This window comes from Sphingobium sp. CFD-1, from assembly GCF_024611115.1.
Taxonomy (GTDB): domain Bacteria; phylum Pseudomonadota; class Alphaproteobacteria; order Sphingomonadales; family Sphingomonadaceae; genus Sphingobium; species Sphingobium baderi_A.
The window spans coordinates 2,854,056-2,909,257 of record NZ_CP084398.1 but is presented as its reverse complement, the minus strand read 5'-3'; the positions used below and the strand labels follow the sequence as shown (position 1 = coordinate 2,909,257).

At 62.4% G+C, this 55,202-nt stretch carries 59 protein-coding genes, 1 tRNA gene and 3 pseudogenes (1 of these 63 only partly in view); 42 read left to right on the top strand and 21 right to left on the bottom strand.

Annotation, left to right across the window (positions count from 1 at the left end; genetic code table 11):
* Positions 1-13 precede the first annotated feature (13 nt).
* Both LDB26_RS14685 and LDB26_RS14680 read left to right on the top strand, forming a co-directional pair.
* Positions 14-1,063 carry a hypothetical protein gene (locus LDB26_RS14685; RefSeq protein WP_257538993.1) on the top strand — a complete coding sequence of 350 codons (1,050 nt, stop codon included), beginning with the start codon at positions 14-16 and terminating at the stop codon, positions 1,061-1,063.
* Positions 1,064-1,197: 134 nt separating this feature from the next.
* Positions 1,198-2,097 carry a UTP--glucose-1-phosphate uridylyltransferase gene (locus LDB26_RS14680; protein ID WP_257538992.1) on the top strand — a complete coding sequence of 300 codons (900 nt, stop codon included), beginning with the start codon at positions 1,198-1,200 and terminating at the stop codon, positions 2,095-2,097.
* Between the two features lie 27 nt (positions 2,098-2,124).
* On the opposite strand, the gene LDB26_RS14675 is transcribed toward LDB26_RS14680, so the two are convergent.
* Positions 2,125-3,162, bottom strand: coding sequence for a site-specific integrase (locus LDB26_RS14675; RefSeq protein WP_257538991.1), 1,038 nt, complete (start codon positions 3,160-3,162; stop codon positions 2,125-2,127).
* A gap of 851 nt (positions 3,163-4,013) precedes the next feature.
* Between LDB26_RS14675 and LDB26_RS14670 the strand changes: the two genes are divergently transcribed.
* From LDB26_RS14670 to LDB26_RS14655, 4 genes are all read left to right on the top strand, one after another.
* Positions 4,014-4,592, top strand: coding sequence for an RNA polymerase sigma factor (locus LDB26_RS14670; protein WP_257542131.1), 579 nt, complete (start codon positions 4,014-4,016; stop codon positions 4,590-4,592).
* Positions 4,585-5,577 carry a FecR domain-containing protein gene (locus LDB26_RS14665; protein WP_257538990.1) on the top strand — a complete coding sequence of 331 codons (993 nt, stop codon included), beginning with the start codon at positions 4,585-4,587 and terminating at the stop codon, positions 5,575-5,577. Before LDB26_RS14670 ends, LDB26_RS14665 begins: the two co-directional genes overlap by 8 nt.
* Positions 5,578-5,674: 97 nt before the next feature.
* A complete protein-coding gene (locus tag LDB26_RS14660) occupies positions 5,675-8,239 on the top strand; it encodes a TonB-dependent receptor (RefSeq protein ID WP_257538989.1) in 2,565 nt (854 codons plus the stop codon).
* A gap of 5 nt (positions 8,240-8,244) precedes the next feature.
* On the top strand, positions 8,245-10,356 hold the full coding sequence (locus LDB26_RS14655; protein WP_257538988.1) for an Atxe2 family lasso peptide isopeptidase: 2,112 nt from the start codon (positions 8,245-8,247) through the stop codon (positions 10,354-10,356).
* Here the strand turns inward: LDB26_RS14655 and LDB26_RS14650 are convergent.
* The 7 genes from LDB26_RS14650 to LDB26_RS14620 form a co-directional block, all read right to left on the bottom strand.
* Positions 10,353-12,101, bottom strand: a complete 1,749-nt coding sequence (locus LDB26_RS14650; RefSeq protein ID WP_257538987.1) for an asparagine synthetase B family protein — start codon at positions 12,099-12,101, stop codon at positions 10,353-10,355. The genes LDB26_RS14655 and LDB26_RS14650 overlap by 4 nt on opposite strands.
* Positions 12,101-12,757: a lasso peptide biosynthesis B2 protein gene (locus LDB26_RS14645; RefSeq protein WP_257538986.1), complete on the bottom strand. Its 657-nt coding sequence runs from the start codon at positions 12,755-12,757 to the stop codon at positions 12,101-12,103. The genes LDB26_RS14650 and LDB26_RS14645 overlap by 1 nt, the downstream gene beginning before the upstream one ends.
* A gap of 54 nt (positions 12,758-12,811) precedes the next feature.
* Complete coding sequence (locus LDB26_RS14640; RefSeq protein WP_257538985.1) at positions 12,812-12,931, bottom strand: benenodin family lasso peptide; 120 nt, start codon at positions 12,929-12,931, stop codon at positions 12,812-12,814.
* Between the two features lie 165 nt (positions 12,932-13,096).
* Positions 13,097-13,702: a GntR family transcriptional regulator gene (locus tag LDB26_RS14635; RefSeq protein WP_257538984.1), complete on the bottom strand. Its 606-nt coding sequence runs from the start codon at positions 13,700-13,702 to the stop codon at positions 13,097-13,099.
* 6 nt (positions 13,703-13,708) lie between these two features.
* Positions 13,709-14,575 (bottom strand): phytanoyl-CoA dioxygenase family protein, encoded by an 867-nt coding sequence (locus tag LDB26_RS14630; protein ID WP_257538983.1) that lies wholly within the window; start codon positions 14,573-14,575, stop codon positions 13,709-13,711.
* Between the two features lie 16 nt (positions 14,576-14,591).
* Positions 14,592-15,191, bottom strand: a complete 600-nt coding sequence (locus LDB26_RS14625) for an acyl-homoserine-lactone synthase (RefSeq protein WP_257538982.1) — start codon at positions 15,189-15,191, stop codon at positions 14,592-14,594.
* 58 nt (positions 15,192-15,249) lie between these two features.
* Positions 15,250-16,017 carry a LuxR family transcriptional regulator gene (locus LDB26_RS14620; protein WP_257538981.1) on the bottom strand — a complete coding sequence of 256 codons (768 nt, stop codon included), beginning with the start codon at positions 16,015-16,017 and terminating at the stop codon, positions 15,250-15,252.
* A 238-nt stretch (positions 16,018-16,255) separates the two neighbouring features.
* Here LDB26_RS14620 and LDB26_RS21675 point away from each other — a divergent pair, with 238 nt between their 5' ends.
* From LDB26_RS21675 to LDB26_RS14595, 6 genes are all read left to right on the top strand, one after another.
* Positions 16,256-16,456 carry a transcriptional regulator domain-containing protein gene (locus LDB26_RS21675; RefSeq protein ID WP_373886117.1) on the top strand — a complete coding sequence of 67 codons (201 nt, stop codon included), beginning with the start codon at positions 16,256-16,258 and terminating at the stop codon, positions 16,454-16,456.
* Between the two features lie 172 nt (positions 16,457-16,628).
* A complete protein-coding gene (locus LDB26_RS14615) occupies positions 16,629-17,042 on the top strand; it encodes a DUF2285 domain-containing protein (protein ID WP_257538980.1) in 414 nt (137 codons plus the stop codon).
* Between the two features lie 723 nt (positions 17,043-17,765).
* On the top strand, positions 17,766-18,839 hold the full coding sequence (locus tag LDB26_RS14610; RefSeq protein ID WP_257538979.1) for an ArdC family protein: 1,074 nt from the start codon (positions 17,766-17,768) through the stop codon (positions 18,837-18,839).
* Positions 18,820-19,221, top strand: coding sequence for a DUF2958 domain-containing protein (locus tag LDB26_RS14605; protein WP_257538977.1), 402 nt, complete (start codon positions 18,820-18,822; stop codon positions 19,219-19,221). Before LDB26_RS14610 ends, LDB26_RS14605 begins: the two co-directional genes overlap by 20 nt.
* A 118-nt stretch (positions 19,222-19,339) precedes the next feature.
* The gene (locus LDB26_RS14600; RefSeq protein ID WP_257538975.1) at positions 19,340-21,214 is read left to right on the top strand and encodes a ParB/RepB/Spo0J family partition protein; all 1,875 of its coding nucleotides are present in this window, start codon (positions 19,340-19,342) and stop codon (positions 21,212-21,214) included.
* A 170-nt stretch (positions 21,215-21,384) separates the two neighbouring features.
* Entirely contained in the window at positions 21,385-21,594 is a 210-nt protein-coding gene (locus LDB26_RS14595) for a hypothetical protein (RefSeq protein WP_257538974.1), read from the top strand.
* Positions 21,595-21,715: 121 nt separating this feature from the next.
* Here LDB26_RS14595 and LDB26_RS14590 read toward each other — a convergent pair whose 3' ends face one another.
* The gene (locus tag LDB26_RS14590) at positions 21,716-21,922 is read right to left on the bottom strand and encodes a YqaE/Pmp3 family membrane protein (protein WP_257538973.1); all 207 of its coding nucleotides are present in this window, start codon (positions 21,920-21,922) and stop codon (positions 21,716-21,718) included.
* Positions 21,923-22,754: 832 nt separating this feature from the next.
* Between LDB26_RS14590 and LDB26_RS14585 the strand changes: the two genes are divergently transcribed.
* The 6 genes from LDB26_RS14585 (at position 22,755) to LDB26_RS14560 (ending at position 26,112) form a co-directional block, all read left to right on the top strand.
* Complete coding sequence (locus tag LDB26_RS14585) at positions 22,755-23,075, top strand: DUF736 domain-containing protein (RefSeq protein WP_257538972.1); 321 nt, start codon at positions 22,755-22,757, stop codon at positions 23,073-23,075.
* 177 nt (positions 23,076-23,252) lie between these two features.
* Positions 23,253-23,510: a helix-turn-helix domain-containing protein gene (locus tag LDB26_RS14580; protein ID WP_257538971.1), complete on the top strand. Its 258-nt coding sequence runs from the start codon at positions 23,253-23,255 to the stop codon at positions 23,508-23,510.
* Positions 23,507-24,079, top strand: coding sequence for a signal peptidase I (gene lepB / locus LDB26_RS14575; RefSeq protein ID WP_257538970.1), 573 nt, complete (start codon positions 23,507-23,509; stop codon positions 24,077-24,079). Before LDB26_RS14580 ends, lepB begins: the two co-directional genes overlap by 4 nt.
* The gene (locus LDB26_RS14570; RefSeq protein ID WP_257538969.1) at positions 24,067-24,702 is read left to right on the top strand and encodes a lytic transglycosylase domain-containing protein; all 636 of its coding nucleotides are present in this window, start codon (positions 24,067-24,069) and stop codon (positions 24,700-24,702) included. Before lepB ends, LDB26_RS14570 begins: the two co-directional genes overlap by 13 nt.
* Before the next feature lie 106 nt (positions 24,703-24,808).
* Positions 24,809-25,498 carry a pentapeptide repeat-containing protein gene (locus LDB26_RS14565; protein ID WP_257538968.1) on the top strand — a complete coding sequence of 230 codons (690 nt, stop codon included), beginning with the start codon at positions 24,809-24,811 and terminating at the stop codon, positions 25,496-25,498.
* Between the two features lie 314 nt (positions 25,499-25,812).
* Positions 25,813-26,112: a hypothetical protein gene (locus tag LDB26_RS14560; protein ID WP_257538967.1), complete on the top strand. Its 300-nt coding sequence runs from the start codon at positions 25,813-25,815 to the stop codon at positions 26,110-26,112.
* Between the two features lie 50 nt (positions 26,113-26,162).
* Here the strand turns inward: LDB26_RS14560 and LDB26_RS14555 are convergent, their stop codons facing one another.
* Positions 26,163-26,369, bottom strand: coding sequence for a hypothetical protein (locus LDB26_RS14555; RefSeq protein WP_257538966.1), 207 nt, complete (start codon positions 26,367-26,369; stop codon positions 26,163-26,165).
* 293 nt (positions 26,370-26,662) lie between these two features.
* Between LDB26_RS14555 and rlxS the strand changes: the two genes are divergently transcribed.
* Entirely contained in the window at positions 26,663-28,675 is a 2,013-nt protein-coding gene (gene rlxS, locus LDB26_RS14550; protein WP_257538965.1) for a relaxase/mobilization nuclease RlxS, read from the top strand.
* Positions 28,676-28,770: 95 nt separating this feature from the next.
* Here rlxS and LDB26_RS14545 read toward each other — a convergent pair whose 3' ends face one another.
* The gene (locus LDB26_RS14545) at positions 28,771-29,064 is read right to left on the bottom strand and encodes a type II toxin-antitoxin system RelE/ParE family toxin (protein WP_257538963.1); all 294 of its coding nucleotides are present in this window, start codon (positions 29,062-29,064) and stop codon (positions 28,771-28,773) included.
* Entirely contained in the window at positions 29,061-29,330 is a 270-nt protein-coding gene (locus LDB26_RS14540; protein ID WP_257538961.1) for a CopG family ribbon-helix-helix protein, read from the bottom strand. Before LDB26_RS14540 ends, LDB26_RS14545 begins: the two co-directional genes overlap by 4 nt.
* A 149-nt stretch (positions 29,331-29,479) precedes the next feature.
* Between LDB26_RS14540 and LDB26_RS14535 the strand changes: the two genes are divergently transcribed.
* From LDB26_RS14535 to LDB26_RS14475, 13 genes are all read left to right on the top strand, one after another.
* Entirely contained in the window at positions 29,480-30,400 is a 921-nt protein-coding gene (locus LDB26_RS14535) for a HEPN domain-containing protein (protein ID WP_257538960.1), read from the top strand.
* Positions 30,401-30,545: 145 nt separating this feature from the next.
* Positions 30,546-32,567: a conjugal transfer protein TraG gene (locus LDB26_RS14530; protein WP_257538959.1), complete on the top strand. Its 2,022-nt coding sequence runs from the start codon at positions 30,546-30,548 to the stop codon at positions 32,565-32,567.
* On the top strand, positions 32,564-32,980 hold the full coding sequence (locus LDB26_RS14525) for a CopG family transcriptional regulator (protein WP_257538945.1): 417 nt from the start codon (positions 32,564-32,566) through the stop codon (positions 32,978-32,980). Before LDB26_RS14530 ends, LDB26_RS14525 begins: the two co-directional genes overlap by 4 nt.
* On the top strand, positions 32,977-33,999 hold the full coding sequence (gene trbB / locus LDB26_RS14520; protein WP_257538943.1) for a P-type conjugative transfer ATPase TrbB: 1,023 nt from the start codon (positions 32,977-32,979) through the stop codon (positions 33,997-33,999). The genes LDB26_RS14525 and trbB overlap by 4 nt, the downstream gene beginning before the upstream one ends.
* A gap of 56 nt (positions 34,000-34,055) precedes the next feature.
* A complete protein-coding gene (locus LDB26_RS14515; RefSeq protein ID WP_013041095.1) occupies positions 34,056-34,343 on the top strand; it encodes a TrbC/VirB2 family protein in 288 nt (95 codons plus the stop codon).
* Positions 34,340-34,600 (top strand): VirB3 family type IV secretion system protein, encoded by a 261-nt coding sequence (locus LDB26_RS14510; RefSeq protein WP_257538941.1) that lies wholly within the window; start codon positions 34,340-34,342, stop codon positions 34,598-34,600. The genes LDB26_RS14515 and LDB26_RS14510 overlap by 4 nt, the downstream gene beginning before the upstream one ends.
* Positions 34,594-37,050: a conjugal transfer protein TrbE gene (gene trbE / locus LDB26_RS14505; protein WP_257538939.1), complete on the top strand. Its 2,457-nt coding sequence runs from the start codon at positions 34,594-34,596 to the stop codon at positions 37,048-37,050. The genes LDB26_RS14510 and trbE overlap by 7 nt, the downstream gene beginning before the upstream one ends.
* Entirely contained in the window at positions 37,047-37,796 is a 750-nt protein-coding gene (gene trbJ, locus LDB26_RS14500) for a P-type conjugative transfer protein TrbJ (protein WP_257538937.1), read from the top strand. Before trbE ends, trbJ begins: the two co-directional genes overlap by 4 nt.
* Before the next feature lie 126 nt (positions 37,797-37,922).
* On the top strand, positions 37,923-39,218 hold the full coding sequence (gene trbL, locus LDB26_RS14495) for a P-type conjugative transfer protein TrbL (RefSeq protein WP_257538935.1): 1,296 nt from the start codon (positions 37,923-37,925) through the stop codon (positions 39,216-39,218).
* 1 nt (position 39,219) lies between these two features.
* The gene (gene trbF / locus LDB26_RS14490; protein ID WP_257538933.1) at positions 39,220-39,999 is read left to right on the top strand and encodes a conjugal transfer protein TrbF; all 780 of its coding nucleotides are present in this window, start codon (positions 39,220-39,222) and stop codon (positions 39,997-39,999) included.
* Complete coding sequence (trbG, locus tag LDB26_RS14485) at positions 39,996-40,853, top strand: P-type conjugative transfer protein TrbG (protein WP_257538932.1); 858 nt, start codon at positions 39,996-39,998, stop codon at positions 40,851-40,853. Before trbF ends, trbG begins: the two co-directional genes overlap by 4 nt.
* Positions 40,850-42,112 (top strand): TrbI/VirB10 family protein, encoded by a 1,263-nt coding sequence (locus tag LDB26_RS14480; RefSeq protein WP_257538931.1) that lies wholly within the window; start codon positions 40,850-40,852, stop codon positions 42,110-42,112. The genes trbG and LDB26_RS14480 overlap by 4 nt, the downstream gene beginning before the upstream one ends.
* Before the next feature lie 9 nt (positions 42,113-42,121).
* Positions 42,122-42,349, top strand: coding sequence for a DUF2274 domain-containing protein (locus LDB26_RS14475; RefSeq protein WP_257538930.1), 228 nt, complete (start codon positions 42,122-42,124; stop codon positions 42,347-42,349).
* A gap of 50 nt (positions 42,350-42,399) precedes the next feature.
* On the opposite strand, the pseudogene LDB26_RS21670 reads toward LDB26_RS14475, so the two are convergent.
* The 3 genes and pseudogenes from LDB26_RS21670 to LDB26_RS14465 all read right to left on the bottom strand — a co-directional run.
* Positions 42,400-42,506: pseudogene (locus LDB26_RS21670) on the bottom strand (integrase); the annotation flags it as partial.
* Between the two features lie 25 nt (positions 42,507-42,531).
* Positions 42,532-42,777 (bottom strand): hypothetical protein, encoded by a 246-nt coding sequence (locus tag LDB26_RS14470; RefSeq protein ID WP_257538929.1) that lies wholly within the window; start codon positions 42,775-42,777, stop codon positions 42,532-42,534.
* On the bottom strand, positions 42,770-42,901 hold the full coding sequence (locus tag LDB26_RS14465; protein WP_257538928.1) for a hypothetical protein: 132 nt from the start codon (positions 42,899-42,901) through the stop codon (positions 42,770-42,772). The genes LDB26_RS14470 and LDB26_RS14465 overlap by 8 nt, the downstream gene beginning before the upstream one ends.
* A 305-nt stretch (positions 42,902-43,206) precedes the next feature.
* Here LDB26_RS14465 and LDB26_RS14460 point away from each other — a divergent pair, with 305 nt between their 5' ends.
* The 6 genes and pseudogenes from LDB26_RS14460 (at position 43,207) to LDB26_RS21660 (ending at position 48,745) form a co-directional block, all read left to right on the top strand.
* Positions 43,207-43,452: a type II toxin-antitoxin system Phd/YefM family antitoxin gene (locus LDB26_RS14460; RefSeq protein WP_257538927.1), complete on the top strand. Its 246-nt coding sequence runs from the start codon at positions 43,207-43,209 to the stop codon at positions 43,450-43,452.
* The gene (locus LDB26_RS14455) at positions 43,449-43,835 is read left to right on the top strand and encodes a type II toxin-antitoxin system VapC family toxin (protein ID WP_257538926.1); all 387 of its coding nucleotides are present in this window, start codon (positions 43,449-43,451) and stop codon (positions 43,833-43,835) included. The genes LDB26_RS14460 and LDB26_RS14455 overlap by 4 nt, the downstream gene beginning before the upstream one ends.
* Before the next feature lie 424 nt (positions 43,836-44,259).
* Positions 44,260-45,415: pseudogene (locus LDB26_RS14450) on the top strand (IS3 family transposase); the annotation flags it as partial.
* A 189-nt stretch (positions 45,416-45,604) separates the two neighbouring features.
* Positions 45,605-47,458 (top strand): HipA domain-containing protein, encoded by a 1,854-nt coding sequence (locus LDB26_RS14445; RefSeq protein ID WP_257538925.1) that lies wholly within the window; start codon positions 45,605-45,607, stop codon positions 47,456-47,458.
* Positions 47,459-47,975: 517 nt separating this feature from the next.
* Positions 47,976-48,182: pseudogene (locus LDB26_RS21665) on the top strand (transposase); the annotation flags it as partial.
* Complete coding sequence (locus LDB26_RS21660; RefSeq protein ID WP_373886116.1) at positions 48,146-48,745, top strand: IS5 family transposase; 600 nt, start codon at positions 48,146-48,148, stop codon at positions 48,743-48,745. The pseudogene LDB26_RS21665 and the gene LDB26_RS21660, both read left to right, overlap by 37 nt.
* On the opposite strand, the gene LDB26_RS14435 is transcribed toward LDB26_RS21660, so the two are convergent.
* The 4 genes from LDB26_RS14435 to LDB26_RS14420 form a co-directional block, all read right to left on the bottom strand.
* Positions 48,742-49,113, bottom strand: a complete 372-nt coding sequence (locus LDB26_RS14435) for a type II toxin-antitoxin system VapC family toxin (RefSeq protein ID WP_013041067.1) — start codon at positions 49,111-49,113, stop codon at positions 48,742-48,744. The two genes, LDB26_RS21660 and LDB26_RS14435, sit on opposite strands and share 4 nt — an antisense overlap.
* Positions 49,110-49,307 carry a type II toxin-antitoxin system VapB family antitoxin gene (locus tag LDB26_RS14430; protein ID WP_013041066.1) on the bottom strand — a complete coding sequence of 66 codons (198 nt, stop codon included), beginning with the start codon at positions 49,305-49,307 and terminating at the stop codon, positions 49,110-49,112. The genes LDB26_RS14435 and LDB26_RS14430 overlap by 4 nt, the downstream gene beginning before the upstream one ends.
* Before the next feature lie 149 nt (positions 49,308-49,456).
* Positions 49,457-50,494, bottom strand: a complete 1,038-nt coding sequence (locus LDB26_RS14425) for a site-specific integrase (RefSeq protein WP_257538923.1) — start codon at positions 50,492-50,494, stop codon at positions 49,457-49,459.
* Positions 50,495-51,001: 507 nt separating this feature from the next.
* Positions 51,002-51,076, bottom strand: a tRNA-Val gene (locus tag LDB26_RS14420).
* A gap of 129 nt (positions 51,077-51,205) precedes the next feature.
* On the opposite strand from LDB26_RS14420, the gene LDB26_RS14415 reads away from it, so the two are divergent.
* Positions 51,206-52,537, top strand: coding sequence for a dicarboxylate/amino acid:cation symporter (locus tag LDB26_RS14415; protein ID WP_257538921.1), 1,332 nt, complete (start codon positions 51,206-51,208; stop codon positions 52,535-52,537).
* Positions 52,538-52,542: 5 nt separating this feature from the next.
* Here the strand turns inward: LDB26_RS14415 and cpdR are convergent, their stop codons facing one another.
* Positions 52,543-52,920: a cell cycle two-component system response regulator CpdR gene (gene cpdR, locus LDB26_RS14410; protein ID WP_257538918.1), complete on the bottom strand. Its 378-nt coding sequence runs from the start codon at positions 52,918-52,920 to the stop codon at positions 52,543-52,545.
* Between the two features lie 139 nt (positions 52,921-53,059).
* Between cpdR and LDB26_RS14405 the strand changes: the two genes are divergently transcribed.
* From LDB26_RS14405 to LDB26_RS14395, 3 genes are all read left to right on the top strand, one after another.
* Entirely contained in the window at positions 53,060-53,953 is an 894-nt protein-coding gene (locus tag LDB26_RS14405; protein WP_257538916.1) for an N-formylglutamate amidohydrolase, read from the top strand.
* Positions 53,954-54,066: 113 nt separating this feature from the next.
* Positions 54,067-54,282, top strand: a complete 216-nt coding sequence (locus LDB26_RS14400) for a hypothetical protein (protein WP_257538914.1) — start codon at positions 54,067-54,069, stop codon at positions 54,280-54,282.
* Positions 54,272-54,499 (top strand): hypothetical protein, encoded by a 228-nt coding sequence (locus tag LDB26_RS14395; RefSeq protein WP_062068107.1) that lies wholly within the window; start codon positions 54,272-54,274, stop codon positions 54,497-54,499. The genes LDB26_RS14400 and LDB26_RS14395 overlap by 11 nt, the downstream gene beginning before the upstream one ends.
* 228 nt (positions 54,500-54,727) lie before the next feature.
* On the opposite strand, the gene LDB26_RS14390 is transcribed toward LDB26_RS14395, so the two are convergent.
* On the bottom strand, positions 54,728-55,202 hold the final stretch of the coding sequence (locus LDB26_RS14390) for a class II 3-deoxy-7-phosphoheptulonate synthase (protein ID WP_062068105.1). The gene runs 896 nt beyond the window's last position; 475 of the gene's 1,371 nt are visible here — the last part of the coding sequence; the start codon falls outside the window, past its right edge; it ends in the stop codon at positions 54,728-54,730.

Genomic DNA, 55,202 nt, shown 5'->3' with positions numbered 1-55,202 from the left:
AGATGGAAGTTAAATGACCCTAGGCCATGATAAAGATAATAAGGGCTTGGATCCTGATACCAAAATATCGTTTCGTAATATGGTTTTTAGGATCGGCTCACCTTGCGGAGAAAATTACGGGTTTCTGGTTCTGCGCGAGTACGGAGAGGTTTTTGGCTATTATAGTGATAACGAACTTTTTTGGGCGCAGGATGGAAATGAACTGGCGTTCATTTCTTCGAGCGGGCTAATAAGTAGCCGCTATAATTCTTTAGGCAATGGGATGATATGGATCGGCCGGCATGAAAGGCGGCTCTATCCCATGTACCTCATACCGGTATTGTCTTACCGACCGATCAACGCGGCATCCCATCTTCCCCCCGCAGTAATCAATTCGATCCCGAAGTCAGGGACGCACTTGTGTGAGAAGATATTGCTCGAACTCGGCTTTGAATCGGGGGCAACGATGTTTACCTGGGAGGATGTAGTTGATGATTTCCAGCATGAGGACACTTTAGAGCTGGAAGATAAGGAGGGAAGTCGCGGCAAGATATGCCCGTTACAAGTTGCAGTTGGCGCGATACCCAATGGCACAGTAGTGATGGCGCACGCATCTTCTCCATCTTGGATCGTGAGCGCATTTGAAGCCGGAACTCGGCACGTCCATTGCATACGCAATCTCAGGGATGTCCTAATCAGCCTCTATCGTTGGAAGAGGCGTGGCGCAAATTGTTCTCATGACCTTGGGGATTTCTTGGAGTTCCTTCGCTCTGAAGCGGAAGCGGATCTCACTCTGGTCGAGCGATCTGCGACCGCAATTCTCTCCCACGGCAAAGGGCGTACGGTTCGTTTCGAAGATTTGGCTTCCCCTGAAAGCGCGAAGCGGGGTGCGGTTGTTTTAGCGCGCGCTTTTGGCCTACCGCTTGAGGACATCAATGCCGCGATAGCGCGTGCACAAGGCGCCAAGACAACTACCTATAATGCGGTCCGCTCGGACCACCACACCTTTTGGAACGATGATGTTGAGGAGTTTTTTGAACATAGGGGATTGGCTCAATTAAATCGAAAACTAGGATATAGCTAATAGAGCGAAAATTTACGATTTGCAATAAATTGACGAAAATGAAAATGTTACGATAAAAACTCGATATAATTATGATTTTCTTTAAATTTATTGTGATAATGTACGCCAATTAACTCCACTTATGTTGAAAGATCATGTCCTACAAACGCATCCGCAAAGCCGTTTTCCCTGTTGCGGGTCTCGGCACGCGCTTTCTGCCGGCGACCAAGTCGGTGCCCAAGGAATTGCTGCCGGTCGTCGACCGGCCGCTGATTCAATATGCGGTCGATGAAGCGCGCGAGGCGGGGATCGAGCAGATGATCTTCGTCACTGGTCGCGGCAAGGGCGCGATCGAGGATTATTTCGACATGGCCTTCGAGGCCGAAGCCACCCAGCGCGAGCGGGGCAAGGACCTGTCCGCGCTGGACGGTACGCGGCTGTCGCCCGGCAATGCCGTGTTCCTGCGTCAGCAGGAGCCGCTGGGCCTGGGTCACGCCATCTGGTGCGCCCGTGATATTGTCGGCGACGAGCCGTTCGCCATTCTGCTGCCCGATGAGTTCATGAAGGGCGCGCCGGGCCGGGGGTGCCTCAAGCAGATGGTCGATGCCTATGGCAAGGTTGGCGGCAATCTGGTCTGCGCGCTGGAAGTGCCGATGGCCGAGACGCCCAGCTATGGCGTGATCGATCCGGGCAAGCGCGACGGCGCGCTGACCGAGGTGAAGGGACTAGTGGAAAAGCCTGCGCCGGGGACCGCGCCGTCCAACCTGATCCTGCCGGGGCGCTACGTCCTGCAGCCGGAGGTCATGAAGATCCTCGAAACCCAGGAAAAGGGTGCCGGCGGCGAGATCCAACTGACCGATGCGATGGCAACGATGATCGGCAAGCAGCCCTTCCATGGCGTGACCTTCGACGGGCGGCGCTTCGACTGCGGCTCCAAGACCGGCTATGTCGAGGCGAACCTAGCCCTCGCCTTCGACCGCGCCGACATGTGTGAGCATATCCGTAATTTCGCGCTGGCCGAACTGGGCGTCAGTGGGGTCGCGGCTGCAGCCTGATAATTGAACGGCTATCGCTAGATAGCGTCAGTCCAGCCTGTTGATTGACTCGCGCATGTGATCGTTGCCCACGCTCGCGTAGCGCTGGACCATCCTTAGTGACTTCCAACCGCCCATGTGCATGATGGTGATGAGGTCGATGCCGGCCATCACGCAATGCGATGCCCAATGGTGGCGCCAGTCATGGATGGTGAAGTCATCAATCCCCGCCTGCTCGCATGCCGTCTTATGCTGGCTCTTCAGGGGGTTGCCCCCAGGAATGGGGGAAAGCCGGGTGTCCTGATAGGGTTCGCCGAAACGGTTGAGGAAGACATGGCCTTTCATGGGCCGTCCGCGTTCCTCCCAGATCGGTAGCAGTGCCTCCCTGACGCGCGGATGCATGGGAACAGACTGGATCACCGCATTTTTCGTATGGTTGAGCCGAATGGACTCTCGCTCCATGTCGACACCATTAACGCCCCAAACCATCTGCAAGGCAGTCTGGATGCGCGGGCCGTGAAAGGCCAGCATGGTTATGATCGGCTGAACATGCGGCGTGTAGGACACGATCAGCAGGTCGCGGTCTTCCTTCGTCAGGAAGCGCACCCGCTCATTGTCGAACGGGATCGCCTTGATCCTGAGCGGTGGAAGGTCATGCAGTTCGCGATAGACGTTGACCGCCGCCTGGAACACGGCCCTATAGCGATCTTGGCCCGCAGGCTTATGGGCAGTCAGATTGGCGAGCCGAAATTTCTCCCATGCCTGTTTCGGTTCCTGCAGCGACAGGTCGCCGATCTGGGCGTTGAGCTTGCCGATGCGCAATATGTCGGCAGGACAGGGTAGCTTGGCCTTCGACAAATAGCTGGCGAAGGCGTCGGCGATGGTGCCCTGTGCGACGACCGCTGCGGGACCGAACATCAGCTGATGGCGCAGCCTGGTCTCATATCCCGCCATCAGGTGCGACGCAGCATCTGCGTCACTCGATCCTGAACTGAATTCTTTGACGACGATCCGCTTGTCGCCGAGCGCGACTGAGCCTCGGATATGGTAAATGCCGTTCTTCCCACGGCGACGGAGGGAGAGCATGTGATCTTTTCCAATAGTAGTTGATATTGTGCTTCCGTCGCGCGCATCTTTCCGCACGCATGAACGTAGGGCACGCCATGTTTCATGAAGGTCCGGCGCATCCATTTCGGGGGATTGGTGCTGGTCATGCTGAGCCGAGACAGGATATCGCGCGGGGTAAGGAGGGCCTCATCGTGACCGGCAGTGAGCGCGCAAGGTGGTACCCCCGTTCCATCAGAATTAGAGATGGTGGTGCTCCGTCCAAGGGCGGGCTTGGCAGATCGCTGTGGGTAGCTCGTCATGGGACATTGCCCTGTCATAATGGTGGCAGCGGATCGGTTCGATGCAAGGGGGAGCACAGAAGCTACCCGCTGCACGGAAGATTATCGCTGTCCGGCTGCCTCCAAGGGAATGGCCCAGATCGGCTCAAATCGGCCCGGATTGGACTCACATGCCGCCAATGGTAGGACCACTGCGACCTCGGCCGATGCGCCAGGCGACTGGTCGGTCCTCGCGCATCAACCTGGAGAGTATAGGAGGTGCCTATCTCAACCATGGTCGACGCGGACAAGGTGGAAGGGAGCCGACTTCGATCTTTCTCTAACATATTGCATCGGCTTGATATTACGATAATGTGACAGGGCGTTTCCGCTGGGAAGCGCCGAGGTTTGAGCCCCTCGCTTGGGAAGAATAGACTCGCCGCAGATGCGGCCGGGTGGCCGGTGTTATGTCCAAGCCATTTATGGCCAAAGGCATCGGCACGCGTTCTCAAGCGCGGCTCAACGCCCGGTTTCTTACCGGCGCGACCTCGTCAATGCGAGGGAGCGGCGGATGGGATCAGAAGCCAGGAAACATGCCGAAGGCAGGCCGTGATGTGGTCTGCATCGGAAATATCGCGCCCGCCACTGGATGAGGGCGATCCCTTGCCTCCGGGTCATGACCGATTGGCGGTGCAGCCTGATCCGCTGGAAAGTCTGTATCGGGAAGAGCGACCGTCGCTGCTGCGTTTCCTCTCGCGATTGACCGGGCAGGATAAAGCGGAAGATATTGTGCAGCAGGTTTTCAGCCGCATGGCCGGTAAGCCGGTTAGCGCAAGTCGGCCCATCCAGGCGCCACGGGCCTATTTACGCCATGCCGCGCGCAATGTGCTGCGAGATGAAGCCAGAAGTGCGGGACGTAGGTGCGAGCATCATCATGTTCCAATTGAGGATCTATCCTTGGCGAGCGGCGATCCCGTGGCCGCACTGGAAGCCCGCGACCGGCTGGCCCGCATCGAAGAGGCGGTGCTGCGATTGAAGCCGCTGACCCGCGAGATATTCCTCGCTTGCCGTCTCGATGGCTATAGCTATGCCGAGATTGCGGAGCGGACCGGTTTGAGCGTGAGAGGGGTCGAGAAGCAGATGAGCAGGGCGATCAAGCAGCTTGGACGGCATTTGCGGGCGCATGACTGAGCCTGAGGGGATGCCGATTCCCCCATCCATCCATGACGCTGCCGAAGACTGGCTGGCGCGTCTCGCTGGACATTCCGATCCGGCAACCGAGCGCGCGTTCACGACCTGGCTCGATGCCGATCCGCGTCATCGCATCGCCTATGACCGGATCAAGCGCGACTGGCAGCTGGGAACGCTTCTGGGCGAGCGTCCTGTCGGGCAGACCCGATCGCTTGGCCGCGCGCCCTTCTGGATGCGGCAAAAGACGCATGTCGCTGCCGCCACTCTTGGCGCAGCGGCATTGCTGGGCGTAGTGACGGTCGGTCTTATCCGGCCTGGCGGGCCATTGGCGATTTCCACGACGGCGCAGGCCGCGATCTATGAGACTGGGGTCGGCGAGATCCGCACCGTCAGGCTTTCGGACGGATCGACCGTCATCCTCGACACGGCCACGCGCCTCCGCGCGCAATTTTCCGATAAAGAGCGGCAATTTGATCTCCAGCAGGGGCGCGTGCGCTTCCATGTCGCGGTAGACCGGATGCGCTCGTTCCATGTGCAGGCGGCCGGCGCTGACATAACTGCTCTCGGGACAACCTTCGACGTGAGCATGATTGGCGCCAAACCGATGGTGACTGTCCTGGAGGGATCGGTGGAGCTGCGCGGTTTGAATGCGGCGTCCGATCAGGCGAGAACGCTCCCGGTGGGCAAGAGCATGACGCTGGACGCACCAATGGCGGAGCGGGTGGCTTCCCCGGCCGAAGCGCGTTGGGTGTCGGGCATGCTGGCGCTCGACGCAACGCCGCTTGCCGAAGCGGTGGCGGCAATCAACCGCTATAATAAGGTGCAGATCCGTCTGGCGGAACCCTTCGTTCCACAGGTGCGTGTGACGGGCGGCTTCCGGGTCCGCGATCCGGAAGCATTCGCCCGCGCTGTCGCGACCAGCTTCCATCTGAAGGTCGAGCGGCCCGACAGCGGCACAATCCTGCTGGTTGCTCCCGCGAAATAGGCAAGCGCGGTCCTCCCCAAAAAATCTGTCGGGTGTTTTTGCGAACCGGCGTCTCCACACTGTCCCGCTTGAATGGCGGCACGGGGGAGAAGGTCCAATGTCTCGATTTTCAGTCACCGCATATTATCTGTCCGGCAGCATCGCTGCCGCCATGCTGGCGGCCAGCGCGCCGATCGTGCTTGCCCAGCAATCTGCCGAAATGGCGATCACGCTGCCTGCCCAGCCGCTCGGCGCATCGGTTCGCGAACTGGCCCTGCGATCCGGACAGACGATCATTGTCGATGCGGCCCTTGCCGAGGGAATGAACGGGCCTGCGATCCATGGAGCCTACACGATCGAGGGCGCGCTTGACCGACTGCTTGCCGGAACCGGACTTTCCTGGACCCGGCTCGAAGGCAGCATCGTCATCCGAAAGGAAAATCTGTCCCGGCAGGAAAGGGACGAGGGCGTCGGCATCGTGGTCACCGGCAGCCGTATCCGCGGTGCGCCGGTCCCGTCGCCGGTCATGGTTCTCGACAACCAGGCGATAAGAGACACTGGTCTCGCCGATCTGGGCGACGTCGCCCGCAGCCTGCCGCAAAGTTTCGGTGGTGGGCAGAATCCCGGCGTCGGTTTCAACGTGCCCTCGAGCACTGGTGGCAATGTCGGCGGCGGGTCGTCGGTCAATCTGCGTGGCCTGGGCAGCGATGCAACGCTCACCGTGCTGAACGGCCGCCGCGTGCCCTATGATTCGGCCCGGCAGGGCGTCGATATTTCCGCAATCCCGCTCGCCGCCGTCGATCGCATAGAGGTGGTGGCGGACGGCGCGTCGGCCATCTACGGATCGGACGCGGTCGGCGGTGTGGTCAATGTGATCCTCAGACGCGACTATGACGGCGTTGAAACCCGCGCCCGTATCGGCGGATCACCCGATGGCGGCAATTTCCAGCAGCAATATGGCGCCCTTGCCGGCAGTCGCTGGAATGGGGGTGGCGGCTTTCTCACCTATGAATATGGCCGGAACACCGCCCTCACGACCAACCAGCGAAAATATGGCCGGATCAGACCGGGCCTGACCTTGTTGCCGGCCAGCCGCCGCCATGCCGTGGCTGGAAGCCTCCATCAGGACATCAGCGACAATCTCACCATCGAACTGGATGGCCTTTACAACCAGCGGACGGGTGAATTTTCCTATCCTACGAGCGTGGCCGCCAATCTTGCGGTCAGCCGCATCACCCAAAGCTATGACAGTTATACGCTGGCCCTGTCGGGCGTCGCGCGGCTAAGCCTGGGGCCGTGGGAACTCAGCCTGTCGGGAAGTTTCGGGAAGGGGCGCACCTATTTTCAGGGTGACACCTTCATCAACGACCAGTTCGCCAGCCGGGCCTGGGGTCGCTATCATAATCAGAGCATCACTGGTGAAATCTCCGGCGATGGACCCCTCTTCGCCCTGCCGGGCGGGGACGCCAAGCTGGCGGTTGGCGCGGGCATCCGGGCGAATGATTTCGAGATCTTCCGGGGCGCAGGCAATGTCAACAACGCCAAACCCTCGCAGGACAGCATCTACGCCTTTGGCGAGGCCAGCTTCCCGCTGATAGGCCCGGCGCAGGCCATTCCCATGATGCGCAGCCTCAGCCTGAGCGCCGCGCTTCGCTATGAACGCTATCGGGGCCTTGCCGATGTCGTGACGCCCAAATTCGGGATGATCTACGCGCCGGCCGATTTCATGGACATCAAGGCGAGTTGGGGGCGGTCCTTCAGGGCGCCAAGCTTCATCCAGCTTTATTCGATCGAACAGGCCATCCTCTATTCGATCACGACCTTTGGGGGCACGGGCTATCCGGCCGGGACCACCGCCTTGCTGGTGGCCGGGGGCAATAGCAATCTCAAACCGGAAAAGGCGCGCAGCTGGTCAGCCACCATGGCATTGCATCCGCCCGCCATTCCTGGTGCATCCCTGGAACTGAGCTATTTCCATACCCGCTATGTCGATCGCATCGTCAATCCGATCCCGACAGCGGCGCGGGCGCTCGTCGATCCCATTTACGCCAACCAGATCATCACCGCACCGACGGCCCAGCAGCTTGCGGCGGCGATTGCCCATGCGGCGCAGTTTCTGAATGGGGCAGGCGCACCCTATGATCCGTCCAAGGTCGGCGCGATCATCAATCGCGCCAACGTCAATGCTGGACGCCAGACGATCCAGGGCATCGACGCCCAGTTGAACTATCAGACCGAGCTGGCAGGTGGCAAAATGGGGCTTTCGGCCAATCTCACCTATCTCGACAGCGAGCAGCAGATTTTGGTGGCGGGTCCCACTGAACAGCTCGCAGGACGATTGTTCAACCCGCCGCACTGGCGAGGGCGGGGTACGGTCAGCTGGAGCGATGGCGCCTTCAGCGCGGCGGCCACGCTCAGCACCATAGGCGGCGTCAAGGATGCGCGCGCGACCCCGGCACTGCACATTGACGGGATGACGACGGTCGACTTCAGCACACGCTACCGATTTGGCGACCGGCCCGGCCCCCTCAGCGGCGTCGAACTTGGCCTTTCGGTCCAGAACCTCCTCAATCAGCTTCCTTCGGTTGTCGCGACCAGCCTCTATTATGACACGCCCTATGACTCGACCAATTACTCCGCGGTCGGGCGCTTCATCGCGCTCGAACTGGTGAAGACATGGTGAGCGCCATGAACAGGACATCGATCGCATGGCTGGCTGCGGGCGTGGCGCTTCTGGCCTTCTCTGGCCCGGCCATGGCGGATTGCAGCGACCTGCTGGCCCGCCCTGCGCCGGTGGTGAAGCAGCGCGCCATCACCGCGAAGGATCTGCTGGGCGTGCGCGACATCGGACGGGGTGATGGCGCACTGCTCGGCAGTCAGAGCCCGCTCGGCCTGTCGCCCGACGGCAGGCGCATCGCCTTCATCCTCCTCCGCGCCGAGGCGTCGACCAACAACTATTGTATCGGGTTGGCGGTGATGGATAACCGGCCCGGTGCTGCGCCGCGCCTGCTGGATGAGGGCGGGGAGTTCATCAGCGGGACCGGGGACTATCGCGGGGTCATCCTCCCCACCGGATTTCCGATAGTGCTCGCACCCTCCTGGTCGCCCGATGGCCGGTGGATCGCCTTTCTGCGCAGGGACCAGGGCGTCACCCAGCTCTGGACGGTTCGGGCCGATGGGGGACCTGCCCGGGCGGTCACGCGCTCGCCGGTCGATATCGAGCAATTTGCGTGGAAGCCCGATGGCGCGACGCTTATCTATGCCAGCCGGATGGGACAGCTGGCCGAGCGGTCCGCGCTGGCGCGCGAGGCCGTCACCGGATTTCGCTATGACGATCGCTATGTGCCGATGATGGGCGACAAACCCATGCCGTTGGCGACGACAGCCTTGTCCCTGTTTCGCGTCGATCCGGTGGGCGGAGAGGCCCGGCCCGGCGAAGAAACTGACCGGACGCTGCTGGGTCCCGATCCGATCGGCTATGAAGTTCTTCCGCTCTCGGCGAGAGCCGATGACGGGCGCTTCGTCCAGGCAGAGCATGTCACCGCCAATCCGGCCAGCCCGTGGGTGCTGGCCATGTCGTCCGCGACTGGCGTGATAATCCCCTGTCCGGCTGAGGCCTGTAGCGGCAAGTTTGCCGGGCTTTGGTGGATGCCCCATGGTGGTCCCCTGCTCTTCCTTCGCCGCGAAGGCTGGAATGACCGGTCGACGGCGCTCTACCGCTGGCAGCCTGGTTCCGGCCAGCCACAGAGAATATTCGTCACGAGCAATGTCATCAGCGGCTGTGAACTCGCAGGCGGGGATCTTGTCTGCCTGCGCCAGAGTGCGAGCGTGCCGCCCCGGATCGTGCGGATCGATCCGGGCGATGGGCGCACCGATCTGCTCTTCGATCCCAATCCCGAATATCATTCCATCCGGTTCGGCAGGGTCGAACGGCTGGAATGGCGTAACGACCGGGGCCTGGAAGTCGCCGGCGATCTCGCCCTGCCTCCCGATTATGACGGAAGAGAAAGACTGCCCATGATCGTGACGACCTATCGCAGCAACGGATTTCTGCGGGGCGCGACCGGCAATGAATATCCGATCCATCTGTTCGCCGCGAAAGGCTTTGCCGTTCTCAGCCTGGACCGCCCGCCCCATGTCGGCGCAATCAATCCGCTCAACAAGGACTGGCAGAAGCTGCTCGCGGAGAATGACCGGGACTGGGGAGAAAGGCGCAGCATGCATTCCTCCGTCATGACAGGGGTGCAGCGCGTCATCGACATGGGAATTGCCGATCCGGATCGCATCGGCATCACCGGTTTGAGCGATGGATCGAGCACGGTCGGCTTCGCCCTCATCAACAGCCGCCGCTTTGCCGCGGCAGCAATCAGCACCTGCTGTCTTGAACCCTGGACCGTGAACGCCACCATCGGTCCGGCCTTTGCCCGGAAGATGCGGGCGCAGGGTTTCCCGCCCGCTACGTCCGACAACCGGCAATATTGGGAGCCCGGCTCGATGATCCACAATGCCGCATCGATCGACACGCCATTGCTCATGCAGCTCGCCGACCGGGAATATCTGACCGCGATCGACGTCTTCGCTGCCCTGCGCGAACAGGGCAAGCCGGTCGACATGTATGTCTTTCCCGATGAATATCATAATAAATGGCAGCCGCAGCATCGGCTGGCCATCTATGAGCGTAATCTCGACTGGTTTCTCTACTGGCTTCAGGACAGGGAAGATCCCGATCCGCGAAAGGCCGATCAATATGCGATCTGGCACAAGCTCCGTCAGCAACGATCATCGCCTTCCCGATCCTAGACCTGTCCCGCGATCCATGCCTCGACATCTACGAGATGCATGATGCGGTGATAGTGTGTGCCCTGTACAGGCCCCTCGCTGTCCAGGGCACGTTCGAGCAGGGGCATGTCGAGCAGTCCTGCCCGTTGCAGATGTCCGTCGAGCAGCATGGCGCGGATGATTTGCCTGTTCGCGGCGAAGATTTCCGCGATATAGCTGTCCGGCGTGCCCTTCGTCCGGCGATCCACGATTGCCGCCGGCAAGCGGTCGCGAAATGCATCGCGCGCCACGATCCGGTTCTGGCCCTGTCTGGACCACCACCAGCTCGGTATCCGCAGGCACGCTTCCACGACCGGCTGCGAAGCCAGTGGCGTGACATGACGCACCGGGCTCCTGATATCATTTCCCTCGGCCCAGCCCTGGGCGGCGGTAATGAGCGCGATATGCGCGGCCGTTCCCGTTTCGCCGCCGCGCGGTGGCTCGAGCCATGGATGGTGAGGGCCCAGGGCTTCGTCGCCCAGGACCTCCGGCGAGAGATATTGGGTCATCGGCCGCCAACGATAGGCGGGTGAGTTGCGGAAGGCGCGTGCCGCTGCGCGACCGATCACCGTCAATGCGCTCACATCTGCCATGGTCGCAATCGAAAGGGCGGTGGACCAGCCTTCGCTGAGGCTCCGTCCGCGCAGGAAAGCATCGGTGACAGGGGCGATGGACCGCAGGGAAAAGAAGACATTGTCCCCGCCGCCGCCATCGATCGTGATATCGGCGCCGATCGTTGCGACCGCCTCGCCCAGCAGGTGGGCGGTGCCCTGCATGAAGCTGCGGGCCAGGGGGTTGGGGTGGCTCCATGCATGGGAACGGGTGATGTCGACCATGCCGACGTCCCACTGCGCTTCAATGATCGGCGCGCCCATATGGGATGCGACCATTTGCGCATAATGGCGTTCATCGCCGATGGCACCGATGCTGGCGAGATTGAAACAGGTAAAGGGGCAGCCATGGGTTCCAAGCGCGGCGGCCAGCACGGAAGAATCGATGCCGCCCGACAGCATCAGCAGGGCGCGATCTGTCCCCGCTATGCTCGCACGGGTTGCGGTCGAAACCGCGCGCCGGATCATGCGTGCGGCCTCGTCCCGGTCGTCAACCCAGTGGAGTCTGCCGGCTCGATCCCACGGATTCCAGCTCTGCGTGATGCGCGGCCCGTCGGCCGTGACATGAAGATAGGAGCCTCCGCGCAGTTCCTGCACGCCGGTAAGGCAGGTGGAGGGCGAGGGGATATCCTTGAGCGCCAGGCGGCGCAGAATGCCGGACCAGTCGATCCCGCGCGACACCCATCCCGCGAGTGACAGCAGGGACATGTCGGAAGCGAGGACAAGCCGATCGCCCTGCATCGCATGGAAGCAGGGCAGGCGCCCAAAGGGCGAGCGCAGGACATGAAAGCCTGCGGCCCCATCACGCAGGATCGCGACGAAATTGCCCCAATGATCCTTGCTGATGCGGTCCGGATTCCGAGGCTCGCCGCCGGGTGCGAAATCGGAAGGAAGGGTGACCAGATCGCTTTTGCCGGTCGCAAAGATCGGCCCGATGACCGCGCCCCTATCATCGCCCAGTCGGCGGACATGCGCACCGCCGCTGCCTGCGATGAGCAGATCGTCCCGGTCGATCATGACCGACAGCCCCTCGGCGCTGGCAATGGCGGTCCGGATCGCGGGCGGGATGGGACTGCGTTCCGGTGCCGGAGCGATGATGGCGACAAACCTCTCCATCAGATGATCCTGATCGGATTGAACGGGCGGACCTGTTCGGGATTATCGGCGATGACCATGCCGTCGACCTCGACCCAGCTGTGCGCCTGGAAGGGATTGAGCTTGACGCCCAGGACGAGATCCGGCCGGAAGCCCAGTGCGATGAGCCATGATGCGAGCGACAGCGCGGTGGGGAGGCACTGGTCGCGGGCGGAGAGGATCATGGCGGCTTGGCGATAGGCCTGGTCGAGCTGCGCAAGCCTGCTGGGTGGAGCGGTCCGCTGCGCAACGTGCTGTTTTCGCCGTTCGATCGAGCCGATGTTGCGCGAGAAGGGCAGGTGCTTCACTCGTGCGCGCCACCACAGCCGCCGGGCTATGGCGCTTGCGACATAAGCGGGCGAGACGCACGGCTTCTCCATGGGAAGGCTGGTCTCGGATGACTGCGTGCGGGGGCAGGGGGCCGGCCTGTCGCCGATCGACGAGCGGGTGATGATGCCAGCCTCCAGCAACGCGTCGCCATGGCGGTCATCGATGCTGCCGGTGTCGATCAGGCACTCGAATGCCTGATCCAGGCCAGGCCGCAGGCCGAAATAGCGATCGGCGTTGAGGTCCAGGAAGATGGTCCGCCCCTCGGTCCGGCAGAAGCTCAGACCCTCGCGAAGTGTAAAGCCGGTCATGCTGTGTCTCGAACAGGACGATGGCGCGCAGCCATGAAGCTGCGCGCCACCCCTTCAGTCGTCGGAAAGACCGGCCTGGATTTCATTGAGGCCGACATCGCCGGTAAGGCCGCCGGGACCCTTTGTTTCCACGCTGATCGTGCCGAGTTCGATCACGTCATTGTCGCGTTCCATGATAGTCACTCCTTGGCTTCGCTGCGGGAATTGCAGCACCCAGAAGCGTAGGAAGCGCGAGGCCTTATCCGAAACTTATACGGATTTGATATCGCGAATATATGGGACGGCGGAGGAAAATAGACGTTGACAGTCAATATGTTGGGTCGGAGCGTGTCGCGGGCGTCAGTCGTCCCGATAGACGCCCCGGAGCAGTTTGGCCGCGGCGCGCTGGCGGCGAAGATGATAGGTCGATGAAGTCCGGCGCAGCAGCTTGATGTCGCCTGCACGCGCGCCGTGCGCCAGCGCATAGAGTTCCTCGTCAATGCCGCCCAGCATGTCCTCCTCCCCGATCCGTGCAACGTGCAGGCGCGCGTTGGTCCGTTCCATCGCTTCGCCATGTTCGCGATTATTGGAGGCACTGGCGATGCGGTGGAGGAGCTGCGCTGCCTGTTCAGCGGTTGATGCCGAGTCCGGGTCGAACTCGATCGATTGCAGCACGGAGCGCCGGGCGCTGCGCAGGGCGAGCTGGATGATGTCGCTCGACCAGGCATAGAGATCCTTGAGGCCCGGCTCGTCGATCAGGGGAACGAGGAAACCGCCGCCGCTCCGCGCTTCAACGAGGCCTTCGCCGGCCAGATGGTTGAGCGCCTCCCGGACCGGCGTCGTGCTAGAAGCCAGGATCGCGGCCAGTTCCGCAGGATCGAGACGGGATCCGGGGCGATAGCCGCGTTCCATGATCAGCCGCTTCAGGCTCTGCTGGACTCGCTCGGAGGTGGGACCGGCGCTCATCGTCGTTCACCTCTGCTGTGCCGCAAAGGCCGACACCATTGCTTCCTGATCGGGCCGCAACGCGTCGATCGCGGCGCGCGCGCGATCCGGTTCACCGGTGAGCAGGACCGATGGGCACTGCCCCTCGAAATTGCCGAGATTTGGCCGGTGCTGGCGATAGCCGGCAAGCGCGGCGAGTTCCGGTGAGAATCGGCGGGCGACATCGGGCGGATAGGCAAGCCACAGATTCTCATAGGGTTTGAGCCATCCTAGCGAATAGCCGGTGACAATGCCTCGCCTGATCGTGTCAGTCCTGTTCGCGCCCGCGCCATGGAGGGTCGAGCCGAGCAGGATAAGGGCAGACCCAGGGTCCATTGCGGCGGGGATCGGAGGCTCGGGCGGTTCCACTTCAAGCGCCTGGGCGCCATGGCTGCGCGGCCATATGCGTGTCGCGCCATTATCCGCGGTAAAGGGGGTGAGCGGCCAGACGATGTTGACCAGATATTCGATTTCGCCCTTCGGCGCTGCCCACATATCCTGGTCTCGGTGCGGCGCCTGCGCCGGCGCGCCCGGGTGGATGGCGATGGCCTGGCCGACATTGAGCTGGATGCAGTCGCACCAGGGCTCAAGGATCTGCGTGGCGATGTGCGTGACGAGCGGATGCCGGACAAGCGCCTCCGTATGGGGCGACCGCGTCAGCAGCCGCCCGAATCTTTTGGTCGTCTCGCCGTAAAATGGCCCCTGGCAGAAGGGGGTGGCGGCAAAGGCCGGCGCCAGATCGGCGTCGAGCGCTGTAATGACGCCCTCGGGCAAGGCATCCGGAATGAGGCACCATCCCTGCTCGAACAATTGCGCAAGCAGGGGCGAAGCGTTGGTCGTTGGGGTTGCGGTCATGATCGCTCCTCCCGTTTCAGGCCGCCATCGGCGCCTGGTCATAGATGCCGGCTTCAGCGAGCCGGTCGAGCGTGTCGGCGCCGATCTCGATCTCGAGCGCGACCAGCAGCGAACCATCATGCCATCGCGGCACGCCCAGCGGTCTGCATTGCCAGCCAAAGGCCAGGATCTGCTGGAACCAGTTCATTTCGGCGATCGCGACATAGCGGCGGATGCGGTTTGCGAGCGCATGTTCGGCTATGGCCGTCACCAGGCGGTTGCGGACCACCCGCCGCTCGGGCGCCCGCAGATTCCGGCCGAGGCAGAAGCGCGTGATCTCGAAAATATCATCGCCGCGCGGCAGGGCCGTGTCGCACAGACAAGCATAGAAGCTGTCGAGAATATGGGGGCGCAGGGTTGGCAGCAACCGCGCTGAGGCGAGATGGGTGCCATCGGGCTCGGACAAGATGATGTAGCGGGCATGTTCGTCGTCAAACTGGTCGACCTCGAACCGACCGTCGAGAACTGGGATCTTCCACTTGAGAAGGTCGACGAACACGGATTTGCGCGCAGCGAACATGGCGCGCAGCACGGCGTCCGGCACGGGCCGGAACGGTTCTTTCACAATGTGCAACATGGGGCAAACTCCCTTGGTCGTGGGCGATCAAGGGTTGGTTCGAAGGGTCGAGTCGCCGCTATTCCCAGAAATGGGGATGGCGCCAGCCGCCGATGTCGCTGATCGTCAGGGTTCCGTCACCCAGCGTCCGGCCGACGAGCAATATCCGCTTGTTGACCTGGTAGCGTGCACAGGCTTCCTTGATATGGCTCGTCACGGTCTCCTTGCTGATGCCCAGGATCTGGCTGGTTTCCCAGTCGCTCTTGCCCCGCGCCGCCCACTGCACGCAGTCACGCTGCCGGTCGGTGATGAGCGGTGCAGTTATGGCATGTCTGGGTATCGACCAGATCTGCCGGGCCGTATCGAACGCATAATTGCCAAGCAGCTGCGCCATGAGGAGCTTGTCCTCGCGCAGCGGGCGGTCGGTCGCATTGGCGAAGGTGCAGGATCCGGGCGGCTGGCCACCGATATTGGAGGGAATGGTGAAGCCGTCGCCGATGCCCGCCTGGTTCCCGCGCGCGAGATGCTTGCGGTCCCCGGTCGTCAGCGGAATGAGCGCGGACATCTGCGTCCAGCGGAAGCCCCAACTGGTCATGTGGCAGGCCCGATGGACCGGATCGGTGACGCCCAGTGCGTTTTCCGCATAGAATTCGGCCCAGCGGTCCGGATAATTGTGGATATGGATCGCGCCGGCGCCGACGGCAATCACATCGATATGCTGGGTCAGGGCAAAATATTGAAAGCCCAGCTGCTCCGCAATCAGGCGCATGACCGCTGCCATGTCATCGCGCGTCCGAACCTGGTTGATGCATTGGAGGAAATGCATCGCTTCATGATGCATGCTCATGCGCACGCGTTCCGGCCGCAGGCGGCATCTCAAGCTGCCGCGCGTCCCGCAGCCGTCCTTTCCCCTTGGCTGTTGCCGACGAGCGGGCCTCACGCCGCTGGTCGACGAGTTTTATCATGAAATTCTCATATCAAGATTTCGCGCGATTGGGCTTTTATCTGCTTCCATGCAACAGAGCGTTGGAAAAACCGGGCAAACAGATGGCCTGGAGTTTAACCGTTCGGGATGAAGGCGGGCGGTGACAGGCGGCGCGATCGATCCTGCGCCTGAAAATTGGCGGGATCCTGGACCCTATACCGCCTTGCACGGGATCGATCGCGCAGGTCTCATGTGGGAATGGCTGCGCCGTGATCCGGCCTATGTCGCCTGGTATGCGCAGGCGAGCAGGATGACTCGCGGCTTGGCCGATCCCGCACGCTGGGGGCTGCACTTTCGCTGAGCATCCCGACCTCCGGGCCCCGGAGGCGCGGCTCATCTGGCGCGCCGATTTCGATCCCGCGACCCTGCCTGTTTCGGTCGCAACGGGTGCTGTTTCGGCGGAAGAGGGTATCGATGTTGCGCGCCTGGCGCCATGGCTGCGCGTCGTCACTGACGTCATGGGGCGGGAATATGTGGCGCTGACCGACGGTCGCCGGCATTTGCGGCTCGACATCACGGACGGCAGCCTCATCCGGTCCGAGGGCGCGATCATGTTGCGCTATGAGATGTGGGGCGCGAAAACCGCCGCCAGGCGTTTGAGGACCCTGGAGCGCTTCCTCGATCTGGTGCGGACCGGCCGTTTTCGCGCGCCACTCTATCCCATCGACCCAGCGATCGGGCGGGGTCTTGCGCTGCTGCGTGTCCACGATGCCCGTGCAGCAGGGGCGAGCCATCATGAAATAGGCGAGGCCCTCTTCGGGGCGCAAGCGGTCGAAATCGGTTGGGAGGGGCGGTCGGACCATGTGCGGCAGAGGGTGAGGCGGATGGTGAAATCCGCCCGCGCCATGGCGGAAGGAGGATATCGGCTCCTCATACGATCGAAATAAGAACTCAAAGGAGGGCAAGCTCCTCAACCCGGGCGACCAGCTTCGCGCATCCGCGCCGACCGGGTATTCTCAAGCTTGGTGTGACCTGTCGAGCAGGTTGCTGGTGTGTCTGGGATGCATGGATGTGCTGGTCTGTGTGCTTGTCGCTCCGGCGGGGAAGGTGGTCGATCGAGTCGGGATCGGATGCGCGAAGTTCGAACATCGGGTCGCTGATTCGAATCTCGGGCGGCCATAAGGGGCATTTGCCGGACCTGGCCTTAATGTCGACCATGGCCACAGGGTTTAAGAGCTTTCGCGGATTTTGAAACTGTCGCATTTGAACGAGATATAAGGAGGCCGCCTCGCGCCGCTTGGGCGGCGCGACCGCGCTCTCACGGCTCGGCCATTGGGGCCTCGCCGCCGAGCCCCGCCGGGCGGGTCCCGGCCATGCGGTTTCGATCGCTCGCGGTTGGGCCGGCTGTGCCGTCCCGATATGGACGCGGCGCAGGGCGCCGCGGCGTTGCCGATTATGGTCCATCCCTTCAGGCGGGGATGGGCTTTGTCGCCCTGCTAGGCCCGCGTGCACCTCCCGCAAATGGCGGCAGGCCGCCATTCCTCCGCTTCGCTGCGGCCCTTGCGGGTGCGCTCGGCGCTTGGCCGCGTGCCTTGCTGTGCTCCTTGCCGCCCACCCCCGCCCTGCGGGGGACCATTTTGGTGTTTTGGGGTGGTGTTTGGAGGCTAAGCATGACGTCCCCTTCTTCATCCCGCGCCCATGACCGGCGCCGGAACCACGCACATTCAAACGGCAAATCGTCGGGCGAGCGGACGCATGGCGCACGCGACAGCGAGGCGCCCGATATCTATGAGCAGGTTACCGCCCGCATCATATCGCAACTGGAGGCCGGGCGGCTGCCTTGGGTCCAGCCTTGGGTCAAGGCGGGTGAAGGCACCGGCGCCTGCCCGGCACTTCCCCGCAACGCGCTGTCAGGCCGGGACTATTCCGGCATCAACATTCTTCTGCTCTGGGGCGAGCTGATCGCCAAGGGCTATCCCAGCCAGAACTGGCTGACCTTCCGGCAGGCCATACAGGCTGGCGGGAATGTCCGCAAAGGCGAACATGGTTGCATGCTGGTCTATGCCGACCGCTTCATTCCCGAAGCGGAAAAGGCGCGCGCACGGGAAAGCGGAGAAGAAGCGCGGGCGGTTCCGTTCCTCAAGCGCTTCACGGTCTTCAATATCGCGCAATGCGAGGGGCTGGAAGGCCAAATCATTGCCGATCCTGTGCCGCTGCCCGAACGAGAAATTGTCCCGGTAGCAGAGGAAGTCATCGCGGCGAGCGGTGTCGATTTCCGCGTCGGCGGTGATAAGGCCTATTATATGCCTTCGCTCGATGTGGTGCAGGTGCCGCCGCAACCCGCCTTTTTCGAGCAGATCAACTATTACCGGACCTGCCTGCATGAACTGACCCATGCGACCGGCCATGGCTCGCGGCTGGCGCGCGACCTCACGAACGGATTCGGGACGCCGGGCTATGCCCGTGAGGAATTGATCGCGGAAATGGGATCGGCCTTCCTTTGCGCGTCGCTAGGGATCGTGCCGACCGTGCGCCATTCCGACTATATCGGCGCGTGGCTGGCGGTGCTGCGCGAGGACAATCGGGCCATTTTCCGCGCGGCGCGGGCGGCGAGCCTTGCTGCTGACTGGCTTCTGGAACGGCATCGCGCCGCCCAGCAGGGGCGGGTGGACCGGTCCCCCATGATCCGGCGCAAGCCGCCGACACCATGCAGGGGAGGGCGGCATGATCCTCCTTTCCGATGAACTGCGTGCGCGGTTGCGCGCGCAGGCGCGGGCCAGCGCCGAAATCTTGGGGCATGATCCTTGCCCCATCGCTAAATTCTTCAATCCCTTGGGGGCCGCGACGTGGCTCGTCACTGAATTGGCGCAGGATGGCGACACTTTGTTCGGCCTTGCCGATCTGGGCTTCGGATGCCCGGAACTGGGATATTTCTCCCTGCGCGAGATCGAGGCCATCCGCCTGCCTTTCGGCCTGCGGATCGAGCGCGATCTTGCCTTTGCCTCGCTGCATCCGCTTTCGGTCTGGGTCGACATGGCCCGCCGCGCCGGGTCGATCATTCAAGCCCAGACCTTCCTCGCCCGCAGCCTCACGGCCCGGCCGACCGACGAGCTTCCGCCTCCTTGAGAGGCGGCAAGGCGCGGGCGGCCGTCAGCCGCCCATTTAAGGACCGGTCCCGTCCCCTATGCACCGCGACGATCCGTTCGCGGCGGGACCGGCCATTTGCATAAATGGAGTGAGACCCATGAAACTTGAATTTATCGCCCTCGACAGGCTGTGCATCAGCAAGGCCAATATGCGCTGGAGTAAAAAGGCTCCCGATATAAGTGACATATTGCCGACCGTGCGCAAGCGCGGCGTCATCCAGCCCGTCATCGTGCGGCCCTGCGCGTTGGTTGCGGGGGCGGGCGAAAGCGGCATGCCCGAATATGAGATTGTGGCGGGAAGCCGCCGTTTCCATGCGGCCCGCGCCGTTTGGCAAGAAAAACGGGCGGCGGGCGATGCCGACGCCGAATGCGCGGCGCTGCCCTGCGCCATTCTCGACGAGGGCGACGATGCCGATGCCATCGAAGCCTCGCTTATCGAAAATGCCGCACGCCGCGATCCCGCCGAAGTGGCGCAATGGGAGGCCTTCACCCGGCTGGTGAAGGAAGGGCGCGGCGTGGCCGATATCGCGGCAACCTTCGGCCTTCCCGATATCGCGGTGCGCCGGGTGCTGGCGCTCGGCAACCTCCTGCCCCGTATCCGGCAGCTTTACGACCGCGAAGGGATTGACCGTGCGACGGTGCGGCATCTGACCTTGGCGTCGAAAAGCCAGCAGCGCGCATGGCTCGCCTTGTTCGATGACGAGGAGGCTTATGCACCGGTCGGGCACCAGTTGAAGGCTTGGCTTTTCGGCGGCCATTCGATCCCGGTGCGCCATGCCCTGTTCGCCCCGGAGGGAAGCGGGCTGGTCATCATATCGGACCTGTTTGGCGAGGACGCCTATTTTGCTGATGCCGCCGCCTTCTGGGACGCGCAAAATGCGGAACTCGACACCCGCCGCGAGGCATGGCTGAATGCTGGCTGGAGTGATGTGGTGATCGTGCCTGTGACCGAGCATTTCTCGGCTTGGGAATATGAGAAGGCGCCCAAGCGCAAGGGCGGGCGCGTCTATGTCGATCTGCGCGCCAATGGGGAGGCGGTCATCCATGAGGGCTATTTGAGCCGCAAGGAAGCCCGGCAGGGGGCGTCAGGGCAGGGTGAAGCCGAGCGGCCCAGGATCGTGCGCCCGGAACTCACCTCGACGCTCAATATCTATGTCGACCTGCATCGCCATGCCGCCGTGCGCGCGGCGCTGCTCGACCGGCCCGGCACGGCGCTACGGCTGATGCTGGCCCATGCCGTCACAGGCTCGTCCCTCTGGTCGATCCGGCCCGAACCGCAGACGGCGCGCAATAAGGAGGTCGCGCAGAGTTTGGCGGTGAGCCGGGGCGAGGCCCTGTTCAGCGAGCGGCGGCGTGCGGTGCTGGCGCTGCTGGGCGCGGACCCCGACGAGCCGCATCTTGTCGGCGGCGATGATGCGCCCGTCCTTGTCACGCTGTTTCACCGGATGCTCAACCTTCCCGATGCCGCGCTGATGGATATCGTTGCGGTCGTCATGGGGGAATCTCTCGCCAGCGGCAGCGCTGCCGTCGAGACGGTCGGCCTCGTGCTGGGCGTTGACATGGGACAATGGTGGGAGGGCGATGACGCCTTTCTGGAGCTGCTGCGGGACCGCGAACTGCTTGGGGCCTTGCTGGCCGATGTTGCGGGCGATGGTGTCGCTGCGGCCAATGCCAAGGAAAAGGCCAGGACCCAGCGCCGGATATTGGGCGATCATCTGCGCGGGGAAAATGGGCGGCAGGCGTGCGCCGGATGGGTGCCGCGCTGGATGGCCTTCCCGCCATCCGCTTATACGGTGCGCGGCGGCGTCGGTACGGTGAGAGCGCATGAAGCGGCCTGCGCTGCCGCGAGCGCGGCACAGGACAGGGAGGATGACCCGGTGCCGCCGCAGGGCGGCGCGGCCCTGCCGGACCCCGATGGGCAGGATGAAGCCGGGCAGCAGCTTCCCCAGGAGGAACAGCGGCTGGCGGCCTGACACAGCGCCCGACAGGAGGAACGGGATCGCGCAGCGGTCCCGTTCCTTGAGCGGGGGACAAAAATCGGCCGCGCGCCCGCGCCGTTCCGGCTTGGGCGCGCGGTTTGTCATATCCGTCTTGCGTCTGTCACGGCTGTCCCGCATGGGGTTGCCGCAATGAGGGGCAGAGAATGAAGATATTGGACGATGTGGCGCGCTTCGTCGCCCGCCTGGCGTCCGAGGCGGTGTGCGATGGCTGCATCGCGCAGAAACGGTCACTGGCCGATGTCGCGCTTGCGAGCCAAGCGAGCCATGAACTGGCCGGAAGCCACGGCTTTGAACGCTTCAAGGGCGTATGTAGCATGTGCGACGAAGGCGGCATGATGATCCGTCGCCACTGACCGGACCTGTGATCAACGGGATGGTCAGGAGTGCACACTGAGCTATTGTCGGCACAGCCTGTTGCCAAACATGCCGGGAATTTCCGGTGCCCCCGAAAGGCGGTTAAAAGCGAGGCAATGCCTAGCGGATCGATCCCGCGTTGCGCGCCAGCGCCCGCTCGATTTTGCGGTCGGTCTTATATTGGCTGAGAGCATAGACGGCCCAGATCGTCGCAGGCAGCCATCCGATCAGCGTGATCTGGAGAAGAAAGCAGACGATGCCCGCAAGCGGCCTGCCGATCGTGAAGAAGGTCAGCCAGGGCAGGAGGAGGGCGATGATCAGGCGCATTTTCCAATGTCTCCGTTGATGGCCGCCGTCCCTGCCGGTCAAAACAGGCGCGGCCCAATGTCGAAAGCCCCCTTTCGCTTGGATCAGGAATAACCGCATTGACGGTGCCGGGAAACCTGATTCTGAAAGATTTTTGAGTTGGAACATATGCTTATGATATCGGATTTGTGGGTAAACCGCTTTTCCAACATGGAGCGTATTGGGTCGGGGCGCATTCCTTGGATCATGCCGCCGATGGTGCGCAGACCCGTAACGATGAGATGACGCGCCGGTTGCTTGGTGACGTCAGTCTCCCTGCCGGTGAACCATGGGCGCATTGCGGCTTTGGCGGCCCGGCCGGGATTGACGAAAGAGCATTGGGATAGCGGAGCGCGTGCCGCGCGAAGGCTATTGGGCCGGACCGTTCTCTCCGGCCAGCAGTCCTGCCGCTCCTCGCCTCCCTCTTTGCGAAAATGGCGCGGGTCCATACCGTTTGCGCGACCTGGGCCGTGCCGAAGTGGCGTGTGGCGTGGCGCATCCGGCCACATTGCCCGTTGGGCGGGCTGACAGGCCATTCATGCCATCGCTTCCCGGACATGCTTCCGCCCGATCCATTCCGGCGCCTTGGAAAGCAGGCTCTTAGGCCGGTCCCGTCCTCCGGCAACCGGTCGGCTGTACCTTATTTCCCCGCCCTTGGTAGGGCTCCTCGCGGTCGCTGCGCTCCAAATAAGGCTTGCCGCCCGGTCCTTCGCTGCCGCTTCGGCCATGCGGTGCAGGAGGCCTTCTCGTCCCGGCCATCCTGGCCTGCTGCCGCCCGGAAATGGTTCGCGGACGCGCAAGTGGAGAAGGCAAAATGGCTGCAATCGGTTATGTCACCCGCAACGGCAACGGCTTCAAAGGCCAGCTGCGCACCCTCTCGATCCGTGCCGATATCGAGATCATCCCCAACAGCCGCAAGAACGGCAGCAACCAGCCCGACTATCGCGTCATGGCATCAAGCGTCGAGATCGGGGCAGGCTGGATCCGGACCAGCGAAACCTCCGGCAAGGACTATGTTTCGCTCAGCCTTGCTGCTCCGGAATTCGGTCCCCGACGGCTTTACGCCAATCTCGGTCGGGCGGCCGGGCAGGATGATGACGATGCCTTCGCCATCATCTGGAACCCGGCCGACTGACGCCCGCCGCCGGTCCTGGCCGCCCCATGTGCGGCCGGGACCGGTTGGCGCCTTCCAGGGGGTCGAAAAGGGCGCCCCCCATTTTCCGACCGTGCCGGGATAGGTCGGATCGGCCCAGGTTGAGCCGATCTGGCCCATAAGCCCCGCCTTGGGGCCGGGCGCTCAAGGAAAACAGCCATGGAAGACAATGCGAAGGAGCGGTCTCCCGCCAATCCCAGGGAATTGGCCGAGCGCGCCCGGCTTGCGCGCGAGACCTGTCCCTATCTGACAGCCAAGCAGGCGGCCTTTCATCTGGGCATTGCCGCCAATACCTTGAAGCGCCTTCGCCATCAGGGGCGGGGTCCGCTTTGCCGCATGCATGGCGGCAACTGGCGCTATCATGTCGATGATCTCGATGCCTGGTCCGCCGCCCGCAAGTCGGGAGAAGGCGCATGAACCGCCCGCGCGACCTGCCTCTTTGCGCCTGGGGCGAGGCGTTGCGCGCGGCGCGCACGCGGCGGCGTCGCCTGCGCCGACAGGCTGTCTGGCTGGGTTTGGGAACCCTCGCGCTCGGCGCGACCATCGCTTTCCCGCCGCCGCCACGCCTGCTCTGGAATGCGACCGCCAGCGCGCCTGTCGGTCTCTATCTGGTCTCGCCCGGCGCCCGGCTCGCGCGCGGCGACATGGTGGTGGCGCGCGCGCCCTATGCGGCTCGTCTGCTCGCCGCGCGGCGGCATTATCTCCCCATGAATGTGCCGCTGGTGAAGCGGGTCATAGGCGTTCCGGGCGACATTGTCTGCGCGCGGGACGACAGGGTGACGCTGGACGGAAAGCTGATCGCGCGGCGCCTCCTGCACGACGGCATGGGCCGGACGCTGCCCTGGTGGGAGGGCTGCGAGGGCCTGCTTCCCGGCCGCTATTTCCTGCTCATGGACAAGGTGCCTGCATCCTTCGATGGCCGTTATTTCGGGCCGGTTGGCGAGGGGGACATCATCGGCAGGGCGAGCCCGCTATGGCTGCGATAAGGCGCCTGGCGCTGATGCTTGGCTTGGGACTGATCCCTTGGGCGACGCCCTTGCACGCCGATCCCGTTGCGGGTTGGGCCGGGGAGATAGCCAAGGCATCGACCCGTTTCGGGATCGACCGGCTATGGGTCGAAGCGGTCATGCGCGCGGAGAGCGGCGGCCGCACCCTATGGCAGGGCAGGCCGATCACCAGTTCGGCTGGGGCCATGGGCCTCATGCAGCTGATGCCCGGCACCTGGGCCGATATGCGAAGGCTTCATGGCCTTGGGCGGAATCCGCATGATCCGCATGACAATATCATCGCGGGAGCGGCCTATCTGGCCGCCATGAACCAGCGCTTCGGCTATCCCGGCCTGTTCGGCGCCTATCATGCCGGTCCGGCGCGCTATCAGCAATTTCTCTCCAGCGGTCGGCCTCTGCCCCCGGAAACACGCGCCTATATGGCCATTGTCACCGCATCGCTCGGGGTCATGGGAGCGGTTCCACCGATACGCCCTCAGATTGAAATATCTCCGTCCCTGTTCTTCTACCGCATGGAACGGCCGATGCCGCAGAACAGCGGAGCCGGAAGCGAAGCCGTGCAAAATCCTGATCCGCTGTTCGCGGTGCGCCGGGCTTTTTGACCGGTCTGCTGGTGCCGGGTGATGGAGTGGCGCATGGATCGCCGCACGCGACAGAAGACGTGTGGCGGCAGTGGCACCCCGTCCATTTCGCGCTTAGGACGACGAAATGGATGACTTTTCTCCTGAGCATATATGGCGCGACCGCACAGTATCGCGCGATGATATCGAGCGGCTGCCTCCCTCGCAGCGCACCCATCTTGTTGACTGCGATCTTGAAGAAGCTGACCTCTCCAGGCTCGATCTGACCGGCTGGCGCTTTGAGCGCTGCAATCTCCGTCACGCCGATCTGAGCGGTGCGACCCTGGAGGGTGTCGGCTGGTATGGCTGTCGCGGTGCGTTCGCGAGTTTTACCGGCGCGGCCCTTGCCGAGTCCGGTTTTCACGCCTGCGATTTCAACAATGCCGCCTTTCGCCGGGCGAAGCTCTATGCCGCGCGGTTCATCGGATGCAAACTGACCGGCGCGGACTTTACCGACGCTTCCGCCATGGAGATCGGGATCGAGGAAACGCTCCTCATCAATGCGCGGCTTCCAGGCTTTTCCTTCCGCAATGACAGGCTGCGGAAGGTCGATTTCTCCCAGGCCGATATTCGCAAATGCGATTTCCGGCTGGCGATATTCGAGGATTGCAGCCTGCGCGACGCCAACATGGCAGGGTCGCGTTTCGATGGTGCGGACTTGCGCGGCGCGGATATTGGTGGCCTCCGCCTGGTCGATGCCAGCCTTTTCCGGGGAGCGACCATATCGCGCGAGCAGGCTGGCGCATTGTTGAGCGAACTCGGGCTCAAGGTGCGTTAGCGCGAGGCGATTGCCACAGTCCGCCGACACAGCGTTGCGGAGGACGAGCGCCCGGTTCGACAGTCGCGCATCAGGGTGAGGGCAGAAAGACTCGTCTCGGCAAGGCCCAGCATGGCGGGCGGCGGCGCGGCTGTGCAAGGCCGGCGGCGCCTCCAATTTTGCCGGGGGAAGGAGCGCGCAATGCGCGCATTTTGTTTGTTGGCGGCCCGACAAAATCGGTTCCTCCGCCGCCGCTGACGCGGCGCTTCGCGGCCCTGACAGCCACGCCGCCGCCCGCCCCCGGAGATCTGTCCTCGATGAGGAGGACGGATCGAATGATGGAGGCACTCATGGGCATGATGGACAGGAACATCGCTGGGGAATTGGCTGCACTGATCGCCGCGGAGGAGGCCGATTTTCTCTGGGAGGCACGGCAGGCCGAACGCTGGCTGGGCGGCTGGGAAGGCTGCGATGACGGGGAAGAGCTCGACCGGATCGGGATCATCGGCAGCTTGGGTGGCGCATGGTTCAGCGCAATCCTCTTGGTCGATGGCGAGGGCAGGGCGCAAGGCCTTCTTGCGCGACATGATGCGGCGGGCGAGAGCATCGCGCGGGCACGATGGGAGGCGGGCTGAGCGGGAACGCACGCTTCATACGGGGCACGGCGGATCGATGCCCCACAGGGTCATTCATGCTGATAAATCGTCTGTGCATCTGGCCGTTTGACCTGTCCCTGATGGCTTTTGCAGCGGTGAAATCGCGCTTCTTTGACGCTGCGATCCAGAGCGTTTCCGGACAGGAAACGCCCCATTTTTATCGAATCGAACATTGGTATCAGCGGCACTGGCTGGGTATGATGAAGCGACGAACGGTTCGGGCTTTCCTTCGACACGGCGGTGGCTTTTGCGGGGTGGAAAGGAAGCGGGCGAGGGATAGTGGCAGGGGGAAAAGGGTGATGGGAGCGAATGGGGCGCGTAAGGCAAGATAAAGGTGCTGGCACCAAGGGCCATCTAACCTGTTGTCTGCACATCATTTTTCAAGGTGCCATGTTCGGGGATGGACGCTCATCCAGTGCCATATCTTGCTGAAAGGAACGGATTTCCGCGCTTTCTGGCAGCACCGCTTCCCATGGCGCAAGAGATGCTACACTCTGGCTAGGAGAGGGGCCAGAGCAGGAACCATGCGATGGCCGATGATGAGGATTTGACGCCCCGGCTTGGACGGCAGCGCGCGTCGCGTGGGCCGAAGACGCGGCGTTATGCCGGCAGGGTGGTCGCGGCCGCCAATCTGGCGCGGGGGGCAGGGCGAGGACGGAAGGGACATGCCGGCTTTTCCGGCCATCGCTATGGGCGCGGCGCCGGCATCGGCCGGCTGCTTAGCGTTGGGGGAAGCAACGCGCTTCTCCGGCGCCGGCGTGTCATCGTCAAGGCGCGGCTTGTCAGGCTGGGTGGCAAGGGCGGGAATCAGGCGGTTGCCCATCTGCGCTATCTTCAGCGGGACGGGACCAACCGGGCGGGCGAACGCAGCGTGCTGTACGGTCCCGGGGAGGACCATGCCGACGGCAAGGCCTTTCTGGAGAAGGGCAATGGAGACAGGCATCAGTTCCGCTTCATCGTCGCGCCGGAGGATGGCGATCGATATGAGGATCTCAAACCCCTTGTTCGCCGTCTCATGACGCAGATGGAAGAGGATCTCGGCACGCGGCTCGAATGGGTCGCGGTCGATCATTACAATACGGGCCATCCGCACAGCCATATCCTGCTCCGGGGTGTCGATGAGAATGGCGACAATCTCGTCATTGCGCGCGACTATATCGGCAGGGGATTGCGCGAGCGTGCGGCGGAACTCGTCGAACTCGATCTTGGCCCCAGAAGTGATCGAGAAATTCTCGTCTCGCGCCGCGCGGAAATCACGCAGGACAGGTTCACATCGATCGATCGTTCGCTGCTCCGCATCGCCGATGGCCATGTCGTCAAACCCGTTGCCCGCGATCCTCTCGAGCATGACCTGCAGGCGAGCAGGCTTGGGCATCTTGTGCGTATGGGGCTGGCCGAGCCTTTGCCCACTGGCAGATACCGACTCGATCCCGATCTTGAAACGACGCTGCGGGTGATGGGAGAAAGAGGAGACATTATCCGCACGATGCAGCGCGAATTTTCGCGGCTGCGGCTGGAGCGGGCGAGCGCCGACCGGCTGATCTATGATCCGGCCGTGGCGGGTACTTCGCCGCTCATCGGTCGCGTGCTCATGCGCGGGCTTGCCGACGAACTGGAGGATCGTCATTTTCTGCTGATCGACGGCATCGACGGACGCACCCATTATGTGCCGATCGGCAAGGGCGAAACCGGCGATTGGCTCCCACCATCAAAGGTCGAGGGGGACGGTCCTCAGCCAGGCGCCGCCGTTGTCGCCATCAGGCCGAGGGAAGCAGCCGTCCGCGAGGTCGATCGGACGATCGCCGCCGTCGCGGCTGGCAATGGCGGGCGCTATGATGGCGAAGCGCATCGCCTCCATGACCCGGGCGCGCGTTCGGACTATGTGGAAGCACATGTCCGCAGGCTCGAGGCGCTTGCGCGTGCCGGGGATATTGCCGGGCGTTCGGGCGATGGGCGCTGGATCATCGCCCCCGACCATCTCGATCGCGTAGCGGCGTTCGAGCATCGGCAACTCAGGATCCAGCCTGTCATGATCGAGATGCTCTCGCCCGTGGGTGCGGCGGAATTCGCGACCACCCATGCCGCAACCTGGCTCGATCGCACGCTGGTCGATGGTGATCCTCCCCAGTTGCGCAATGCCGGGTTTGGTCGCGACATGACGGATGCGCTGGCGCGCCGGAGGCAATGGCTGGTGGAGGAGGGGCTGGCCGAGCAGGGCGAAGGCGAAATCCGCTATCGCAAGGATCTGCTTGCAGTCCTGCGGCGACGTGAGCTTTTGCGCGTGGCGGGCCAGCTGTCGCGCGAACTGGCCTTGCCCTTTGCCGAGACCGTCGAGGGCGAGAAGCTCGAGGGCATATACAGGCGCCGGGTCGATCTGATCTCCGGGCGCTTTGCGGTGCTCGAACGGTCGCGGGATTTTGCGCTCGTGCCCTGGCGACCGGTGCTGGAGCGGCGTGTCGGGCAAAGTGTGTCCGGCCTGATGCGCGAAGATGGCGTGAGCTGGTCCTTCGGGCGGGGCAGAAGCGGGCCGACGATCAGTTGACCCTGGAAAATCCGTCGTCAGTTACGAGGAGACTGTCCCATCGCCTGGCTGACCATCATCTTCGACGTTTCGTCCATCAGTTCGGGCTTCGTCGCTCAATGCTCTGCTTCGAAGCTCCGGTTCTCCCGACAATGCCAAAGGCGGAGAATGAAGATGGTTCCGCTTACGATCTCGTATCGCATTTCATAATGGCCCACGATGATTCGACGGACTTCTCGGGGTTCGAAGGCCTCCAGCTTTTCGCCAAGGCGCGGATAGTCGAGCAGGCGGTCAGGCGCATGTGCAAGCTGCTGCACGATACGCGCGGCTGCCTCAGGTGCGACCGGCCGCAGATGCTCATGCAGGCGCAAAAGATCAGACGACGCCTTGCTGGTCCACTGAATCCTCATGCGCTGGGCGAGGGAAGCGGGCTGCCCGTCGAAAGGCTGTCAGCCCAAGCCTGAATGCTCTGATGATCGATCACCCGGCCCGCGTCGACATCCGCCAGGGCCTCCAGCGTCATCTTGTGCCGCTCTTCCTCCTGGTCGATCCAGGCCGCCAGAGCCTGCTTCATGATCCACCCTCGCGAACGTTCGATGCGAGCGGCCAGGGCATCGACCTTATCGGCCATCCCCTCCGGCACATGGGCCGTCAAAACTCGGGTTCCCGCTGCCATCCTCATAACTCCAAATCGTTATGATTAAAAATTAATCAAAAACTGCTGGTTTGGCAAGCAAATGCAGCGCCTACGTTCGAAAGTGGCCTCTTTCACCTGTGCTCCATGATTGGCTTGCCAAGGGAAGGAAATCCCGCGAGAATCCGGCCATGAAAGCGGATCTTGACCATCTACCGGATGTCCAGCGCAGCGAGTTGGAGCGGGTCCAGAAAATTCTCCTTGGCGAATTTGCCGAGGCGACCTCGCGTGCAAGCCAGTCCTGGAAGCGCAATGGGCGGATCCTGAAGATCATCCTCTTTGGGAGCTATTCGCGCACGGATTGGGTCGATGAACTTGAAAATGGCTACCAGTCCGATTTCGACCTTCTGATCATTGTCAGCCATGCCGACCTCACCGACATTGCCGATTATTGGTACGTTGCCGAAGACAAGATCCTGCACGATGACGCTGTGCGCCGTCCGGTCAATATCATCGTCCATACGCTCGATGAAGTGAATCAGGGGCTGCGTAAGGGCGAATATTTCTGGGTCGATATCGCTCGCGATGGAATCGCGCTCTACGAGTCGCTGGGATCGAGTTTAGTGGCACCGCAGCCGCTGACGCCTCGAGACGCTTATGAGATGGCACTGGCCTACCATCAACGCTGGATGGACAGTGCAAACCGTGCGTTAATCACAGCAGATGATCAGGCTGTGAAAGGATCTGAAGATTTAGGTTGGCGGAAAGATGCTGCATTTTCTTTCCACCAAGCAACAGAACGATTGTACATCTGCTTCCTACTTGTTCGAACACTATATTTTCCTCGCTCCCATAATATCAAATTTCTGCGCTCCCTTGCCGAGGACATTGAGACGCGTCTGATATCCGCTTGGCCACGGGGAACAAGGGCTGAGCGTCGTCAGTTCGAACTGTTGAAACGCGCCTATGTCGAGGCGCGTTACTCGGCGCAGTATGACATTAACGTCGAGGATCTGGAGGCAATTGCCCGATCCGTCCGCACGTTGCGGGATGCCGTCGAAGCAACGGCATGTGAACGAATCGAACAGCTTCGGGTGGACGCGGGAGCCTGATCGATCAGGCGATGCCGGCACAAAGCTGTACATGACGTCCGAACTGAGCCGATCTGGATCGATCTGCACCATGTCCTTCTGAAGCGCTTTCGCGGATTCTTGAACCCGCTCGAACCGGACCAGTCCGGCGGGCGGGAGCAAATCCGTGACCCCGACCAAATTGTTGATCGGCCAGATCCTCATAGTGCTGGCCATCGTGATTGCAGGCGTGTGGATCGCCACCCAATGGGCGGCGGTCATGCTAGCTTATCAGCCCCAGCTTGGACCCGCCTGGTTCATGCTCGGCGACATTCCTGTCTATCGCCCCTGGTCGCTCTTTGCCTGGTGGTATCATTTCGACGCTTATGCGCCGATCGTCTTCGACAAGGCAGGCACACTTGCCGCGGCCAGTGGGTTCGCCGGCTGCGGCGCCGCCATCTTCGGATCGCTATGGCGCGCCCGGCAGTCCCGGCAGGTGACGACCTATGGATCTGCCCGCTGGGCGAGTTCCAGGGACGTCCGCCGGGCAGGATTGTATCGGCCAGCCGGTGTCATGCTCGGCCGCCATGGCGACCATTATCTGCGTCATGAGGGGCCTGAGCACGTCATGGCCTTTGCGCCCACGCGCTCGGGCAAGGGGGTTGGTCTGGTGGTGCCGACCCTGCTGTCCTGGACCGGGGCCGCGGTCATTCACGACATCAAGGGCGAGAACTGGACCCTCACGGCAGGCTGGCGCGCCCGCTTCTCGCATTGCCTGCTGTTTAATCTGACGGACGCGCGCTCGGCCCGCTACAATCCCCTGCTGGAGGTCCGCCGCGGCGTCGATGAGGTCCGGGACGTCCAGAATATCGCCGATATTCTCGTCGATCCCGAGGGCGCTCTGACAACCCGGAATCACTGGGAAAAGACCAGCCATTCCCTGCTGGTCGGCGCCATTCTCCATATTCTCTATGCCGAGGAAGAAAAGACGCTCGCCCATGTGGCGACCTTTCTCTCCGATCCCCGCCAGAGCTTTGCGGCGACGCTCCATCGGATGATGACCGCAAACCATCTGGGAACGACGGAGCATCCGCAGGTCCATCCGGTCGTTGCCTCCGCTGCCCGGGAATTGCTGAACAAGAGCGAGAATGAGCGCTCGGGCGTGCTCTCGACGGCCATGTCGTTCCTTGGCCTCTATCGCGACCCAACCGTTGCGCAAGTGACGTCGCGCTGCGACTGGCGGATCGCTGATCTGATGGAGGGCACGCAGCCCTGTTCGCTCTATCTGGTGGTGCCGCCGTCCGACATCAGCCGTACCAAGCCGCTGATCCGCCTGATCCTCAACCAGATCGGTCGGCGCCTTACCGAACGGCTCGACCAGCAGGCCGGGACGACAAGCCGGCACCAGCTCCTCATGATGCTGGATGAGTTTCCCGCGCTTGGCCGCCTGGATTTCTTCGAAACTAGCCTTGCCTTCATGGCTGGTTACGGCATCCGTGCCTTCCTGATCGCGCAGAGCCTCAACCAGATCGAGAAGGCCTATGGCGAACATAATGCGATCCTCGACAATTGCCATGTCCGCATTGCCTTTGCGACCAATGACGAGCGGACCGCCAAGCGCATATCCGACGCGCTGGGAACGGCAACCGAACAGCGCGCCATGCGCAACTATGCGGGGCACCGACTGGCGCCGTGGCTGGCCCATGTCATGGTCAGCCGCCAGGAAACTGCGCGCCAGCTTCTAACACCCGGCGAAGTTATGCAGCTTTCGGCCGAGGAGGAGCTGGTTCTTGTCGCCGGCATGGCGCCGATCCGCGCGCGCAAGCTGCGCTACTATAGCGACCCCAATTTCACGACACGCGTCGCACCGCCGCCAGTCCTCAGTGACAAGCGCTATGCCGACTGTCCCAAACACCGCACGGATGACTGGGCCGAATGTCGCGCCGTCGAAAATGGGAAGGACGCAGATAATGCCGCCGCTGACGGCATCGACGAGGGCGGGAGAGAACAGCAGCGGCATCCGGGCCTCGAAATTGACGGCCGAGCGGACAAGGACGCACCGGAAACCGAACCGGATCGCACCATCGCCGAAGACGAGGATGTGGTTTCCGACAAGCGCGCGATGGAGCGGGCGCAGAGGATGGCGCCGGTCGTGCGCGGTCATGCCATGGATGTGGCTTCGGATCAGGAAAAGAGGCTGGGTCTATGAAACGCGCGCCCAAGATCCGGCAGAACCTCTATATCGATCGCGAGATCGGTGACGCGCTGGAGGCTCTGGCCAAAGGCCGCGCCGGCAACAAGAGCCGTCTCGTCAACGACGCCTTGCGGTCATGGATCCACCATCGCGGCGTCAGCGAGATCGACGCCGCCTTTCGGATGCGGCTGGACGGTCTTTCCGGGGAACTGGCCGGCGCCCGCCGCGACATCGACATCCTGCTCGAAAGCCTGGCGCTGTTCATCCGCTACCAGCTGATGGTGACCCCGCCGTTGGCGGACAGTGACGCGGCCGGGCGGGCGCAGGGGCGCGAGCGGTTCGAGGCCTTTATCACGCAGGTGGGGCGCCAGATCGCGACGGGCAAGCGGAGCATCGCCGCCGGCCATGCCGAAGGGGAGGGCGTATGACCGACGTCCCCGACATGTCCGGCAGGGCGGTGGCCGACACGGCGATCGAGCGGCGCAAGACCATGCTGCACACGGCTATGGGGCCGGCGATCGCCGCTGCGCTGGGCGATCCGCGCGTGATCGAGATCATGGTCAATCCCGACGGCGCCCTGCGCCTCGACCTGTTGGGCGAGGGCAGGGTCGATACCGACATCGTCTTGTCGTCGGCTGAGGTCGAACGGATCATCCGCCTGGTTGCCTCGCATGTCCGCGCCGAGGTTCATGGCGGCGCGCCGATCCTGTCGGCCGAACTGCCGTCGCATGTCGAAGGCAGGGCAGGGGAGCGGTTCGAAGCAATCCTTCCCCCGGTTGCGCCCGGTCCCTGCTTTGCGATCCGCAAACCGGCCTCGCGCCCGTACAGCCTCACCGATTATGTCAGCGACGACATCATCAGCGAACATGCCGCCGGTCTGTTGCGCCAGGCCGTGCGCAACCGATGCAACATCCTGGTGGCGGGCGGCACGAGTTCGGGGAAGACGACGCTCGCCAATGCTTTGCTGGGCGAGATTGGGGCAGGGGACGAACGCCTGATCCTGATCGAGGACACGCGCGAACTGCAAAGTCCGGCGGCCGACACGGTGGCGCTGCGCACGCGCGCCGGTTCGGTGACGATGAGCGATCTGGTCCGCTCCACCCTGCGCCTGCGGCCGGATCGCATCATCGTCGGCGAAGTAAGGGGACCCGAAGCCCTCGACATGCTGAAGGCGTGGAACACCGGCCATCCGGGCGGGATCGCGACCGTGCATGCCAACGGCTCCGCCGCCGCGCTCAGCCGCATCGAGAGCCTGGTGCAGGAGGCGGTCGCCACCGTTCCGCGTGCGCTCATCGCCGAGGGCATCGACCTGATCGCCTTTCTTTCCGGGCGCGGCGCGACCCGGCGCCTCACCAGCCTCGCCCGCGTGGAAGGGCTCGACCCGCAGGGCGGCTACCGGCTCACCGAACTGCTCGTCCCCACATCCCCCAAAGGAGAATATGCATGACCCAAATATCCTTGTCCCACCCTGCCGTCCTTCGCGGGGCGGGGTCCGTCGCCATCATGCTCGCCGCTGGCCTTGCCATGGCATCGGCCGCTGCGCATGCCGCCGGCTCCGGCATGCCCTGGGAGCAGCCGCTCGAACAGGTGCTGGAATCGGTGCAGGGACCGGTGGCGAAGATCGTCGCCGTGATCATCATCATCACGACCGGCCTCACGCTCGCCTTTGGCGAAACATCAGGCGGGTTTCGTCGCCTGATCCAGATCGTCTTCGGCCTTTCCATCGCTTTTGCCGCATCCTCCTTCTTCCTTTCCTTCTTCAGCTTCGGTGGCGGGGCGCTTGTGGCATGAGCGCGATCGAAGGCTTCGAGGTGCCCATCCATGCGAGCCTCGCCTCCCCCATCTTGCTGGGCGGGGCGCCTCGGGGCCTGTCGATCCTCAATGGCACCCTGGCCGCTGCGATCGGCCTTGGCCTTCAGCAATGGCTGGTCGGGATGGCTGCATGGGCGATCGGGCACAGCATTGCGGTCATAGCGACCCGCCGCGATCCCGACTTCGCGCCCGTCCTGCTTCGCCATCTCCGCCAGAAGGGATATTGGGCATGCTGAACCTTTCTGAATATCGGTCCCGCGCCGATCGCATTGCCGACCATCTCCCCTGGGCCGCGCTCGTCGCGCCCGGCGTGGTCCTCAACAAGGATGGCAGTTTTCAGCGGACATTCCGTTTCCGGGGTCCAGATCTCGAGAGCGCAACGGAAGCGGAACTGGTTGCCACCTGCGCCCGCGCGAATAATGTGTTGAAACGGCTCGGTTCGGGCTGGGCGATTTTCTTTGAGGCGCGCAGACGGGAAGCGCAGGGCTATCCCGACGGCGCTTTTGGCGATCCCGCTTCCTGGCTCGTGGATCAGGAACGGCGTGCGCAATTCGCGTCGCACGAGCAGCATTTCGAAAGCGCGTATCACGCAACCCTTCTCTGGCTGCCGCCTGCTGACAGCAGCGATGCGGCGGGACGGCACCTTGTCGAACGCGAAGGGAAGGGCAGGCAGCGTGATTGGCGCCAGGCGCTCGGCGGCTTCATTGCCGAGACAGGGCGGATCATCGATCTGTTCGGCACCTTCATGCCTGAAGTCCAGCCGCTGGACGATGCCGCAACCCTGGCCTTTCTCCATGCAGCCGTGTCGGACCGGGATCATGGCGTGCATGTCCCCGAGACACCCTTCTATCTCGACGGCCTGCTGGCGGACACGCCGCTGGTCGGCGGTCTCGAACCCCGCCTCGGCGGGCAGCATATCCGCACGCTGAGTTTGCTCGGTTTCCCCAATATGAGCAGGCCCGGCTTGCTGGACACCCTCAATCACCAGAATTTCGGCTATCGCTGGGTCACGCGCTACATCGCGCTCGACAAGAGCGATGCCACCCGCGCCCTGACAAAGCTCCGGCGGCAATGGTTCAACAAGCGCAAATCTGTGACGGCGCTGCTGCGCGAAGTGATGTACAATCAACCGGCCCAGCTGCTCGACAGCGACGCAGACAACAAGGTGATCGACGCGGACCTTGCTCTGCAGGCGCTGGGCGGCGATCATGTCGCCTTCGGCTATCTGACTACGACGATCACGGTGACGGATCGTGATAGCGCGGCGGTGGATGCCAAGGTCCGTGCCGTCGAGCGGGTCGTAAACAGCCTTGGTTTCACCTGCATCCGCGAAAGCGTCAATGCAGTCGAAGCCTGGTTGTCGAGCGTGCCCGGGCAGGTCTACGCCAATGTCAGACAACCTCTGGTGCACAGCCTCAATCTTGCCCATCTGATGCCGCTTTGCGCCGTCTGGGCCGGGCCTCATGGCAATCGCCACCTCGCAGGGCCGCCGCTTTTCCAGGCAAAGACCAGCGGATCGACGCCGTTTCGCCTCGCGACCCATGTTGGAGACGTGGGGCATATGATGGTGGTGGGGCCAACCGGAGCAGGGAAATCGGTTCTCCTTTCCTTCATGGCTTTGCAGTTCCGCCGCTATGCCGGCGCCCGCATCATCATATTCGACATGGGCCGCTCGGCGCGCGCCGCGATGCTCGCCATGGGGGGCAGCCATCATGCGCTGGGCGCCGGTGATGGGGAAGGTAATCTGCTTTCCTTCCAGCCGTTGCGCAACATCGACAGGGACAGCGAGCGCAGCTGGGCGGCCGAATGGCTGGGCGGCATTTTCACCCAGGAAAGCGTGTTGCTGACCCCCGAGATCAAGGACGCGCTTTGGTCGGCGCTCTCCAGCCTGGCAACGGCCCCTGTCGAACAACGGACGCTGACCGGCCTGTCGCTTCTTCTCCAGTCCAATGCCCTTCGGCTGGCGCTCGCGCCCTATATGCTGGATGGCAGCCATGGCGGATATCTGGACGCTGCGGAGGAGCGGCTCGCGCAGGCCGATGTCCAATGTTTCGAAACCGAGGCGCTGATGGGACGCAAGGGCTTGGCCGCTCCGGTCCTGACCTATCTGTTCCATCGGATCGAGCAACGCTTTGATGGCCAGCCGACACTGATGATCCTGGATGAGGCCTGGAGCCTGTTCGACGATCCACTCTTCGCCGCGCGCATCCGGGAATGGCTGAAAACCCTCCGGAAGAAGAATGTGGCGGTGCTGTTCGCGACACAGAGCCTTGCCGATATCAGCGAGAGCAGCATCGCGCCCGCCATCATCGAAAGCTGTCCGCAGCGCATCCTGCTTCCCAATGATCGGGCGGTCGAACCGCAATCGCGGGCAGCCTATGAGCGCTTCGGCCTCAATGCGCGCCAGATCGAGCTCATCAGCCGCGCAACGCCCAAGCGGCATTATTACCTTCAGTCCCAACGGGGCAACCGTCTGTTCGAACTGGACCTGGGACCGGTCGCCCTGGCGCTCTGCGGTGCGTCCGACCCCGACAGCCAAAGCCGGATCGATGCGATCGTCACCGAACATGGTCTCGATGGATTTGCTGGCCACTTCCTGCGCGGCTGCGGCCTCCCTGCCGCGGCGGACGATCTTGAGCTTTTTGAATCCCCCCGCTCCCCTCCAGTCCAAGGAGAAATGAGATGAAAGCGCGCCTTCCACTTCGTAAATATCTTGTGGTTTCTGCTCTCGCATGGGGAGCCGCCGGTACCATGGGAGCGGGACTGCTCCTCCACAGCCGGCCCGCCTATGCCATCCCCGTATTCGACAGCGCCAATTATGCCCAGAACCTGCTGACCGCTGCCCGGACCCTCCAGCAGATCAACCAGCAGATCCAGTCGCTCCAGAATGAAGCGTCGATGCTGACCAACATGGCGAAAAATCTGAGTCGTATCAATTTTCCCGAACTCACCGAGCTGACCAATAAATTACGCGCCGTCGATCGGTTGATGGCGGCCGCCCAGGGGATCGATTTCCGGATCGACACGCTCGACACGCAGTTCAAGCGGCTCTTCCCGGGCAATTATGACGTGGCGATGCGCAGCGACGAGCGCCTTGTATCGGCGCGGGAGCGCTTTGACGCTGCCAGGAAAGCCTATCAGCAAAGCATGCGGGTTCAGTCGCAGGTGGTGGGCAATGTCGCCCAGGATGCTGATGCTATCGAAACGCTGGTAGGAAAGAGCCAGGACGCCGAGGGCGCATTGCAGGCGGCCCAGGCGACCAACCAGTTGCTGGCATTGGCCACCAAGCAGCAGCTTCAACTCCAGAACATGATGGCCGCCCATTTCCGTGCGCAGGCGGTCGAGGAGGCGCGCCGGATCCAGGCCGAGGCCGATGGCCGGGCGGCGACCAGGCAATTTCTGGGATCCGGCACCGCCTATAACCGAAATTGAGATGAGGCAGCGCCGGTCCCGCCGCTCCCCCACGGCCGGACGCTGCCTCGTCGCGGAGCCTCGCTCATCAACAGCCCCTCTCGCAGCGGGGCTCCGCGACACCAAAGTCCATGAGGACCCCGTCTCATGAATGATCTCAATGTCATCGACCGATTTCTCGCGGCCTTCATCGCCTATATCGACAGCGGCTTCGGCCTGCTGGGCGGTGATGTGCGGTTTTTGACGGCGACGCTCATCGGCATCGACATGACCCTCGCAGGGCTCTTCTGGGCGATGGGCGGCGAGCAGGATGTGATCGGGCGGTTCCTGAAGAAAATCCTCTTCGTTGGCGCCTTTGCCTTCATCATCAACAGCTTTTCCTCTCTTTCCGAAATCATCTTCCGCTCCTTTGCCGCCGCCGGGCTGACGGCGGGTGGAGGCAGTATTTCGGCAGAGGATCTGCTGAAGCCCGGAAGGCTGGCCGGAGCCGGTTTCGAGGCGGCGTGGCCGCTGCTCGACCAGGCATCCAATCTGATGGGGTTTACGAGCTTTTTCGACAATTTCCTGACGATCGCCATATTGCTGTTCGCCTGGGCGATCGTCATCCTCGCCTTCTTCATCCTTGCCGTGCAGATGTTCGTCACCGTGATCGAGTTCAAGCTCGTGTCGCTGGCAGGCTTCATCCTCATTCCCTTCGCGCTCTGGAACCGCACGAGCTTTCTTGCTGAACGCGTACTGGGTCATGTCGTGAGTTCCGGCATCAAGGTCATGGTGCTGGGCGTGATCGTCGGGATCGGCTCCGGCTTCTTCTCGCAGATGGTTGGCGCCCTCAAGGGCCAGGAACCCGATATCGGCGCGGCCATGAGCCTGGTGCTGGCGGCGCTGGCCCTGTTCGGCCTCGGTATCTTTGCGCCGGCCATGGCATCGGGCCTGGCCGCCGGAGCGCCGCAATTGGGAGCGGGCGCCGCCGTTGGCAGCGCGGCTGGTGCCGCCGGGGTCGCGGTTCTCGGCAGCGCTGCCGCGGCCGGCGGCGGCCGAGCGCTTGCCGGTGGCGCACTATCCGCGATCAAGGCCGGCACCATGATGGGGACAGCGGCGCAGGCAGCCTACAAGCTAGGCCAGGAAACGTCCGGCTCGCCGGGCGTGGCCGCCGGACTGAGTGGCGTCGCCACCGCCGCCGGACATGCCGTCCGCAATAAGGCGGCAAGCAGTCTGGGTATCGCCGATGCGGCCGAGCGTGGACGGGAGGCGGCCTGGTCGGCGCTGGGAACGGGCGGCGCAAAACCATCCGGGACGCATCAGGGCGATGTACCGGACTGGGCGCAGGCGATGCAACGCCGGCAGGACGGGCGCCATCACCGTCACCTTGCCGCGCAGACATTGAAGGAAGGCGATCGCGGTGGCGCGTCCGTGACCCCCGACATTCACGAAAAGGACGACTGAGATGATCTTTCGACGGGCAGTCCAGCGTTATGGTCAGACTTCCGCGCCCGAAACGCCTTATCAGCGCGCGGGCCAGCTCTGGGACGAGCGGATCGGGAGCGCGCGCGTGCAGGCGCGGAACTGGCGATTGATGGCCTTCGGTATGTTGGCTTTGTCGAGCGCGACGGCGTCTGGCCTGATCTGGCAATCGCTGCAAAGCCGGGTGGTGCCCTATGTCGTCGAGGTGGATCGATTAGGTGAGGCGAGGGCGGTGTCGCAGGCCGAGGCCGACTATCGGCCGACCGATCCGCAAATCGCCTATCAGCTGGCGCGCTTCATAGAGAATGTACGCGGCGTGTCGCTCGATCCTGTGCTGATGCGCAGGAACTGGTTGCAGGCTTATGATTTTGCCAGCGAACGGGGCGCCATTTTCCTGGGGGAATATGCGCGGGCTCGGCAACCCTTCGCCCGGATCGGTGAACAGACGGCTTCGGTGCAGGTGACGAGCGTCCTGCGCGCGTCGAACAGATCCTTTCAGGTGAAATGGACCGAGAGCGAATATGAGCGGGGAAGCCAAGCCGGCTCGTCGCGCTGGACGGCGATATTGACCATCGTCACCAAGGTTCCGCGAACCGCCGATGATCTCCGCCGTAATCCGCTCGGCATCTATGTTGATGCGATTGACTGGAGCCGGGAGATAGAGGGTGACGCCTCTCAGGCGCAACGGGCGCCGTCCCCGACACCGGCGGCGCAACCAGCTATTTCCAACCCATCGGTCGACAGGACGGAGGCGCAGCCATGATCTATAGATCAACCATTTCGTTTGCCATGCTGACCATCATTGCAGCGTCCGCCATCGCCGACGGGGCAAACAGGCCGGCGCACGCGCAGAATCGTGACCTGGCAAATGTCGAGCACGCCAATCGCAATGCCACGTTGGGCCCCAAAAGCGATGCGTTCCTGAATTCGGTACAGATTTACCCTTATTCGGCAGGGACGATCTACAAGCTGATCACCGCGCCCGAACGGATAACGGACATCGCGCTGGAGCAGGGAGAAATGCTCGTCTCCGTCGCAAGCGGGGATACCGTTCGCTGGGTCATAGGCGATACGTCCAGCGGCAGCGGGCCGACCAAGCGGACCCATATATTGGTCAAACCCAGCCTGACGGGCTTGTCGACCAACTTGCTCATCATGACAGATCGCCGTGCCTATCATCTGGCGTTGGTCAGCACTGGACGGACCGCGCTCACGGGCATTTCGTGGAACTATCCCGAAGATGCCCTGCTGGCACTGCGCCGCGCGAATGATGCAGCCCGTCCCGCCGAACCCATCGCGGCCGGAATCCAGGTCGAGCAACTGCATTTCAATTATGAGATTTCGGGCGATACGCCGACCTGGCGTCCGCTCCGCGCTTTTGATGACGGTCGCCAGACCTATATCGAGTTCCCGGCATCGATCGTCGTTGGCGATGTGCCGCCACTTTTTCTGGTGGATGGCAAGGGGGAGGCGCAGCTTGTCAATTATCGGCTCAAGGGTCGCTTCTACCTCGTCGACCGGATCTTCGATCAGGCTGAACTGCGTTTTGGCACCAGGAAGCAGCAGGTTGTGAGGATCACACGTACTGGCTCAACTCGGCGGCGGAGGGCGTTATGAGCGGATCGGAGACGCCTGCCGAAACCCCGCCGAGCGACGAACGGCGGGAAGAGCGCGCTGCTCACCCATCGACGGAAGACGTCCGGCCAAAGGAAAATCCGGCAGCACTGCAAATGCGGGCTCAGCCGGTGAGAGCATTGAGATTTAGGCGCAATATTCTGGTGGGCGGTATCGCCATTTTCGCCATCGGAATGGCGGCCACGATGTGGTGGGCACTGGCGCCGCATAGACCCATGGCTATCGACATGTCGATGAATGAGGCGGAGGCTTCGCGCCTGCCATCGGATCGGTTGGCAGGATTACCCAAAAGCTATGATGCGGTGCCGCAGCTGGGACCGCAATTGCCGGGTGATCTGGGGCGCCCCATCCTGAAGCGGCAACGAGAAGGAGAGGATTTGGCTGGTATACGGCCCGATGACGCTGATGCACGAGCTGCGGCTGTCGCACGCGAAAAAGCCGCAGCCGATCTGCAGGCTGCCCGACAGTCTTCCTTGCTGGCAGTCGCCGCGCAAAAGGGTGGAGCATCAGCCAGCGCCGAACTCGCGGCAATGTCGCCGGTTGCACCGGCTGCAAAGGTGCCAGAGGCGTCGGCGCCCGATCAGGATCTCGATCCAAACGGACAGGAGAGGAAGCAGCGTTTCATGATGTCGTCTCAGGCGGAGAGCGACATCAATTCGCACAGGCTGGAACCGCCCGTATCGCCCAACATATTGTCAGCCGGCAGCGTGATTGCCGCAAGCCTGATCACTGGCATGCGATCGGACCTCCCTGGCCTCGTGACCGCTCAGGTTTCGGAACGTGTTTATGACAGTCCAACTGGGCGAACTTTGCTGATTCCGCAGGGAGCACGGCTGATTGGCCGGTACGACAGCGCCATCCGCTACGGGCAGAACCGCGCCTTGGTCCTCTGGCAACGTATCGTCATGCCCGATGGTAGTGCAATCCGGTTGGACAATGCGCCGGCGACCGACGCATCCGGCCATGCGGGACTGGCGGACAAAGTCGATTATCATAGTCTGCGATTGCTGCAGGGCGTGGCGATGTCGACCTTGCTGGGTGTGGGCGCCAATCTCTCCATTTCCGGGGAGAGCGATCTTGTGCGCGCTCTCCGCGAGGCGGCCCAGCAGAATGTGTCCCGGGCGGGCGATCAGATCACCTCGCGCAATCTTCAGGTGCAGCCGACGATCATCATTCGTCCGGGAACGCCGGTACGATTGCTGGTTCACCGTGATCTCGTCCTTCCTCCATGGAAAGAATAGGAGTGGAATATGGCTGAGTTGAAACTGCCGCGCATACCTGATCGGACGCCGGTGAAGTGCACAATTTCGATCCTCCCACACCTCCATCAGGCAATTGTCGAATATGCGGTGTTATACAGCCAGACTTACGGCAGGGAGGAACCCATCACGGAATTGATACCGGCGATGCTGGAGGCCTTTCTTGAAGGTGATCGAATGTTCGCTGCCAAGCGCAGGAATGGGCTTAAGTCCGGCTGAAGCGCGCAATCGCCGCCAGGTTTTTACCAAGGCGGTGCGAAAGGCGCGCAGGCACGGCGCGTATGCGGATTGCGGATCGTCACCGCGAAGAACTCGAGGTAGCGCTGCCGCGCTGCCGCGTGGCGTCGTCAGACGCGATCAGCGCCGGCAATGCCAAGTCGGACGAGGACGCGCGAGGTGGTTCATCGTGCCACCTTCGCCCATCGCGCCGGCTTGGGGCGGGGTGCGGCCAGTCCGCGGCGCAACTCGGCGAACACCTCGTCGGCGGGGCGGGCCCATTCGAGCTCGTCCGCCGATGCGTCCAGCATTCGGCATAGCAGTTCGTCGCGAAGATCGCAGTGCGGTTCCAGCTCACTATAGGTTCGCACGATCGCGAACACCGCTTCAGAAGGATCGACGAATATGCCGCGCGCGATGCGCTCAAGCATCCAGTCGGCCAGCGCCGGGAAGATACGCCTCGAAGCGAAGACCGCCCGTGGGGGGCCTGATCGCTAGCGCTTCGGCCTGGACACGTTCGGCGGGGTTGTCCTCGGGCAACTCGTCGTCGGTCATGGGATACCCCTTTCGCGGCAGACCTCTTATGCGGTTAAACGCCCTTATCGGATTTCCGTCAGGGTGTGAGAAAGGACATTATCACGCATATGGTCCTGAGGATCCGGGGCAACGCACTTATGAACGGATGACGTCATGGTCCCGGTCAAATGGCAGCGCAAATCCATGCCGTCGTCGAAGCCAGCCTTGTCCGATTGGCGAGCGCCGCTGGAAACTATGATGAAGCGACTTTGTTAAGGGTTATTGCACTTCAGAAGGTGAAGCATTAAACTAAGTTCTGTGAACTAAGCTAAACGAGTGTATTTATGGATACGGTCAACATCCACGAAGCCAAGACCCATTTGTCCCGATTGATCGACCGGGTCGCTAGCAGTGGCGGCTTCATCATTGCCAAGGCTGGCAAGCCAGTGGCCAAGATCGTGCCGCTCAGCGCGCCTGATTGCGACAAGGCGAAAAGGCTGGGCTTCATGGCGGGGCAGTTGCGCGTGCCCGATGACTTCGATCGCATGGGTGAGCAGGAGATAGAGGCGCTGTTTGGCGGACAGTCGTGAAGCTGTTGCTGGACACGCATTTGTTGATTTGGGCCGCGGGATTTCCGGAGCGCTTGCCGGTGGAAGCGCGCGAACTGATCGAGGACAAGGATAACGACCTTTTCTTCAGCGCGGCCAGCCTGTGGGAGGTCGCGATCAAGAGCGCATTGGGGCGGGAGGATTTCGCCGTCGATGCGCGGCTGTTGCGACGCGGGTTACTGGACAATGGCTATGGCGAACTGCTTGTGGCTAGCGAACATGCTGTCGCGATCGACGGGCTGCCGCCCATTCACAAGGATCCCTTTGATCGGCTGCTGATCGCCCAGTCGATGGTCGAAGGGATCGTCTTGCTCACCGCAGACGGCCGTGTCGGTCAATATCCTGGACCGATCCGCAAGATCTGACTGGCCTGCGGCAACAGAAATTCGACGTCGAATATCGTCATTGTCGAGGAGCAGATTGTCGAGAACCATGGGTAGCCTTGAAGCCTGGCGAGTGTGCTGGCGGAACCAGTCCGCCATTTCTTCGTCTGACAATTCGTCCCCTGCGAGTGCAACGCTTCCATCCCGCCAATCAGCCGTCCCTGGTGACGGCTGACGACGGCAAGCTGGTCGGCAAGCTCATCCTGTTTCCAGTGGAACTGGGGTCAGCCGTCCCGTTGGAAAATATATGTCGCCATATTCTCCGCACGGAAAAGATTTTATCTCCGCATTATGCGCGGAGATAAGAGCGCCGATCTCCGCAGGACGGGGCTTTCATCAGGCTGTTCAGCAATCATCTGGCCGATCTTGGCGGTCGCGTCAGATCAATGCAATTGGCTCTATCCCTTGGTCGAAGGAGTTCATGGAAGCTGGCAAGCGCCGGCTCGCTGGTGACACCGCCCGGGCCGCGACCACCGGCGAGGTGCAGGACCTGCGCCGCGAGACGCGCGCTCTGAAGGAATGCGTTGCCGACCTGACGCTGGAAAACCGTCTGCTCAAAAAAAGCATGATCGCGGATGGGGGCGACGACGAATGAGGTATCCCGCATCCGAGAAGCTCGAGATCATCAGGATCGTCGAGCAGTCGCACCTGCCCGCCAAGCACACGCTGGACCAGCTCGGCATCGCCCGCCGGACGTTCTACCGCTGGTACGATCGCTTCCTCGAAGGCGGGCCGGAGGCGTTGGAGGATCGGCCCTCGGCGCCGAGCCGGGTGTGGAACCGTATCGCGCAAGAAGTATCGTCGAGATGGCCCTGGAGCAGTCTGAGCTGAGCCCCCGGGAACTGGCGGTGCGCTTTACCGATGAGAGGCGCTACTTCGTGTCCGAAGCCACGGTTTACCGGCTTTTGAAGGCCCATGACCTGATCACCAGCCCGGTCTATGTCGTGATCAAGGCCGCCGATCAGTTCCACACCAAGACCACCCGGCCGAACGAGATGTGGCAGACTGACTTCACCTACTTCAAGATCATCGGCTGGGGCTGGATGTACCTGTCGACCGTGCTCGACGACTTCTCACGCTATATCATCGCCTGGAAGCTGTGCACCAACATGCGGGCCGAAGACGTCACCGACACTCTGGACCTCGCGCTCAAGGCCTCAGGCTGCGACAGCGCCACGGTCCTACACAAGCCCAGACTGCTCAGCGATAACGGCCCCAGCTATATCGCAGGCGAACTGGCGGAATATATCGAGGCCCGGAAGATGAGCCATGTACGCGGCGCCCCGATGCATCCCCAGACCCAAGGCAAGATCGAGCGCTGGCATCAGACTCTCAAGAATCGCATCCTGCTGGAAAACTACTTCCTGCCCGGCGACCTTGAGGCCCAGATCGAAGCGTTCGTCGAGCGCTACAACCATCAGCGATACCACGAGAGCCTGCACAATGTGACGCCGGCGGACGCCTACTTCGGCAGGGCCGAAACCATCATAAAACAACGCGAAAGGATCAAACGCAAGACCATCGAACATCGGCGCTTGCTGCACCGCAAGCTCGCCGCTTAATATTATCCCCAGGACGAGGCCCACACTCCGCTAATTTACGCCGCGAGTTGTGCCAAATGTTCTGACGACGGACAATCTGAGCGCTCCACGATGGGCTTTGGAATTGTCGCGCATGTGAGATGCGAGATAATTCTTGCCCATCAATTCCAACAGTGGGATTATCGCGCATCTGACATGCGAGATAATCATATGACGATTCATCTGGTTGGCGAGACGATCGATGCCAAGCGCGCGCACCAGCGCGCGCAAGCCGGCGAGTTCGTCCAGCTCGTGCGAGGCGTATATGTCGATCAAAATGTCGATGCAGACGCCGCCATAATGAACCATGCGATCCGCATCGCTCATTATCTCTATCCCCATGCCTATCTGTCGTCGGCAAGCGCCGTGCTGCTTGCGCCGACACCCGACGGCCGGCTCTTTATCAGCGGCAGGCGCAACCAACGCACGAGGCTGCGCAGCCTGGAGATCGTCCAGAACGAAGCGCCGCCGCATCCTTCGACCGCGTCAGCGGTAGTGGGTGACGATCTGGGCGAGTTGCGCATCGACGCATCCTCGCCCCGGCAGCGCTTTCTGGAAGCCTTTCGCCTGCGCAGCGAACATGCCAGCGCCATTACTGCCGAGATGCGCGTGCAGATGGCCACGCGCCTCGTGGAAGAGTATGGTACGCCCAAGAGTGCCGCCGATGCAGTCTGGGCGCTAGCGCGGGGAAATGGCTGGTATCGCGAAGGCGAAGGTGCTGAACGCTTCCTCCTGGCGCAGCCGAGCGTATCCAAAGCACCCGTCAACAAGGCGGCGCTGGATCTGGTGATCGCTTGGCACGGTGAGCCGCTCGGCCGCCTGACTCATGACGGCTTTGAGTGGCGCTGGAAGCCGACCCGGCGTTCAGGACCGGCGCTCGTCCGGGAGACAACACCCGGGAAACTCCCGGCATTTGTCGAATCTCTCTTACCGGAAGGCTGGCTCGCCCAGGTGCTTCATGAACGCGACGAGCGCGAGGCTTTGAAGCGTGGCAGGCGATATATGTCGAACATCACCGTGGTCGAGGCCCGCGACGAGCTGGAGGCACTGCCGGCGGACATTCTCACGACGAGGCTGAAGGGCTTTATCGACGCAGGCCGCTTCACCGGCCGTTATGATGGCCCGGCGCGCGGCGCGATCGAGGAGGGCTTCGAGCAGAACCTCGCGCGAATATTCGCTCGCGCGGAAACGCCGCGCCTGTCGGGTGTCCAGATCAAGGCGCCCATGCATCTGGCGCCCGATGGTGCACTCCTCCCGGCCATCGATCTGCCATTCACCCATATCCTCAAGCCGGCAGGCACCGCTGGCTTCGAGATGCTGCCGATCGTGGAATGGCTCTGCCTTGCGTTTGGCCGAGCCGCCGGCTTTGCGGTGCCTGACGTCGCCCTGATGGCGATGCCCGATGGCATGGCCCCAGCGCTCATCGTGGAACGCTTTGACATCCGCCAGGGACCGGGCGATCAAAGGCGGATCGCGCTTGAGGATTTCTGTTCGATCCTGGATCTTCCCGCTTCGGCCAAATATGATGGGACGATAGAACGGATGGCGCGCGGACTGCGGCCGCTGTCGACCGACCCTGCGGCCGATCTCGACATTCTCTTCCGCCGCGCGGTCTTCGCCTGGCTGATTGCCGATGGCGACATGCACCTCAAAAACCTCGCGCTGCTCAAAATCGCCGAACCGGATGCCAAGGCATTTACCTCGGTTCGTTTCGCTCCGCTTTATGATGCCGTCACGACGCGGGTATTCCCGGGTCTTGCCGGCGACCGCATGGCGCTCAAGCTCAACGGCAAGGATGATCGGCTGACGCGCCGAGATTTCATGACGCTGGCGCGCACGATCGGCCTGCCTCAAAGCGATGCGGAGGCGGCGATTGCCGAATTGACGGGCAGCCTCGCACAGGCCGTCGAAACCGTCCGGCTACCGGCTTTTGCGGCGGAGGCCGAGGCCGCAATTACAGTCCAAGGCCAAGTATTGGCCCTTACCGGCGAGCGCTGTACCACGCTTGTCGGCGATGCGGGTTAGCGAGCAGGCCTATCGGGACAGTGCCTTGACCGCGGCGAGCTGATCCCATTTCCAGCACAACTGGGGCCAGCGGTTATGTATGTCGCCATATTCTCCGCATTTTGCGCGGAGATAAAGAGTGCCAATCTCCGCAGGATAGCCTCACCAGACACACACTGGCTTCTTGCCCTTCCATCTGGCGGTCGGCGAGGCGGCAGATTGAAGATTATTACGCCCTGAACGGTCTACCAGAGCACACGCCGGATGCTTTGCTTGCCGATTTCATCGCCCGCCAGTTTGGCTTTGCAGCTGATACCAGATTTTCAGACTGTTTGAAGAATATGGTGTTCAGCCAGCGCCTAAAAGGCACCGCGCGGCTCAACTGGATTCCGCCCAGGCCGGTGCCGGAGATTAAGCCGCCGAGGCTAGGTCGTGTGGACGAATTTGGGGTTGAAGAGATTTTCCGATTCCCAAGATGAATCTGTTCTGATTCATACGCTTCCGACTGTCATGGAGGTCGGAAGCGTTGTCGACACGGATGCGCGAGGAAGATTGGGAAAATGCGCTGCTGGTGTTCCGGGCGTGCCTGCCGCGCCGGGGACGCAAGGCGGCGGACGACCGGCAGTTTCTGGAAGCGCTGCATTTCTTCACGGTGGAGAATGTGCGCTGGCGGGCGCTTCCCAAGGAGTACGGCCACTGGAACACGGTGTGGAAGCGGTTCGACCGGTTGAGCAAGGCCGGGGTGTTCGAAGCCTTCTTCGATACGCTGGCCGCGATGAGCCCGTCAGCGCACCTGATCCAGATGTTCGATTCCACGGTCGTGCGCGCGCATGTGTCGGCAGCGGGTGCAAAAGGGGGCAAGCGGGCCAGGCGCTCGGTCGCTCGCGCGGCGGGTTCACGACCAAGATCCACGGCAAAGCGGACGGCTGCGGAGACCTGATCGCCTTCGACCTGACCGGCGGCGAAGCCTCGGACTGCACCCACTTAGAGACCCTGCTCGACATCGGGCCGGACATATCCCCACGCGCCGCCATCGCCGATAAGGGCTATTCCAGCAAAGCCAACCGGGCTGCTGCAAGGGCGCGGGGCATCGCTCCCGTCATCCCGCACAAGGCCAACGAAAGGAACCAGCCCGCCTTCTTCGCCAGGACGCTCTACAAGGCGCGCGGCCGTATCGAGCAAGGCTTCGGACGCCTCAAACGCTTCAAGCGCGTCGCTCTCAGGTGCGAGAAAACCGCCGAAAACTTCAGATCAATCGTCAGCTTCGCCGCAGGCCTATGCTTGATCAAATTCGTCCACACGGCCTAGTGATCCAGATTCGCATCCACGCCCAGACGCAAGGCCGCGGCCCGCAACCGCTTGTCACGTGTCCAGAATTGCACGTCAGGCGTTAGAAGGGTTGCTGCCAGCAGGTGTGCATCGATGTAGCCGATGCCAATACCGAAGAGCCTATGAAGGTCTATAAAGGCATGAACTTCCTCGTCGTGGGCGACAATAACTGACGGCAATCCACGTAGCGCTTCGAGGATGAGGTCTCTTTGCCGAAGGCTGCCCAGTGCCAACTCCCCGATGATGAAAGGATGGGAGAGAACCTGCCGTTTGCTGAGCGATTGGGAAAGGACGGGATCATCGTGACGCAAATGATCAATCCAGACCGAAGTGTCGACCAAGATCATACAGGATCGGGGCGTCGGCGTGGCGCGGCTTCACCATGAGGCTCAGTGCCACCAAGGCGGACAAGCCGCGCTGAGCTCTCCCTTTCTATGAGGGCTTTCAGCGCTTCGCGAACGAGTGACGATTTTTCGGTCAGGCCGGTGAAAGCCTGTGCCTTCGCGACAAGTTCATCATCGAGAGCGACTGTAGTCCGCATAAAACTGCTCCTTTTCAGGCACGAAATATAGCATCAAATGGTGCTATTTCCAGTGGCTTCGTTGATCGTTTGGAGTTATTATTTCGCGCGAAAATGGAGCAGACCGCGCGGCGTGCCCCAAATCTCGCCTTGGTCCAGACGACCCCACCTCAGCTTAGCCTGTTGATGGACTCGCGCATGTGATCGACGCTGACGCTGGAATAGCGCTGGACCATCCGCAGCGATTTCCAGCCGCCCATGTTCATGATGGTGATGAGGTCGATGCCCGCCATGACGCAGTGCGATGCCCAGTGGTGGCGCCAGTCATGGACGGTGAAATCCTCTATCCCCGCGCGCTTGCACGCAGTGGCGTGCTGGTTCTTGATCGGATTGCCGCCGGGAATCTTCGCCAAGCGGGTGTCCTGATAGGGTTTACCGAACCGGTTGAGGAAAACATGCCCCGTTGTCGGCTGGCCCCGCTTCTCCCAGATCGGGCGCAGCACGTCCATGACACGTGGATGCATCGGCACGGATCGGATGACGGCATTCTTGCTGTGGTTAAGCCGGATCGATCCTTGCTCCATATCAACGCCCTCGACACCCCACGGCAACTGCAATGCAGTCTGGATGCGTGGGCCATGGAAGGCGAGCAGGGTGATGATCGGCTGTATGTGCGGTGAGTAGGCCGCGATCAGCCGGTCGCGGTCCTCCTTGCTGAGGAAGCGCACCCGTTCATTGTTGAAGGGGATCGCCTTGATGCGCAGCGGCGGAAGGTCGTGCAGTTCGTGATGGACGTTGATCGCGGCCTGGAACACGGCGCGATACCGATCCTGACCCGCCGGATCGTGGCCGGTCAGATAGGCACGGCGGAAATGCTCCCATGCCTGTTTGGGCTCGCGCAGGCTGAAGTCTCCGATCAGGCCATTGAGCTTGCCGATGCGCAGGACGTCAGACGCGCAAGGCGGCCTCGCCTTCGTTAGGTAGCTTTCAAACGCGTCGGCTATCTTGCCTTGCGCCACGATGGCGGCGGGCCCGAACATCAGCCGGTGGCGCAACTTGGTCTCATGCTCGGCCATCAGGTGCGACGCAGCATCGCGGTCGCTCGTTCCTGAACTGAACTCCTTGACCTCGATATGCTTGTCGCCAAGCGTCACGATGCCTCGGATGTAATAAATCCCGTTCTTCCCACGGGCGCGGATGGAGAGCATCTTATTTTCCTTTTGCATCTGATCGCGCGCTTGCGCCGGGAGTTTCACTCCGAATGCTTCAGCGTGAGGCGCGTCAGGTTTCGTGAAGATCTGGTGAGTGCTGTCGTCCGGCTTGGTGCAGGCGCATGCTGAACCGGAACAGCGTGCCGTGCGACAGGATGGGGCTCATCCGTCACGGGGGCGCCCGGGGTCGTGGCAATGCGGGGATGTGTCGGCCGACAAATGCCGTGATGGGTGAGCAGCGCTTAGACGGCTTCTGCGCGGCTGCGGGAACGACCCTGCTCGCGACTGACGGAGGCACATCGCCTGCCGTCCGAGATAGTTTCAGCGGTGTACGCGACTCGGGATTTCGCACCCATCGCCCGGCATTTGCATGCCCAGAATTTGCCAAAAGAGACCCGGATTTGCCCAGGATTTGCCCAAAAACCGCTGGGCACGGGCTCACCTCACGGTCCGCTCCGGGCAAACAAAAACCCCGCCAAACCATTGATTTGACGGGGTTTTCGATGGTGGGCGTGGCAAGGATTGAACTTGCGACCCCTGCGATGTCAACACAGTGCTCTACCACTGAGCTACACGCCCACGGGAGTTGCGCCAATAGCGGCGGCTGGCGAGTGGCGCAAGCGGGAATTTGCGTCCTGGGCATCAAACATCTGGACAGCGCGAGCGCGGCTCATATGTTTGCGGCCATAACGCGGAACGCTCACAATCATGCTGTCATCTTCATCGTCCCCCATACAGGCGACACCGCGGCTGCCTTTCTATCGGCAGCTCTATATCCAGGTTCTTGCGGCAATCGCTCTGGGCGTGCTGGTGGGCTATATATGGCCCTCCACGGGAATCGCGCTCAAGCCTTTGGGCGACGCATTCATCAAGCTTGTGAAGATGATCATTGCACCGGTGATCTTCCTGACCATCGTGACCGGCATCGCCGGAATGAGGGAACTGGGCGCGATCGGTCGCGTAGCGGCCAAGGCCTTCGGCTATTTTCTATTTTTCTCCACGCTGGCACTGATCCTGGGGCTGATCGTCGGCAATATCGTCCAGCCGGGGGCGGGGCTGCATATCGATCCCGCGACGCTCGATAGCGGCAAAGTCGCGGATTATGCCCATCAAGCCCACGACCAGACCCTGACCGGCTTTCTGATCAACATCATACCGTCGACGCTGGTGTCGGCCGTTGCGGACGGGGACATATTGCAGGTGCTGTTCGTGGCGATCCTGTTCGGGATTGCCCTGACGATGATCGGGGACAAGGCCGCGCCCTTGTTGCGCGTGCTGGACTCGGCGAGCCATGCGATTTTCCGTCTGGTCGCGTTGCTCATGAAGGCGGCGCCGATTGGTGCCTTTGGCGCCATCGCCTTCACCATCGGCCAATATGGCATGGGGACGCTCGCCAATCTCGCTGGGTTGGTCGCGACCTTTTATCTGACCTCTCTGCTGTTCGTGCTTGTGGTGCTGGGCGCGGCGGCCTGGTTGGCCGGTTTCAACATCCTGCATTTGATCCGCTATCTGAAGGCGGAACTGCTGCTGGTGTTGGGCACATCCTCATCCGAAGCTGCGCTGCCCAGCCTGATCGAGAAGATGGAGCGGGCCGGATGCCGCAAATCCGTGGTCGGGCTGGTCGTGCCCACGGGATACAGCTTCAACCTTGATGGGACGAACATTTACATGACGCTGGCCGCGCTGTTTATCGCGCAGGCGACGGACACGCATCTAAGCCTTCAAGAGCAGGTCCTGCTGCTGTTGGTCGCGATGCTCTCCAGCAAGGGTGCGGCGGGCGTGACGGGGGCGGGTTTCATTACCTTGGCGGCTACCCTGTCCATCGTGCCATCTGTGCCGGTCGCGGGCATGGCGCTGATCCTGGGTGTCGATCGGTTCATGAGCGAATGCCGGAGCCTTACCAACTTCATCGGCAATGCCGTTGCCACCATTATCGTGTCGGCTTGGGAAAAAGGGCTCGATCGGGAAAGGTTCGATGCGGCGATGGCGGGGGTTCCGCTCGATCCGACGCCCGACATGCAGGAAGTCGTGCCCGACTGAGACCCTTAGTTGAGGCCGGTCAGGCTTTCCGTGCCGAACATGCGTTCCACTTCCAGTACCAGATCACGCAGGTGGAATGGTTTGGACAAGACCTTTGCCTGCGGCACCGCTTGCCCCGCGCGCAGGGTGACGGCAGCAAAGCCGGTGATGAACATGATACGCATGTCCGGCGCGACCGATGCGGCATGCTGGGCCAGTTCGATGCCATCCATTTCCGGCATGACGATGTCCGTCAGCAACAGGTCGAAGCGGTCGCTGTCAATATGCGGCACCGCCTCTGCGCCATTGGCGACGACGACGACTTCATAGCCCGATTTTTCCAGTGCGCGCGCAAGATAGGCACGCATGCTGTCATCATCTTCTGCCAGCAGAATTCGGACCATGATCCCAACTTTTCCTTGGTTCGCAATCGCAAAGCCACTCCGCCCGCCGGGGTGGCATGAAGCGGACATATATGCGACAAGTCGTAAATATTATCCAGCGAGCTAACCATTTTTGGCGCCCGACGCCGAGAGGAACCCTGTGGATCATTTCCTGCCGCCGCGCCCGGTGGAAAACAACCCCGCTTTCGACCGTTACGGATCGGACGTGCCGGCACATCCGATCGTTCTGTCCATTCCGCATGCCGGACGGAGCTATGATTCCGATTTGCTGGCGCGAGCGCGGGTCGGGCCTGAGGTGCTGCGGCGGCTGGAGGATCGTTGGGCCGACCTACTGGCGCTGCCGTTGATCGAAAGGGGCTATAGCGTAGTGGTGGCGCGGGCGCCTCGTGCAATGATCGACCTCAATCGGCATGAACGGGAAGTCGACCCCGGCATGGTGACGGGTCTGCCGCGCGAGATGGCGTTGCGGACCAGCCAGAAGCTGCGCGGAGGATTGGGGCTGATCCCACGGCGTTTGACCGGCGCGGCGGAGCTGTGGCGCGGGCCGCTTCCCTGGGCGGAGGTGGCGCGGCGGATCGACACGGTCCACCGGCCTTATCATGCGGTACTTGACCGCCTGCTGAAAGCGGCGCGGGACGCGCACGGCCATGCCATCCTGATCGATCTGCATTCCATGCCGCCGCTGCCACCGGCTGCCGCAGGACAGATGTCGCCATCGCTGGTGTTGGGTGACCGGTTCGGACAAACGGCGGCCGCCCGTTTGACGACTTTGGCCGGAGATGTGGCGGCGGGGCATGGCTTCCTGGCGGCGCAGAACCATCCCTATGCCGGGGATCATATGATCGAGCGGCATGGCAAACCGGCTCATGCGATCCATGCGCTGCAAGTGGAAATAGACCGGGCTTTCTATCTCGACATCGCGCTGGAGCAGCCGGGGCCGGGACTGTCGCGGATGCAGGCGCTGGTGAGCGCGCTGGCCGAAGCCCTGGCCAATGACCTGCCGCGCGCAGACTTTGCGATGGCGGCCGAGTAGGAGCGTCGGCGCTTAGCCTCGCATATGTCACGCCATTGTGGAGAATTAGCGGGCAAAAGCAGTTTCCCTTGCCGGTGCGATGCTATAGCGCGCAGGCGTCAAAGGAAGGTGTGATGAACGGCGAGCAGGATCCGAAAGTGAAGACGATTCTGCATCGTCTTCGGGAGCCGGAGGACAATCCGGTGCGCCGTGCCCGACGCATGGTTGAAGCGCAGGTGCCCGCCAATCGTCGCGGCCCGGGTTGGGACAGGCACTGGCGTGAGCTGGAAGCCTATCTGGACGAGCCGGGCTGCTGGTCTGGCAAGACGGACGTGCAGGATGACGGCTGATCAGATGATCGACCTGATGATCGCGCGGCTTGTGCGGGAGCGGGGTGGGGCCAAGCATCGCTGGCGGCAGCGGATCGGTAGCGTGAAGTTCTATGCGCGCGCAACACATCCGCATTGTAATTGGGCGCTGAGTCCGACCGGCAGCTTCGGTGAGATCGAAGCGGTGGAATCGTTGGCGGATGAATTGCGGTTGAGGCATCCGGTTTTGGAGGGTTGAGGGATGGCTTTGATCAATGACGGACGTGCCGAAACATAAACCCCATATCGAAGGGTGTTGCGTGACATCAAACCTTCGATACGCTCCTTCGAAAGGCTCAGGGGCTATTCAGACGACCGGAGTTGAAGAGAGCGGATAGCCCGCAATCCACCCAAAGCTGACATTGTCGCCTAACTAAAATGGCCTCCGCCCTTAAAAGGCGAAGGCCATTTCTTAGACCGAGCGCACCTATGCAGCGGCGCGGCGTTCTTTCAGTTCCTCGTTCAGCATTTCGGCGAGGAGGAAGGCGAGTTCCAGGCTCTGCGCCGCGTTTAGGCGCGGATCGCAATGGGTGTGGTAACGGTCGGCCAGGCCTTCGTCCGTGATCGCCACCGCGCCGCCTGTGCATTCCGTCACGTTCTGGCCCGTCATCTCGCAATGGATGCCGCCACCGAAGCTACCTTCCGCCCGGTGCACGGCGAAAAAGCCGCGCACTTCTGCGAGAATGCGGTCGAAGGGGCGGGTCTTGTAGCCATTGGCCGCCTTGATGACGTTGCCGTGCATCGGGTCGCAGGACCAGACGACCGGATGCCCTTCGCGCAGGACCGCGCGAACGAGCTTGGGTAGGCCCGCCTCAATCTTGTCATGACCATAGCGGGTGATCAGTGTGATACGCCCGGCTTCGCGCGACGGATTGAGAATGTCGAGCAGGCGGATGAGCGCA

Bases quoted from the DNA above. Each gene is read 5' to 3' on its own strand.
- LDB26_RS14685 (WP_257538993.1), top strand. From the start codon at position 14: ATGACCCTAGGCCATGATAAAGATAATAAGGGCTTGGATCCTGATACC.
- LDB26_RS14655 (WP_257538988.1), top strand. From the start codon at position 8,245: ATGAACAGGACATCGATCGCATGGCTGGCTGCGGGCGTGGCGCTTCTG.
- LDB26_RS14445 (WP_257538925.1), top strand. From the start codon at position 45,605: ATGACGATTCATCTGGTTGGCGAGACGATCGATGCCAAGCGCGCGCAC.
- LDB26_RS14545 (WP_257538963.1), bottom strand. From the start codon at position 29,064: ATGAGGATTCAGTGGACCAGCAAGGCGTCGTCTGATCTTTTGCGCCTG.
- LDB26_RS14540 (WP_257538961.1), bottom strand. From the start codon at position 29,330: ATGGCAGCGGGAACCCGAGTTTTGACGGCCCATGTGCCGGAGGGGATG.
- LDB26_RS14430 (WP_013041066.1), bottom strand. From the start codon at position 49,307: ATGCGGACTACAGTCGCTCTCGATGATGAACTTGTCGCGAAGGCACAG.
- LDB26_RS14565 (WP_257538968.1), top strand. From the start codon at position 24,809: ATGGATGACTTTTCTCCTGAGCATATATGGCGCGACCGCACAGTATCG.
- LDB26_RS14640 (WP_257538985.1), bottom strand. From the start codon at position 12,931: ATGGAACGCGACAATGACGTGATCGAACTCGGCACGATCAGCGTGGAA.
- LDB26_RS14635 (WP_257538984.1), bottom strand. From the start codon at position 13,702: ATGAGCGCCGGTCCCACCTCCGAGCGAGTCCAGCAGAGCCTGAAGCGG.
- LDB26_RS14580 (WP_257538971.1), top strand. From the start codon at position 23,253: ATGGAAGACAATGCGAAGGAGCGGTCTCCCGCCAATCCCAGGGAATTG.
- LDB26_RS14435 (WP_013041067.1), bottom strand. From the start codon at position 49,113: ATGATCTTGGTCGACACTTCGGTCTGGATTGATCATTTGCGTCACGAT.
- LDB26_RS14415 (WP_257538921.1), top strand. From the start codon at position 51,206: ATGCTGTCATCTTCATCGTCCCCCATACAGGCGACACCGCGGCTGCCT.
- LDB26_RS14470 (WP_257538929.1), bottom strand. From the start codon at position 42,777: ATGCTTGAGCGCATCGCGCGCGGCATATTCGTCGATCCTTCTGAAGCG.
- LDB26_RS14570 (WP_257538969.1), top strand. From the start codon at position 24,067: ATGGCTGCGATAAGGCGCCTGGCGCTGATGCTTGGCTTGGGACTGATC.
- LDB26_RS14480 (WP_257538931.1), top strand. From the start codon at position 40,850: ATGAGCGGATCGGAGACGCCTGCCGAAACCCCGCCGAGCGACGAACGG.
- LDB26_RS14610 (WP_257538979.1), top strand. From the start codon at position 17,766: ATGACGTCCCCTTCTTCATCCCGCGCCCATGACCGGCGCCGGAACCAC.
- LDB26_RS14600 (WP_257538975.1), top strand. From the start codon at position 19,340: ATGAAACTTGAATTTATCGCCCTCGACAGGCTGTGCATCAGCAAGGCC.
- LDB26_RS14585 (WP_257538972.1), top strand. From the start codon at position 22,755: ATGGCTGCAATCGGTTATGTCACCCGCAACGGCAACGGCTTCAAAGGC.
- LDB26_RS14650 (WP_257538987.1), bottom strand. From the start codon at position 12,101: ATGGAGAGGTTTGTCGCCATCATCGCTCCGGCACCGGAACGCAGTCCC.
- trbE (WP_257538939.1), top strand. From the start codon at position 34,594: ATGCTGAACCTTTCTGAATATCGGTCCCGCGCCGATCGCATTGCCGAC.
- LDB26_RS14535 (WP_257538960.1), top strand. From the start codon at position 29,480: ATGAAAGCGGATCTTGACCATCTACCGGATGTCCAGCGCAGCGAGTTG.
- LDB26_RS14425 (WP_257538923.1), bottom strand. From the start codon at position 50,494: ATGCTCTCCATCCGCGCCCGTGGGAAGAACGGGATTTATTACATCCGA.
- LDB26_RS14605 (WP_257538977.1), top strand. From the start codon at position 18,820: ATGATCCTCCTTTCCGATGAACTGCGTGCGCGGTTGCGCGCGCAGGCG.
- LDB26_RS14680 (WP_257538992.1), top strand. From the start codon at position 1,198: ATGTCCTACAAACGCATCCGCAAAGCCGTTTTCCCTGTTGCGGGTCTC.
- LDB26_RS14665 (WP_257538990.1), top strand. From the start codon at position 4,585: ATGACTGAGCCTGAGGGGATGCCGATTCCCCCATCCATCCATGACGCT.
- LDB26_RS14465 (WP_257538928.1), bottom strand. From the start codon at position 42,901: ATGACCGACGACGAGTTGCCCGAGGACAACCCCGCCGAACGTGTCCAG.
- LDB26_RS14515 (WP_013041095.1), top strand. From the start codon at position 34,056: ATGCTCGCCGCTGGCCTTGCCATGGCATCGGCCGCTGCGCATGCCGCC.
- LDB26_RS14645 (WP_257538986.1), bottom strand. From the start codon at position 12,757: ATGACCGGCTTTACACTTCGCGAGGGTCTGAGCTTCTGCCGGACCGAG.
- LDB26_RS14620 (WP_257538981.1), bottom strand. From the start codon at position 16,017: ATGAGCATGCATCATGAAGCGATGCATTTCCTCCAATGCATCAACCAG.
- rlxS (WP_257538965.1), top strand. From the start codon at position 26,663: ATGGCCGATGATGAGGATTTGACGCCCCGGCTTGGACGGCAGCGCGCG.
- LDB26_RS14675 (WP_257538991.1), bottom strand. From the start codon at position 3,162: ATGCTCTCCCTCCGTCGCCGTGGGAAGAACGGCATTTACCATATCCGA.
- LDB26_RS14660 (WP_257538989.1), top strand. From the start codon at position 5,675: ATGTCTCGATTTTCAGTCACCGCATATTATCTGTCCGGCAGCATCGCT.
- LDB26_RS14625 (WP_257538982.1), bottom strand. From the start codon at position 15,191: ATGTTGCACATTGTGAAAGAACCGTTCCGGCCCGTGCCGGACGCCGTG.
- trbG (WP_257538932.1), top strand. From the start codon at position 39,996: ATGATCTATAGATCAACCATTTCGTTTGCCATGCTGACCATCATTGCA.
- LDB26_RS14590 (WP_257538973.1), bottom strand. From the start codon at position 21,922: ATGCGCCTGATCATCGCCCTCCTCCTGCCCTGGCTGACCTTCTTCACG.
- trbL (WP_257538935.1), top strand. From the start codon at position 37,923: ATGAATGATCTCAATGTCATCGACCGATTTCTCGCGGCCTTCATCGCC.
- LDB26_RS14395 (WP_062068107.1), top strand. From the start codon at position 54,272: ATGACGGCTGATCAGATGATCGACCTGATGATCGCGCGGCTTGTGCGG.
- LDB26_RS14525 (WP_257538945.1), top strand. From the start codon at position 32,564: ATGAAACGCGCGCCCAAGATCCGGCAGAACCTCTATATCGATCGCGAG.
- LDB26_RS14460 (WP_257538927.1), top strand. From the start codon at position 43,207: ATGGATACGGTCAACATCCACGAAGCCAAGACCCATTTGTCCCGATTG.
- trbB (WP_257538943.1), top strand. From the start codon at position 32,977: ATGACCGACGTCCCCGACATGTCCGGCAGGGCGGTGGCCGACACGGCG.
- lepB (WP_257538970.1), top strand. From the start codon at position 23,507: ATGAACCGCCCGCGCGACCTGCCTCTTTGCGCCTGGGGCGAGGCGTTG.
- LDB26_RS14400 (WP_257538914.1), top strand. From the start codon at position 54,067: ATGAACGGCGAGCAGGATCCGAAAGTGAAGACGATTCTGCATCGTCTT.
- LDB26_RS14475 (WP_257538930.1), top strand. From the start codon at position 42,122: ATGGCTGAGTTGAAACTGCCGCGCATACCTGATCGGACGCCGGTGAAG.
- LDB26_RS14630 (WP_257538983.1), bottom strand. From the start codon at position 14,575: ATGACCGCAACCCCAACGACCAACGCTTCGCCCCTGCTTGCGCAATTG.
- LDB26_RS14560 (WP_257538967.1), top strand. From the start codon at position 25,813: ATGATGGAGGCACTCATGGGCATGATGGACAGGAACATCGCTGGGGAA.
- cpdR (WP_257538918.1), bottom strand. From the start codon at position 52,920: ATGGTCCGAATTCTGCTGGCAGAAGATGATGACAGCATGCGTGCCTAT.
- LDB26_RS14595 (WP_257538974.1), top strand. From the start codon at position 21,385: ATGAAGATATTGGACGATGTGGCGCGCTTCGTCGCCCGCCTGGCGTCC.
- trbF (WP_257538933.1), top strand. From the start codon at position 39,220: ATGATCTTTCGACGGGCAGTCCAGCGTTATGGTCAGACTTCCGCGCCC.
- LDB26_RS14670 (WP_257542131.1), top strand. From the start codon at position 4,014: ATGTGGTCTGCATCGGAAATATCGCGCCCGCCACTGGATGAGGGCGAT.
- LDB26_RS14510 (WP_257538941.1), top strand. From the start codon at position 34,340: ATGAGCGCGATCGAAGGCTTCGAGGTGCCCATCCATGCGAGCCTCGCC.
- trbJ (WP_257538937.1), top strand. From the start codon at position 37,047: ATGAAAGCGCGCCTTCCACTTCGTAAATATCTTGTGGTTTCTGCTCTC.